48 protein-coding genes (1 of these 48 running past the window's edge) are annotated in these 57,671 nt (G+C 44.4%); 3 read left to right on the plus strand and 45 right to left on the minus strand.

Annotation, left to right across the window (positions count from 1 at the left end):
* Window positions 1-302: 302 nt before the first annotated feature.
* The 11 genes from hisIE to hprK form a co-directional block, all read right to left on the minus strand.
* Complete coding sequence (gene hisIE, locus ACPW7N_RS05005) at window positions 303-947, minus strand: bifunctional phosphoribosyl-AMP cyclohydrolase/phosphoribosyl-ATP diphosphatase HisIE (protein WP_425649927.1); 645 nt, start codon at window positions 945-947, stop codon at window positions 303-305.
* A complete protein-coding gene (gene hisF, locus ACPW7N_RS05010; RefSeq protein ID WP_425649928.1) occupies window positions 944-1,702 on the minus strand; it encodes an imidazole glycerol phosphate synthase subunit HisF in 759 nt (252 codons plus the stop codon). Before hisF ends, hisIE begins: the two co-directional genes overlap by 4 nt.
* Entirely contained in the window at window positions 1,703-2,440 is a 738-nt protein-coding gene (gene hisA / locus ACPW7N_RS05015; RefSeq protein ID WP_425649929.1) for a 1-(5-phosphoribosyl)-5-[(5-phosphoribosylamino)methylideneamino]imidazole-4-carboxamide isomerase, read from the minus strand.
* Window positions 2,437-3,057, minus strand: a complete 621-nt coding sequence (gene hisH / locus ACPW7N_RS05020) for an imidazole glycerol phosphate synthase subunit HisH (protein WP_425649930.1) — start codon at window positions 3,055-3,057, stop codon at window positions 2,437-2,439. Before hisH ends, hisA begins: the two co-directional genes overlap by 4 nt.
* Window positions 3,058-3,654, minus strand: coding sequence for an imidazoleglycerol-phosphate dehydratase HisB (gene hisB / locus ACPW7N_RS05025; protein ID WP_425649931.1), 597 nt, complete (start codon window positions 3,652-3,654; stop codon window positions 3,058-3,060).
* 23 nt (window positions 3,655-3,677) lie between these two features.
* Entirely contained in the window at window positions 3,678-4,955 is a 1,278-nt protein-coding gene (gene hisD / locus ACPW7N_RS05030) for a histidinol dehydrogenase (RefSeq protein WP_425650099.1), read from the minus strand.
* A gap of 35 nt (window positions 4,956-4,990) precedes the next feature.
* On the minus strand, window positions 4,991-5,599 hold the full coding sequence (hisG, locus tag ACPW7N_RS05035; protein ID WP_425650100.1) for an ATP phosphoribosyltransferase: 609 nt from the start codon (window positions 5,597-5,599) through the stop codon (window positions 4,991-4,993).
* Window positions 5,600-5,634: 35 nt separating this feature from the next.
* Window positions 5,635-6,816, minus strand: coding sequence for an ATP phosphoribosyltransferase regulatory subunit (locus ACPW7N_RS05040; protein WP_425649932.1), 1,182 nt, complete (start codon window positions 6,814-6,816; stop codon window positions 5,635-5,637).
* Window positions 6,817-7,008: 192 nt separating this feature from the next.
* The gene (locus ACPW7N_RS05045) at window positions 7,009-11,658 is read right to left on the minus strand and encodes an Ig-like domain-containing domain (protein WP_425649933.1); all 4,650 of its coding nucleotides are present in this window, start codon (window positions 11,656-11,658) and stop codon (window positions 7,009-7,011) included.
* Between the two features lie 180 nt (window positions 11,659-11,838).
* Window positions 11,839-12,327: an acyltransferase gene (locus ACPW7N_RS05050; protein ID WP_425649934.1), complete on the minus strand. Its 489-nt coding sequence runs from the start codon at window positions 12,325-12,327 to the stop codon at window positions 11,839-11,841.
* 20 nt (window positions 12,328-12,347) lie between these two features.
* Window positions 12,348-13,280 carry an HPr(Ser) kinase/phosphatase gene (gene hprK / locus ACPW7N_RS05055; RefSeq protein ID WP_425649935.1) on the minus strand — a complete coding sequence of 311 codons (933 nt, stop codon included), beginning with the start codon at window positions 13,278-13,280 and terminating at the stop codon, window positions 12,348-12,350.
* 169 nt (window positions 13,281-13,449) lie between these two features.
* On the opposite strand from hprK, the gene ACPW7N_RS05060 reads away from it, so the two are divergent.
* A complete protein-coding gene (locus ACPW7N_RS05060) occupies window positions 13,450-14,766 on the plus strand; it encodes a sensor histidine kinase (protein WP_425649936.1) in 1,317 nt (438 codons plus the stop codon).
* Between the two features lie 121 nt (window positions 14,767-14,887).
* On the opposite strand, the gene ACPW7N_RS05065 is transcribed toward ACPW7N_RS05060, so the two are convergent.
* The 5 genes from ACPW7N_RS05065 to uvrB all read right to left on the minus strand — a co-directional run bounded on the left by ACPW7N_RS05065 (window position 14,888) and on the right by uvrB (window position 22,191).
* Window positions 14,888-16,060: a leucine-rich repeat domain-containing protein gene (locus ACPW7N_RS05065; protein WP_425649937.1), complete on the minus strand. Its 1,173-nt coding sequence runs from the start codon at window positions 16,058-16,060 to the stop codon at window positions 14,888-14,890.
* 239 nt (window positions 16,061-16,299) lie between these two features.
* Window positions 16,300-16,659: a phage holin family protein gene (locus ACPW7N_RS05070; protein WP_425649938.1), complete on the minus strand. Its 360-nt coding sequence runs from the start codon at window positions 16,657-16,659 to the stop codon at window positions 16,300-16,302.
* 13 nt (window positions 16,660-16,672) lie between these two features.
* Entirely contained in the window at window positions 16,673-17,305 is a 633-nt protein-coding gene (locus tag ACPW7N_RS05075) for an HD domain-containing protein (RefSeq protein WP_425649939.1), read from the minus strand.
* A 14-nt stretch (window positions 17,306-17,319) separates the two neighbouring features.
* Complete coding sequence (gene uvrA, locus ACPW7N_RS05080) at window positions 17,320-20,199, minus strand: excinuclease ABC subunit UvrA (RefSeq protein WP_425649940.1); 2,880 nt, start codon at window positions 20,197-20,199, stop codon at window positions 17,320-17,322.
* A 15-nt stretch (window positions 20,200-20,214) separates the two neighbouring features.
* Window positions 20,215-22,191, minus strand: a complete 1,977-nt coding sequence (gene uvrB, locus ACPW7N_RS05085; RefSeq protein WP_425649941.1) for an excinuclease ABC subunit UvrB — start codon at window positions 22,189-22,191, stop codon at window positions 20,215-20,217.
* A 167-nt stretch (window positions 22,192-22,358) separates the two neighbouring features.
* Between uvrB and ACPW7N_RS05090 the strand changes: the two genes are divergently transcribed.
* Window positions 22,359-23,291, plus strand: a complete 933-nt coding sequence (locus tag ACPW7N_RS05090) for a flagellar hook assembly protein FlgD (RefSeq protein WP_425649942.1) — start codon at window positions 22,359-22,361, stop codon at window positions 23,289-23,291.
* Between the two features lie 100 nt (window positions 23,292-23,391).
* Here the strand turns inward: ACPW7N_RS05090 and ACPW7N_RS05095 are convergent, their stop codons facing one another.
* The 14 genes from ACPW7N_RS05095 to ACPW7N_RS05160 all read right to left on the minus strand — a co-directional run bounded on the left by ACPW7N_RS05095 (window position 23,392) and on the right by ACPW7N_RS05160 (window position 40,855).
* Window positions 23,392-24,678 (minus strand): PDZ domain-containing protein, encoded by a 1,287-nt coding sequence (locus ACPW7N_RS05095; RefSeq protein ID WP_425649943.1) that lies wholly within the window; start codon window positions 24,676-24,678, stop codon window positions 23,392-23,394.
* 97 nt (window positions 24,679-24,775) lie between these two features.
* The gene (locus ACPW7N_RS05100; RefSeq protein WP_425649944.1) at window positions 24,776-26,260 is read right to left on the minus strand and encodes a S41 family peptidase; all 1,485 of its coding nucleotides are present in this window, start codon (window positions 26,258-26,260) and stop codon (window positions 24,776-24,778) included.
* Between the two features lie 422 nt (window positions 26,261-26,682).
* Window positions 26,683-27,879, minus strand: a complete 1,197-nt coding sequence (locus ACPW7N_RS05105) for a murein hydrolase activator EnvC family protein (protein ID WP_425649945.1) — start codon at window positions 27,877-27,879, stop codon at window positions 26,683-26,685.
* A 71-nt stretch (window positions 27,880-27,950) separates the two neighbouring features.
* Window positions 27,951-28,844, minus strand: coding sequence for a permease-like cell division protein FtsX (gene ftsX / locus ACPW7N_RS05110; protein WP_425649946.1), 894 nt, complete (start codon window positions 28,842-28,844; stop codon window positions 27,951-27,953).
* Complete coding sequence (ftsE, locus tag ACPW7N_RS05115; RefSeq protein ID WP_425649947.1) at window positions 28,834-29,520, minus strand: cell division ATP-binding protein FtsE; 687 nt, start codon at window positions 29,518-29,520, stop codon at window positions 28,834-28,836. The genes ftsX and ftsE overlap by 11 nt, the downstream gene beginning before the upstream one ends.
* Window positions 29,521-29,794: 274 nt before the next feature.
* A complete protein-coding gene (locus ACPW7N_RS05120; RefSeq protein WP_425649948.1) occupies window positions 29,795-30,739 on the minus strand; it encodes a hypothetical protein in 945 nt (314 codons plus the stop codon).
* A 128-nt stretch (window positions 30,740-30,867) separates the two neighbouring features.
* Entirely contained in the window at window positions 30,868-32,598 is a 1,731-nt protein-coding gene (locus ACPW7N_RS05125) for a YcdB/YcdC domain-containing protein (RefSeq protein WP_425649949.1), read from the minus strand.
* A gap of 271 nt (window positions 32,599-32,869) precedes the next feature.
* The gene (locus tag ACPW7N_RS05130) at window positions 32,870-34,039 is read right to left on the minus strand and encodes an iron-containing alcohol dehydrogenase (protein WP_425649950.1); all 1,170 of its coding nucleotides are present in this window, start codon (window positions 34,037-34,039) and stop codon (window positions 32,870-32,872) included.
* Between the two features lie 172 nt (window positions 34,040-34,211).
* Entirely contained in the window at window positions 34,212-35,660 is a 1,449-nt protein-coding gene (gene argH, locus ACPW7N_RS05135; RefSeq protein WP_425649951.1) for an argininosuccinate lyase, read from the minus strand.
* Window positions 35,657-36,916 carry an argininosuccinate synthase gene (locus tag ACPW7N_RS05140; RefSeq protein WP_425649952.1) on the minus strand — a complete coding sequence of 420 codons (1,260 nt, stop codon included), beginning with the start codon at window positions 36,914-36,916 and terminating at the stop codon, window positions 35,657-35,659. Before ACPW7N_RS05140 ends, argH begins: the two co-directional genes overlap by 4 nt.
* Before the next feature lie 151 nt (window positions 36,917-37,067).
* The gene (locus tag ACPW7N_RS05145) at window positions 37,068-37,739 is read right to left on the minus strand and encodes a TetR/AcrR family transcriptional regulator (protein WP_425649953.1); all 672 of its coding nucleotides are present in this window, start codon (window positions 37,737-37,739) and stop codon (window positions 37,068-37,070) included.
* 31 nt (window positions 37,740-37,770) lie between these two features.
* On the minus strand, window positions 37,771-38,910 hold the full coding sequence (locus ACPW7N_RS05150) for an ABC transporter permease (protein ID WP_425649954.1): 1,140 nt from the start codon (window positions 38,908-38,910) through the stop codon (window positions 37,771-37,773).
* Entirely contained in the window at window positions 38,907-39,668 is a 762-nt protein-coding gene (locus ACPW7N_RS05155) for an ABC transporter ATP-binding protein (RefSeq protein ID WP_425649955.1), read from the minus strand. The genes ACPW7N_RS05150 and ACPW7N_RS05155 overlap by 4 nt, the downstream gene beginning before the upstream one ends.
* Window positions 39,665-40,855 carry an HlyD family secretion protein gene (locus ACPW7N_RS05160; protein WP_425649956.1) on the minus strand — a complete coding sequence of 397 codons (1,191 nt, stop codon included), beginning with the start codon at window positions 40,853-40,855 and terminating at the stop codon, window positions 39,665-39,667. Before ACPW7N_RS05160 ends, ACPW7N_RS05155 begins: the two co-directional genes overlap by 4 nt.
* A 163-nt stretch (window positions 40,856-41,018) precedes the next feature.
* On the opposite strand from ACPW7N_RS05160, the gene ACPW7N_RS05165 reads away from it, so the two are divergent.
* Window positions 41,019-41,399, plus strand: a complete 381-nt coding sequence (locus ACPW7N_RS05165; RefSeq protein WP_425649957.1) for an MmcQ/YjbR family DNA-binding protein — start codon at window positions 41,019-41,021, stop codon at window positions 41,397-41,399.
* Between the two features lie 58 nt (window positions 41,400-41,457).
* Here ACPW7N_RS05165 and ACPW7N_RS05170 read toward each other — a convergent pair whose 3' ends face one another.
* The 15 genes from ACPW7N_RS05170 to ACPW7N_RS05240 form a co-directional block, all read right to left on the minus strand.
* The gene (locus ACPW7N_RS05170) at window positions 41,458-41,883 is read right to left on the minus strand and encodes a DUF4760 domain-containing protein (protein ID WP_425649958.1); all 426 of its coding nucleotides are present in this window, start codon (window positions 41,881-41,883) and stop codon (window positions 41,458-41,460) included.
* A gap of 2 nt (window positions 41,884-41,885) precedes the next feature.
* A complete protein-coding gene (locus ACPW7N_RS05175) occupies window positions 41,886-42,596 on the minus strand; it encodes an SDR family NAD(P)-dependent oxidoreductase (RefSeq protein WP_425649959.1) in 711 nt (236 codons plus the stop codon).
* Between the two features lie 90 nt (window positions 42,597-42,686).
* A complete protein-coding gene (gene argF, locus ACPW7N_RS05180; RefSeq protein WP_425649960.1) occupies window positions 42,687-43,658 on the minus strand; it encodes an ornithine carbamoyltransferase in 972 nt (323 codons plus the stop codon).
* A complete protein-coding gene (carB, locus tag ACPW7N_RS05185; protein ID WP_425649961.1) occupies window positions 43,603-46,845 on the minus strand; it encodes a carbamoyl-phosphate synthase (glutamine-hydrolyzing) large subunit in 3,243 nt (1,080 codons plus the stop codon). Before carB ends, argF begins: the two co-directional genes overlap by 56 nt.
* The gene (locus ACPW7N_RS05190) at window positions 46,838-47,953 is read right to left on the minus strand and encodes a carbamoyl phosphate synthase small subunit (protein ID WP_425649962.1); all 1,116 of its coding nucleotides are present in this window, start codon (window positions 47,951-47,953) and stop codon (window positions 46,838-46,840) included. The genes carB and ACPW7N_RS05190 overlap by 8 nt, the downstream gene beginning before the upstream one ends.
* 131 nt (window positions 47,954-48,084) lie before the next feature.
* Window positions 48,085-49,266 (minus strand): aspartate aminotransferase family protein, encoded by a 1,182-nt coding sequence (locus ACPW7N_RS05195; protein ID WP_425649963.1) that lies wholly within the window; start codon window positions 49,264-49,266, stop codon window positions 48,085-48,087.
* A 77-nt stretch (window positions 49,267-49,343) separates the two neighbouring features.
* Complete coding sequence (gene argB / locus ACPW7N_RS05200) at window positions 49,344-50,123, minus strand: acetylglutamate kinase (RefSeq protein ID WP_425649964.1); 780 nt, start codon at window positions 50,121-50,123, stop codon at window positions 49,344-49,346.
* Window positions 50,124-50,142: 19 nt separating this feature from the next.
* Entirely contained in the window at window positions 50,143-51,183 is a 1,041-nt protein-coding gene (gene argC / locus ACPW7N_RS05205; RefSeq protein WP_425649965.1) for an N-acetyl-gamma-glutamyl-phosphate reductase, read from the minus strand.
* 113 nt (window positions 51,184-51,296) lie between these two features.
* A complete protein-coding gene (locus ACPW7N_RS05210; protein ID WP_425649966.1) occupies window positions 51,297-51,668 on the minus strand; it encodes a c-type cytochrome in 372 nt (123 codons plus the stop codon).
* 149 nt (window positions 51,669-51,817) lie between these two features.
* Window positions 51,818-52,087: a YciI family protein gene (locus ACPW7N_RS05215; protein ID WP_425649967.1), complete on the minus strand. Its 270-nt coding sequence runs from the start codon at window positions 52,085-52,087 to the stop codon at window positions 51,818-51,820.
* 116 nt (window positions 52,088-52,203) lie between these two features.
* Complete coding sequence (locus ACPW7N_RS05220; RefSeq protein ID WP_425649968.1) at window positions 52,204-52,932, minus strand: LutC/YkgG family protein; 729 nt, start codon at window positions 52,930-52,932, stop codon at window positions 52,204-52,206.
* Window positions 52,932-54,428 carry a LutB/LldF family L-lactate oxidation iron-sulfur protein gene (locus tag ACPW7N_RS05225; protein ID WP_425649969.1) on the minus strand — a complete coding sequence of 499 codons (1,497 nt, stop codon included), beginning with the start codon at window positions 54,426-54,428 and terminating at the stop codon, window positions 52,932-52,934. Before ACPW7N_RS05225 ends, ACPW7N_RS05220 begins: the two co-directional genes overlap by 1 nt.
* Window positions 54,425-55,159 carry a (Fe-S)-binding protein gene (locus ACPW7N_RS05230; RefSeq protein ID WP_425649970.1) on the minus strand — a complete coding sequence of 245 codons (735 nt, stop codon included), beginning with the start codon at window positions 55,157-55,159 and terminating at the stop codon, window positions 54,425-54,427. The genes ACPW7N_RS05225 and ACPW7N_RS05230 overlap by 4 nt, the downstream gene beginning before the upstream one ends.
* A gap of 140 nt (window positions 55,160-55,299) precedes the next feature.
* On the minus strand, window positions 55,300-56,943 hold the full coding sequence (locus tag ACPW7N_RS05235; protein WP_425649971.1) for a lactate permease LctP family transporter: 1,644 nt from the start codon (window positions 56,941-56,943) through the stop codon (window positions 55,300-55,302).
* A 184-nt stretch (window positions 56,944-57,127) separates the two neighbouring features.
* Window positions 57,128-57,671, minus strand: the 3' portion of a protein-coding gene (locus tag ACPW7N_RS05240; protein ID WP_425649972.1) for a FadR/GntR family transcriptional regulator. It continues 245 nt past the right edge of the window; only the last 544 of its 789 coding nucleotides appear in the window; its start codon lies off the right edge, out of view — the gene reads right to left on this strand; it ends in the stop codon at window positions 57,128-57,130.

The following is a 57,671-nucleotide window of genomic DNA, read 5'->3' on the forward strand; positions in this document are numbered from 1 at the left end:
GTTGAGTTGATTCTAAACTGCAAAACAATTCACTTGGCTAGTGTTTTGATTCACTATAAAACGCTTTATTGTTCAGTTTTCAAAGAGCATTTTTTGTCGAACATTTGCTACTATATCATGTTCATTCAACTGAAGTCAAGAAGTTTTTTATTCTAGCAAAAACTCTTTCATCCAGTGTCGTTATCGCTTTATCTCAGCGGCGACTTTTATAATCTATCACATTAAACAATATAAAGTCAACATAAAAAACACAGCATATTTTGCCACTAAATAATTTACTGACAAAACATCTGTGTTTGATATTAACGCCTTTTTTCTAATTCGTGGAGCACTTCATCCAACGGCAATTTTTGTTCACGCAATAAAACAAGTAGGTGAAAAAGCAAATCCGCAGCTTCATAACGAAGTTCATTCTGATCTCTGTTTTTTGCTGCAATGATTACTTCGGCTGCTTCCTCCCCCACTTTTTTCAGAATCTTATCTACTCCCTTTTCAAACAAATATGTTGTATAAGATCCTTCCGGTTTCCTGGCTTCCCGTTCGGCAATCAGCGATTCCAGTTCATTGAATATGGCAAAACGTTCGGTTCGAGCAGAAACTTTATCAGCATCACTCTTCGGATCACAATACAATACATCAGCAAAACAAGAATACTCTCCCTTGTGGCAAGCTGGCCCCGTCGGAATGACAAGAACCACCAAAGCATCACTGTCACAGTCATAGCGAATGGATTTTACTTTCTGCACATTGCCAGAGGTAGCTCCTTTGTGCCAAAGCTCTTGTCGGGACCTGCTCCAAAACCACGTTTCTCCTTGTTGCAATGTCAATTCGAGCGACTCTCTATTCATATAAGCCAGTGTAAGGACTTCCTTGCTGACAAAATCCTGCACAACTGCCGGAATTAATCCATCCTGATTAAATCTTAGATTATCAATAGAAGAAATCATGGTCTAACTTGCACCCCCACTTGCAGCAAATGCTTCTTTACCGATTGAATTGAAGTTTCATCATAGTGAAAGATGGAGGCAGCCAATGCAGCATCCGCTTTACCACTCGTTAGGACATCTGCAAAGTGTTCTACTGTACCTGCTCCACCAGAGGCAATGATCGGAATTCCAACCGCTTCTGAAATTACCCGGGTCAATTCGAGTCCGAACCCTTTTTTCTCTCCGTCATCATCCATACTGGTCAAAAGGATTTCTCCTGCACCAAGGGCCTCCGCTTGTTTTGCCCATTCAACAGCATCAAGTCCCGCAGCGTTTCGTCCGCCGTGTGTGAATACTTCCCATTTGCCCTCAGAGACTTTTCTGGCATCAATCGCAACAACGATGCATTGGGAACCAAACATGACAGCTCCTTCACGAATCAGCTCCGGGCGCAATACAGCAGATGTATTCATTGAAATTTTGTCTGCCCCGGCCCGAAGTATTCGCTTCATATCCTCTACACTATTGATGCCGCCACCTACTGTAAAAGGGATCGTAATGTTGGCAGCAGTCTTCTCAATCACATCTACCATCGTTTTGCGCCCTTCATGGGAAGCAGATATATCTAGAAAAACGAGTTCATCAGCACCTTCCAAACTATACTTCTTCGCCAATTCGACTGGATCTCCAGCATCACGGAGCCCGACAAATTGCACCCCTTTTACAACCCGGCCATCTTTTACATCCAAACACGGGATAATCCGTTTCGCCAGCATCTACAGTACCTCCTCAACCTTGCTAAGGCCCTCAGCAAGGTCAACAGCACCGGTATAAAGTGCTTTCCCAACAATCGCTCCGCTAACTCCATTGGAAGCATGACGAGCAAGAGTTACCAAATCATCGACAACACTGACTCCGCCTGATGCGATCACCTGTTTTTTTGTTTCTTTTGCCAGCGCAACAATTTCCTCTACGTTTGGCCCCGCTAGCGTTCCATCTTTTGAAATGTCCGTATAAATGAATGTTTCTGCTCCCAATTCTACCAATTCCACCGCCAGTTGAGTTGCCTTAATATCTGTTGTCGTCAACCACCCACGGGTCGCTACGTAACCACCTCGGCAATCCAAACCAATCGCAATTCGCTCACCATAGCTACGAAGTACCTTTTCGGTAAAGGAACGGTCTTCGATTGCGACAGTCCCCAGAATAACGCGAGATACACCACCATCTAAATAGGCAAGCACATCGTTTTCTGTTCTGATGCCACCGCCGATTTGAACCGGGACGTTCACCTCACGTGCAATGGCTCTGATCAATTCACCATTGACTGGCTTCCCTTCCTTTGCCCCGTCCAAATCTACGAGATGCAACCACGTTGCACCTTTCAGCACCCATTCCTTGGCTATATCAACAGGAGAATCTCCATACACAGTCTCTTGTGCATAATCTCCTTGAAATAATCGGACACATTTCCCGCCACGAATATCAATTGCAGGATAAATGGTAAAACTCATCGGAGTACCCCCTCACATTGTCTGGCAAAGTTCTGAAGCAGGCGCATTCCGGTTGCACCGCTCTTTTCGGGGTGGAATTGCATCCCGTATACATTTTGCCGGCCAACAATAGCCGTAACAGACTGAAAATAATCGGTAGTAGCCAACAAATCGTCGGACTCCCCGACCTTCACATGATAGGAATGAACAAAATAAACATAGTCACCATTGGTCACTCCATCGAGCAAAAGATTCCCTTCACTACGAAGAACTAACTGATTCCATCCCATGTGCGGGACCTTGTAGTCCCCTTGGAATCGGATCACTTCGCCTGGAAGCAGTCCCAAACCTTCATGCTCCCCATGCTCTTCACTTCGGCTAAACAATAGCTGCATCCCTAAACAAATCCCTAGAATTGGCCTCCCACTTGCTGCATAAGCATGAATGGCCTGATCCAAGCCTAGTTTACGAATGTTATCCATCGCATCACCGAATGCCCCTACTCCCGGCAAAATTAGTCCATCATATGCTGCCAACTTGTCTGGAATCGAAACAAATTCAAAAGAATAGCCGAGGCGTTCCAACGCTTTACCCAAGCTGTACAAATTCCCCATCCCATAATCGATGACCCCGATCATCTACAACATTCCCTTCGTTGATGGTACACCTTTGACTCGTGGATCAATAGAAGTCGCCTCATCCAATGCACGCCCGAGCGCCTTAAAGATTGCTTCAATCATGTGATGTGTGTTGTGACCATAGTGAAGGATAACATGCAGATTCATTCTTGCTTCTAACGCCAGTTTCCATAAAAACTCGTGAACCAGTTCAGTCGGAAATTGACCAACCTGATTGGAAGGATAGGTTGCTCTGTATTCCAAATGTGGTCGATTGCTCAGGTCAATCACAACCTGTGCCAGTGATTCATCCATGGGAACAAATGAGTTTCCATAGCGTTTAATCCCTTTCTTATCCCCTAGCGCTTCTCTTAGCGCTTGACCGAGACAGATCCCGATATCCTCAACTGTGTGGTGGTAATCAATTTCGATATCGCCTTTGGCGTGAACGGCAAGATTGAACTGACCGTGTTTGGCAAACAAATCAAGCATGTGGCTAAGAAATGGTACACTCGTATCCAAATCACTTTTTCCTTCGCCATCTACCGCAAATTCCAATCGAATATCTGTCTCATTTGTCTTCCGTTCAACTGTTGCTTGACGTACAATTTGCTCCATTCCCTGTTTCACTCCCACCTCTTTTATTCTCTATCCAGATCATCTAACCGTTCTTGAATGGCACGGGCGTGTGCTTGCAGACCTTCCTGCATAGCTAAAGACACAATTTTGGCCCCGTTGTTTTTCATATCCTGTTTACTGTATGAAATGACACTCGATTTTTTTATAAAATCATCTACGGAAAGCGGCGAAGAGAAACGAGCAGTACCATTGGTAGGAAGCACATGATTAGGGCCCGCAAAGTAATCTCCTACCGGCTCTGAACTGTACTGTCCAAGAAAAATCGCCCCTGCATTCTCGATCTTTCCCAGATGATCGAAAGGATCTTCGATTAAAAGTTCCAAATGTTCTGGAGCCAATCGGTTCACGACATCAAAGCCTTCCTGCAAATCTTTCACAATGCAGATCGCTCCATAATCACGGATAGAGGCTTCTGCAATTTCCTTACGAGGGAGCAGCGTCAATTGTCTCTCCACCTCTAAAGCGACCGCTTTTGCGACTGCTCTAGAAGGAGTAACGAGAACCGCAGATGCCATGGGGTCATGTTCTGCCTGAGAAAGCAAATCTGCTGCCACATACCTTGGATTCGCTGAGTCGTCTGCGAGAACAACGATTTCACTGGGCCCTGCTACCATATCGATGTCTACCAATCCATAAACTTCCCTTTTCGCCAGCGCTACGTAGATATTGCCTGGGCCTACTATTTTATCTACAGACTTGATGGTAGAAGTTCCATATGTTAAAGCTGCAATTGCCTGTGCCCCGCCTACTTTGTAAATCTCACGGACACCTGCAATTTGAGCAGCAGCAAGGATCGCCGGGTTCAGCTTCCCATCACGTCCTGGCGGAGAGACGATGACGATTTCTTGTACCCCTGCAACCTGAGCCGGAATCGCATTCATCAAGACAGAAGAAGGATAAGCTGCTGTGCCACCTGGTACATACAACCCTACACGTCTCAACGGGCGAATGATTTGTCCGAGGATCGTTCCTGTTTCCTTTGTAGTAAACCAGGATTGCCGCACTTGTCTTTGATGATAATCCCGTATATTATCTGCTGCTTCCTGTAGAGCATCTAGTATTTTCTGATCTACTAATTCAATTGCTTCTTGGAATTCTTGCTCAGTTACTCGCAATTCATCCAGTTGAACCCGGTCAAATTTCTCTGTAAAAAAACGAATTGCCACATCACCGTCACACTTCACCTGCTCTAATATGGATATAACCGCTTCCTGTTGTTCTCTCGTTCCACTGTCAATGCTGCGCCTCGTATCAAAATCAACAGACTCTACAAGCTTCATCATACGATTACCCCCTCTTTTAACCCGTTTCCCACTCAACGACGAGCCGGGATAACCTGCAAAAACTTGGATGCAATATCATCTACCGCTTCACTTTTCATCCGATAACTGGCACGATTTGCAATTAATCTCGTCGTTATCTCACAGATATGCTCCATTTCTACCAATCCGTTCTCCCTGAGCGTCTGACCCGTTGAGACAATATCGACAATCCGATCAGCCAAGCCGATCATTGGAGCTAATTCGACAGAACCATTCAGCTTGATTACCTCAACTTGCTGACCTTGTTCACGGAAATAACGAGAAGCGATGCGTGGATACTTGGTCGCTACACGGGGAGCCTCCTGGGGCTTCCAGTCAGGCATTCCTGCCACCATCATTCGGCAGTAGCCAATCTGTAAATCCAACAATTCGTATACATCTCGCTCTTCTTCCAGCAATACATCTTTGCCTACCACACCCACATCGGCTACACCATATTCCACATAGGTAGGTACATCGGTAGGTTTCGCCAGAATAAACTCCAGATGACTATCTTCTACTGGAATAATCAGTTTACGAGAGTCTTTCAAATCTGTGGTTACGGTAAGGCCTGCTTGCTGCAAGAATACTAGAGATTCTTCGAAAATCCGCCCTTTTGGCATCGCAATCGTTAATTTTTGTAGATTGGTAATCGGACTCAATTGACTTCCTCCTGTTCACCCAAGCAGACAATCTGGTAATCATCCCGTTTTTTCCATTCATCTAAAATAGTTTGATCTTCTAACATTTGAATCATTACATTCTTCCCTGATTCCCGAATGCTGCGAGCCTTTTTGATGGCTTCTTCTCTTCTTGCAGCAACATAAAAAATCGCAACACGAGAAGGCTTTGGTTTCGGCTGAACACTAGTTATTTGCATTAAACGATCCATTTTGATTGCAAATCCCGTAGCAGGTGCTGGCCGGCCAAACTGCTCCAGCAAGTGATCATAACGGCCTCCGCCCACCAATGGCGAACCTAAATCTGCAGCATATCCTTCAAACACTATGCCTGTGTAGTAGTTCAGACTGCTGATCAAATTAAAATCGAGAAGTACGTACTCCGTTACACCATGCGCTTCCAGTATGCTCCACAAGGAGGCAAGTGTTTCCACTGCCTTGCGTGCTTTTCCATTGACCGTCAGCTCGTATGCTTCCGAGATTTTGGATTGCCCTCCCCGCAAGCTGAGTAACGCATGGAGTCGGTAACGATCTTGCTCCGAGAGTGTCAATGCATCAATCAATTGGCGGTATCCGACATAATCCCGATCGTTCAGGAAACGTTTGAACTTGCTGTGTGCCTCTTGATCAGGAACAATCTCATCTAACAGACCGTCAATAAAATCAACATGACCAATAGCTACCTTGAATGCTCCTACGCCCACTTCCTTTAAACACGAAATAGCGAGAGCGATTGCTTCTGCATCCGCATCAACGGAAGCGTCCCCAATCAACTCAATCCCCGTTTGGTGGAATTCAGCATTCCGACCCGCTTCTTTTTCCTGTGCTCGAAACACGTTCGTTTGATAAAAAAGACGAATGGGAAAAGCAACATCTTTATATAGAGAAGAAACAACACGTGCAATCGGAGTCGTCATATCGGGACGAAGCACAACGGTGTGACCCTGTTTATCCAACAGTTTGAACATTCGATCAGTTAACGTTGCACTTGCTGCTCCTACCGTGTCGTAGTATTCCAAAGATGGCGTGGCAATCTCGTCGTACCCCCATTGCTCGATACGAGAGCGCAGAATGAACTCCAAATGCCGTTGTTTTGCTAGTGATTCCGGCAAAATATCACGCATGCCAAGCGGTTTCTCAAATACCAACGGCTTTGTCATAAATGTCCCCCCACCACGTTACACTTTACTCTGCTAATAAGCTAAAGCGTTTTGTTAGTAAGAATGTACCACTATTCCCTCCGTTGGTCAACGCTCCTTATAATGTTCTGAATAATAAAAAAATAGAAGGAAAAGGCCCAATCAGGATGATATCCAGACCGGGCCCTCTTCTTTACTTTCGTGATAAACAGATTATTTTTTTGCCGTGGTAAATTGCGAAACGAATTCTTCATTCAAATTACCGGACAAATCAGATACTACACCTGCTTCCATATAGATGGAATAGGTATGATCTTTTTTCAGGTTCAGCTTGGGGTCTAAGATGATTTTCTTGGAAGAAGCCACCCATTTGAATTTGCAAGCAACTGCCTTGCCGTTTTCATCGATTATTTTTACCAGTTTTGCAACATTATCATTTGTTAACTCTGTTCCATTGGTAAGTGTTACTGGTTCTTTGAAGACAACCTCAATGTTGCCTTTAATTGAAAAATTATCGTCTCCATCATCTGGATTGGTCGTCACTTCAGGAGGTGTATCCTCTGTTGAAGTATTGAATGTAACAATGTAACCTGCATTCGTTTTCTTGAGACGATTGTATACCTTCCCTGCTTTCACCACGATCGAATAGGTGCTGTTTGACTTGAGCGTCGTCACAGGAGTAATTTTGACCGTGTATTTTTTGTCATCCCACTCATATTTTACGCTCAGCTTTTTCATGTTTTCATCGTACATATCAATGACAGAACCAATGTTTGAATTTGTGATTTTCACACTGTTTTTCAGTGTTACCGATTCACCAAATCCAATATAAAGCGGCTCATCAGTCGGTACATCCTCTTCCCCATTTTGCGGGTTGGAAATGATATTGATTAACCCTTTATCTCGAATCGTATAAAAACTCGCTGTGTAGCTTCGAACCGGATTGCTTGCCTCATCCTTTACGACGCCCTCTGGCAAGTAAATGGTGTACGCTTCGTTTTTCTTCAATCGGGTAGATGGATTGAGGGTTAGGATCAGGTTCTCTTCATCCCATTCAGCCTTGTATTTGACTGACTCCCCTGCACTGCTTTTTAGTTGTACCAGTGAATCTGAATTCTGATTCGTGAGTTTGGACCCGTTTGCAAGTACGACTGGCTTACTAAACTGGACATAGATTTCCGTATCGAGTGGTACATCTTCTTCTCCATTTTCTGGCGCTGAGGTAACAGAAGGCAAATCAGAATTGTTTACAGTTGAAAACGAAAGAGTAAACAACGAATTTTTCACACCGCTCACATTTTGAACAGTTCCCGCTTCGATTCTGATGTAGTAGTACGTGCTAGGGAGTAATTTGCCTTTTGGTTCTACCTTAATCATCAAATTGTCAGCATCCCAGGTGGCACTGAACGGAATATTTTTTCCAGATCCATCTTTAAATGTCAGCAGCTTGCCTACATTGCTATTGTTGATCGAAGTACCGTTTGACTGCACAACATTTTCGCTAAATGAGATATGGAACGACCTCGAAACAGCGACATTGGTTTGTCCGTTCATCACATCAGAACTGATATACGGCACCCCATAATTAACGGTGCGGAAAGTTGACGTGAAGCTGCTGTTTGCATTGCCAGCCAGGTCTTTAATTTTGTTTGACGCTATTACTATCCGATACTCCTCATTTGAACGCAAAATGGGTACGGGATTAATCGTAATTGTGCGATTCGCAGAAGAATAGGTAACCATCGATTCAACTGTTTTGTTGCGGCTGTCAACCAACGATACAACTCCTGCTACATTTTGTGTAGTCACTTCTGTTCCATCGTAATGAGTAAATGGCTCACTTACGGTAACTGATACATCACTGGTCAAAGATACGCCCGTAGTCCCTGAATTCGGGTTCGTCGTAAAGGTCGGTGCAGAGTAATCGTTTTGCGTACCAAAGTATATGGCTACCGATGAATTTGGATTATTCGTCTGATCTTTCACCAAGCCTGCTGCTACTGTTAAATAATATGTTCTGTTCGGCAGCAAATCAGATGTTGGATCAAGTACAAGTTGTTGTGAACTGGAATTCCAACTTCCTGTAAAAGGCGTATTCACTGTCTTACCATTCTCTCGCAGTGTAATATAGCTTGCATAATCAGCAGACTGTAGTATCACAGGTTCAGAGAAGCTCAAGGTAATATTGGTGGTAACTGCATTACCTGTACTTCCATTGGACGGTGAAAAGTTAATTGACGGCGGGTTCATATCCGTTGCTGTCGTAAATGTTGAAGCAATCTGACTGACATAATTGCCTGAAGAATCTCGTAACGTATTTTGAATAACAAATAGCGAATAGGAAGCATTGCCTTTCAAATTGACCGTTGGATCAATCGTAAGCTCATACAAAGAAGGGTTGTAGCTGAGAGTGTATGCTGTAACATTGCTTCCTGTGCTGTTGTCACGTAGAACAAAGATGTTAGACGCATTAACGTAGTTGATTTCAGTTCCATTTGACAAATAGACTGGCTCACTAAATGTTATTTTCAAATTCCCTTCCACAGGATAAGAAGGATATCCGTTCCAAGGGTAAATTGAAGCAGTCGGCGCTGCTGTGTCATTGATGGTCGTAAAGGAAGAGACTGTTTGTGCATTAAACTGATTCGCATTATCCCTAACTGCCGAGCCTACCAAAACTAAACGATAGGTTGTATTGCTTCTAAGTAACTGAGTTGGTTGAATGGTTAACCGGTAATTGGTAGCATTATACGAATACGAGCCAGGTACTAAATTATTATTGTTGTCCATTAGATAAAAACTGCTGTATGGACTGGGACCAGGTACCGCTGCTCCATTTGACATTATTACAGGTTCGCTAAAAGTTATGGTCAGGGACGTATTAAGAGAGATACCTGTTGCACCAGTTGCAGGATAAAGCACTGCTGTCGGTGGGCGATTATCTACATTAGTTGTGGAGAATGTAAACGTTCTGGCTGCATTGTAGTTATTACCGACATCTCGCACAAAATTAGCTGCAACTGCCACCGAATAGGTTCTGTTTACTTCCAGATCAGTTGAGGGATCAATCGTGAGCGTTTTACTGTTTTGATCCCAATTTACAGAAAACGGAACAGCGTTATTTGTTGTTGTGTTTCGAATCGTTATAAAACTTGGATATGAAGTACTTTGAAAAGTAACTGGTTCATTAAAGGTCAGGACGATATTGGTATCCAGTGCTACAGCAGTTGCGTTTTCTGCTGGAGCACTTGTAAATGTAGGTGGAGAACTGTCCCCTTTTGTTGTGAAAGATATTGCCGTTTCCGCAATTGCTGGATTGACTTGATCACGAACCTTGTTTCCTAAGAGTTTCAAAACATAATTCGTATTAAACGCCAAGTCAGTAGTTGGATCAATTGTTAATACTCTTGTTGATGAATCATACGTTACTTTAGTGGTGACTGGCTGATTATTGCTATTAGTAAGCGTAAATAGGGTTGAAAGGGTTGTTTCATCAAGTGAACTCAAAGTTGTTGTTCCATCAGACAAGTACGCTGCTTCACTAAAAGTTATTGTTGGGCTAACCCCTGGATCGACATTTGATGCTCCATTTGTCGGATTAAACGAAGCTGTAATGGGTGTAGTGTCATTGACTACTTGAAAGACAGTTTCTTTACCATCAAATTTATTATAACTCCAATCAATTATCTTACTATCGCTAACAACAAGTTTATACATTTTATTTGGGGTTAGTTCCTTTACTGGATGGAGAGTAATCTTCCTAGCAACAGAATCATACGAAACAGTAGTATTCACTTTCGTGTTGCTATTAGCATCCCTAAGTTCCACAATTTCTCCTGCGTTTTGTGCAGTAACGATATTAGTTCCACTACTATCTTTAATGAGTATCGGCTCACTAAAAGTAAAGGTTGGCTCAACAGTTACTGGAACATTGGTAGCCGTATCCGGTGGAAATAGTGCCACAGTAGGCTTAACGTCATCCACTTTTGTTGTAAAGTTTGCTACAAATGCCGCATTTGTGTCATTGTTAAGCTTTAATTTTTCGGCTGGCACTGAAATTCTATATGAAGCAGATCCTTTTAAAGATTCGTCTGGAACAATTGCAATTTTTATCTCATTATTAATAGTTGATACTGTTAAGGTACTCGGCACTAATACTATGGAATTATCATTTGTAAAAATTCGTTCCAATTTTATACCTAATAAGACTAGATTTTCATTAGCTAGTGTTGTACCGCTTGCTAATGTAGTACCAAGTGGCAATTTAATAGTAATGGCAGTATTATAGTCTACTCCTGATGAACCATTTGCTGGCTCACTTGAAATGATTGTTGATGAGAGAGCTAAAGGCTTAATCTTCCCCCCCACACTCTTCTTCGGCAAATCCACCACAATATCAAAAGAAGCTTGATTGGATTCTTCCTGTCCTTCTTCGACAGCGGTAATGTGATACTTCACAGGATCACCGGATTCATTACCTTCCAAGACCAGAGTCACAGGTTCCTCGGATGTTTGGGAGTCTACTTTTTCCTCTGCATTCGTTGGGGCAGAGTACTTGCCGCCTTCATCCCATTGAATCGAATAGGTAAATGCTTTATCATGCTGTATCGTCAGCTCGATTGGTTCTTTGGCTGTTACACCATTTTTGTACTTCTTGGGATTATGGTCGGCAGCACTTACGTTAATTACTGGCTTGCTTGCCACTTCATTCTGTTCAGTTTGAACTTGAGTCCCTTGCTCTGCTTGGGGCTGCTCAACTGAGATTGCAGGTACATTTGTTTCTTCCGCATTCGTAACCATTGGACAAGCTACGGATAGTGCAAGAACAAGTGCCAACGCGCTTTTACTTAGTTTTCGAAACAACACCTTTCACTCCTTCTCCTCCCGATGCTTCTCTTGTTGTCATCTCTTTGGAATATTTTAAGAAAACTGGGAAATACAAACCAATCCATTTTCATTATAATAGAGTGCTTCTTCCTATAACACCCCTAAAAAAGAAAAAACTCCGATTTTGTCGAAGACACATCGGAGAATGGACACTCTTTATTCAACTGATTCACGTATGACTTGCATAGGATTGCCGCCTACAAAAGCCCCTGCCGGCACATCCTTGTGTACAACTGTACCTGCCGCTACCACTGCGCTATCACCAATCACAACCCCCGGTAAAATTGTGCTGTTCGCTCCAATTAACACCCGATCTCCAATTTTCACCTTACCCAGCCGATATTCATTTACGAGATATTCGTGTGCAAGAATCGTTGTATTGTAACCAATTACCGAGTTATTGCCGATCGATATGAGTTCAGGGAACATAATATCCATCATTACCATCAGCGCAACTGCTGTCTCATCTCCCACTTCCATACCAAGGAATGTTCGATACAGCCAATTCTTCCAGGAAAGGAAGGGGCAATAACGTGCTAATTGGATGACAATAAAATTTTTGGTGACTTTAAAAAAACTAACTGTTTGATACAATTGCCAAAGCGGATTTGCTCCATTCACTTCATAGCGGTCGGTTTGTCGCATTTTCCTTGCCGTTCTCCCCTTTACACATCTGGATCAGAGTCTTCAATCGCATCCGTTAATCGCTTGGAGAAATGTACCGCTGCGTTATACCCCATCCGCTTCAGCCTAAAATTCATCGCTGCTACTTCAATGATTACAGCCAGATTTCGTCCTGGTCGAACAGGTACGGTAAGAACGGGCATTTCTGTGTCCATGATTTTCATTTTTTCTTCATCCAGCCCAAGACGTTCATAGAGTTTGTGCTGATCCCATAATTCAAGCTTGACCACCATTGCGATATTTTTGACATTGCGTACAGCACCCGCTCCGAACATCGTCATCACATTGATGATTCCCACACCTCGTATTTCAAGCAGATGTTGAATCAGTTCCGGTGCCGACCCGACCAATTGCCCCTCCTGTGTCTGCCTGATTTCCACCGCATCGTCAGCAACCAGCCGATGTCCTCGCTTTACTAACTCCAAAGCAGTCTCGCTTTTTCCGATCCCGCTCGACCCAATGATCAGAACTCCAACACCATAGATATCCGTTAATACACCGTGCATGGTCGTCGTTGGTGCCAAGCGATTTTCTAAAAAGTTAGTCAGTTTGCTAACCAATGTGGTTGTTGGAAATGGTGACAGCAAAACCGGAACATTACATTCATTTGATACTTCCAATACCTCATCTGGTACTTCCTGATTCCTTGTGACACAAAAGCATGGTGTCACATCATCCATTAAAAACCGAAGACGCTCCAGCTTCTCTTCTCTCGTCAGCGTTTGAAAAAAAGTAATTTCAGTCAGACCAAAAAGCTGTATCCTGTCATTAGCATAATGAGAATAATATCCTGCAAGCTGAAGCCCCGGTCTGCTCAGGTCCGTCACCGTAATCTCTCGGCCGAGTCCTTCGCTTCCACTAATTACTTTCATCTGGAAATGTTCAACGACATTACTCACTCTTGTTTTTCTCATATGTATCTCCTTGTATCATAACTTGTCAGGAAGCATTTCTTTTTTCTTATTGTATCGAACTAGCAGGCGAATCGCCAATGTTTGTTGAACACGGGGCCTGTCCTCCCGTTTACATTATTCGACTTTTTTCTTAAGATAAAGGAAGGCTACAGTGAAAGGGGGAGCACATTTGCACTTTATCATTCAATATCTCTTCATTGACTTGCCTGAAGCTTTGGTTTATTTATTTACTGGGCTGGCACTATTCAACATCTCGCTGAAGCAATACGGTAAAAAGGCGATTGTTTTTGCATTTTTATCTGCCATTCCCAGTTTCATCTTATCCATCTATGAAATTTATGTCCCCTTTAAGATCTTTAGTCTATTTCTTTGGATGAACTTGTTACTGATTTTCTATCTTCGCATTCCTCATGGATCATCTATTGGTATTTCTACAAGTGCTTTTTGTATATCCAGTATCGTCGAGTTTTCCTTTCTGATTACACTTGGTTCGTTCGATATTAACGTTGATTATATTTTCTCAAATCAATTCTTACATATATTCTTCGTGTGGCTCTATCTTGCCATTATCTCTATGATCGGCTACACATTCCATCGAAACCAGTTTGATATACGTGACTACTTTCCAAAAACACAGGAATACCGCTACTTATCTGTGATCATTCTCATCGGAAGCATTGAACTCTTAACGATCCTGTTGATCAATACTCACTTTATCTTTGAACAAACGAACTCATCCTTACCTGTAGGAATCACAAGACAGCTTCCCTATTTTCACCTAGTAGTGCTTGTCTTGTTTGTACTCATGATCATTTTGTTTCGAGTTTATCTCAACCATACAATCAATCGTGTGGAAACAGAAACACAAACGCCATACTTACAAAATATTGATGATTTACTTACCTCCATCCGTTCCATTAAACATGATGCGGTTAATCATTATACGGCAATCAACGGGATGCTGCAGTTTGGCAGTTATGAACTGGCTACAGACTACGTAAATCAGCTAAATAATGAAGCAACCAATATAATTACGGTTGTCGATGATGTCAAGAATCCTGCCGTTTCTGCACTTCTCCACTCCAAAATGGCAGTCTGCATTGCAAATCGAATTGATATGTGTATTACAGTGACGTCTGTCTCTCAATTGAAATACATGAAAAGCAGTGAACTCATTTTGATACTAGGTAACTTGGTTGACAACTCGATCCGGGCAACACTCGAAGAATTGGAAGAAAACCGATTTATTCGGATTGAATGGAGTCAATTAGGAAGAAAACAGCAAATCACGATCGAGAACTCTGGACCTTGCATCCCTGAAGACGTTTTGCCTCATATATTTGATCTCTCTTATTCTACAAAACCCTCTGGTAATGGTGGCTCTGGACTTTCGATTGTGAAACGAATTGTTGAAAGGTACAAGGGTAGTATTATCATTACGTCAAAAGATGGTGTTACTCGAGTTTGCATCCAATTACCTTCGTAGATCGCCTTTTAATCTCTACATTGGCTTCCAACAGCAAGAAAGGAGCTATCATTCGATAGCTCCTTTCTAATTCAAAAAATGATAATTATTTTCCTTATCTCTTCCCAACAACTTAAATTGTTTAATAATGCACCTGAACTCCTTTAACCTCTAGTTGTTTAATGACATCCATAGACTCTGAGCTTAATGGATTATTTCGTAAGGATACTGATTGCAATTTTGGAGCTTCAAGCAATGGACTGATATCAACTATTTTATTATCGCTTAGATATAACTGGGTTAGGCTTTTCAGTTTTGACATGGATGGCAATTTGGATAATTGATTACTTGAGAAATCGGCCGATTGAAGGTTTGACAATTCTTTTATTGCAGTAATATCTTTAATTTTATTTTCTCGAAGATCAAGATATTTTAGCTCAGTAAGTTGCTTGAGTGAAGAAATATTCGTTATTTTATTACTATTGGCAAGCAGGCGATCCAGTTCCTTCAGCTTGGATAATGAGCTTATATCTGTTATTTGATTGTAATAAATATCTAGCTTTTTGAGGTTGGTTACGTAAGAAACGGGAGTGATATCGGTAACTTTATTGGCTCCCAAGTTTAAATACTCTAATTTTTTCAGGTTTTTCACTGCGGTAACATCTTCAATATTATTGTTGTTTATTAAGTTTAAAGAAGTGAGGTTTGTCAGCTTTGCAATAGGAGACATATCAGAAATACGCGCCAAATCCATCTCAAGTTTTTCCAAGTTTATTAAAGCAGAAAGACCCTCTAAATCGGTGTCAGTTGCATCAACAATATAATTCAGTGTCAGTTCTTTTATCGATGAGACATCAGATTTCGTAACATCTCCTACTTCTTTCCCCACGATTCCCCTGATTTTAACTTCTAATGGAAACTTATATTCTCCTCCCCAAGGTGCTTGCCTAAAGGAGATCACGTCGCTTGAGACAACATTTACTGCGATGTTTACCTTTTGATCTTTGTACTTGGCTTCCAACTCAGCTTTTCCCGATTTACTCGGAATTATGATTCCACCGATTGCCGTTGCTACAGAGGATTTATTGCTTTTCCATGTTACTTTTTTCGTAACGTCCTCTTCATCTCCGTTATCGTATTTTGCAGATACAACAACTTTCCCAACATCCCAATCTTTGATTTCAATAGAGTTTACTGAAGCAAGTAATGACACAAGCTTCTTTTGTTTCGCTGATGTACTGTTCATTACACCATTTGACATACCAGTTAGAACTAGAAGCATCGCTAGAAATAAAACACTTGCTCTCTTTAGCACAACATTTCTCCACCCTTTATAAATTATGGTAAATAATATCAATATCATATGAAGGAATCGGATGGTAAGGATGTACCAAAAATCACTATTTTTGAGAATAATTTTTCATAAAAAAAGATCCCCTACAAGCACTGGATTAGACGAAATACCTTTCCAGAGCTTTACTAGAGGATACACTTCAATCATTCATTCATTCATTCATTTGTTATCGTCTTTGTAATTTACTTCTCTCTATTCTTCTACTCTCTTTTCTTCGTAACAAACTCAATTACGGAGCCAAACAAACTCATCAATGCGGCTGCCATAATTGTGGTAAAGAGTGACTCCGGCCATGCACCTAGCTCAAATCCGTCAATGAGGGACGCAGTCAAAGCGAAGGTGATGGCATTCACGATAAACCAGAAGAATCCCAATGTCAAAAAGGTCAAAGGAAGAGTAAGCGTGATGATTATTGGACGGACCAGTGTATTAACCACACCCAGAATTAATGCGCCCCATACAGCCGTAGCAAAACTGTCTATTTGAATGATACTGAATAATTTGCTGATAACAAGCAATGCTCCAGCATTAAGTAACAATCGAATAATCCAGCGAATCACTTGATTCCCCTCCTTATAAAGCTCCCCGTATCTCACTTTCCCATTGGTCGAAAAACAGCTCCATAAACCGATGGCGTTCTTTTGCTATCTCTTTGGCTGTTTCTGTAAAAAGGCGATCCTGCAAGTGTCGAAGTTTGCGTTCATACTCTCTGACAGGTGTATGTTGATCTGGATCATCCGACTGGATCGGTTGTCCAATTACGCCTGAGTATGCAAATGCCCTCGCTATACCTACTGCCCCGATAGAATCAAGTTTATCTGCATCAAACAGTATTTTTTCTTCCAAGGTAGTCGGGGGATTATTTTTGCGAAACCGGTGAGCAAGAATCGCTTGTTGAACCTTATGAATGATTGTCTCTTCATATTCCGACTCATGCAGAAGGTCAAAGGCTTCTCTTGCACTGATCTCAGCATGGCACTCCCCGGTGCGTCTCTCTTCAGCTCGCCCGATATCATGTAAAAGGACAGCCAAGCGGAGGACCTGCATTTCGGCCCCCTCCGCTTGCCCGATTCGTTCACACAGTCCCATGACACGCAAATTGTGGTACCAGTCATGAGCAGGATCTTGACCATCAAAGTAACGCTTGGCCTTTTCCAGTAAAGCTGGGGGAAGAGAATTTGTTATGTTCTCAACGAATGTCTCCATTACACTTTTCCCCTTTACGATTCAGCACTGCTCGTCACCAATTCATCCATGCGATCCAGCGTACGCTGGCGATCTCTCGCAAGGATTGGCCCCAGGAATTGACCCGTGTAGGATTCTTTGACCTTCACAACCTCTTCAGGAGTACCTTTGGCTACAATTTTTCCGCCTCTGGTACCGCCCTCAGGGCCAAGATCAAGAATATAATCTGCTGTTTTGATCACGTCCAGATTGTGTTCGATAACCAAAACCGTATCACCATTTTCAACCAGACGTTGCAACACAACAAGCAGTCGTTTGATATCATCGGTATGCAGACCCGTTGTTGGTTCATCCAGAATATAGAGGGTGCGACCGTTACTTCTACGGTACAGCTCAGAAGCCAATTTCACCCGTTGCGCTTCCCCACCTGACAGGGTTGTAGCAGGTTGCCCCAATTTCATATAACCAAGACCTACATCTAACAGCGTCTGAATCTTACGCTCAATACGAGGGATATTGCGGAAATAATCCAGCGCATCTTCAATCGTCATTTCCAATACATCAGAGATGCTTTTTCCCTTGTACTTCACATCCAGTGTTTCTCGGTTGTATCGTTTGCCATGGCAAACTTCACACGGTACATAAACATCTGGCAAGAAATGCATTTCAATTTTTATAATTCCATCACCGCTGCATGCTTCACAGCGTCCACCCTTGACGTTAAAACTAAAGCGTCCCTTTTTATAGCCACGCACTTTGGCCTCATTCGTCGAAGCAAACAGGTCTCGAATATCATCGAATACACCCGTATAGGTTGCCGGATTGGATCGTGGTGTACGCCCAATAGGAGATTGATCGATATCGATTACTTTGTCAAGATTATCCAGACCATTGATCCGTCTGTGTTCACCCGGTTTTGCTTTGGCACGGTTCAGTTCACGAGCAAGTGCTTTATGCAGAATTTCGTTTATCAGTGTACTCTTGCCCGAACCGGAAACACCTGTCACTGCAACAAACAATCCAAGCGGAATCGGAGCCGTCACATTCTTCAGGTTGTTTTCTTTAGCACCTTCGATCTCAATCCATTTTCCATTTGGCTTCCGACGCTCAAGCGGTACGGGAATAAACTTGCGGCCACTGAGATAGGCACCTGTCAGCGATTCTGGATTTGCCATTACCTCTGTTGGTGTCCCTTCTGCAACGACCTGTCCACCGTGAATCCCTGCTCCAGGCCCAATGTCGATGATATAGTCACACGCCAGCATCGTATCTTCATCATGCTCTACCACGATCAGCGTGTTACCCAAACTCGTCATGTGTTCCAACGTTTTGATGAGACGTGAATTATCCCGTTGATGAAGTCCAATACTTGGCTCGTCAAGGATATAGAGAACGCCCATCAGGCTGGAACCGATTTGGGTTGCCAGACGAATCCGCTGCGCCTCGCCGCCAGACAGCGTCCCTGCTGCCCGACTTAGCGTCAAATAATCAAGTCCCACGTCAATCAGGAAGTTAAGACGAGAAGTGATTTCTTTGAGAATCAGGTTGGCGATTTTCAAGTCCTTTTCACTTAAATCCAAGCCCTTGATAAAGTTATGAGCATCAACAATAGACAGGTCTGTGACCTCAGCGACATTCTTGCCTCCGATAAGAACTGCCAGACTTTCCTGGCGAAGACGCTGTCCACGACAAACAGGGCAAGCCTTTTGTCCCATAAACCCTTCAATCATCTCACGGATATAGTCTGAACTTGTTTCCAGATGACGGCGTTGCAGGTTAGGAATAACCCCTTCATAAGAAACAACCGCTTCTCTTACTTGTCCAAACTCGTTCTCGTACCGGAAGTGGATTTTCTCATCCTGACTGCCGTACAAAACAATCTTCAAATGCTCCTCAGGCATTTCTTCTACAGGTATATCCATACGCACACCAAAATGGCGGCATGCTGACTCAAGCAACTGTTGGTAGTAGGTAGACGACTTCGGTTCCCATGCTTCGATTGCCCCATCTTGCAATGTCTTGGTTACGTCGGGAACCACAAGGTCAGGGTCTACCTCCAGCTTTACCCCCAGACCATCGCATTCGGAGCAAGCCCCGAACGGACTGTTAAAGGAAAACACTCTCGGTTCCAAGTCACCAATTGAAAAGCCGCAAACCGGACAAGCATGCTTCTCACTGAACAGTAGTTCCTCCTGATCAATGATATCCACGATTACTTTGCCATCAGCCAGTCTCAACGCCGTCTCCAATGAATCGGCCAATCGAGAATGAACGTCTGGTTTGACGACAATGCGGTCAATAACTACTTCAATGGAGTGCTTTTTGTTTTTCTCCAGCTTGATCTCTTCTGACAAATCACGAACTTCTCCGTTTACCCGCACACGAACATACCCTTGCTTGCGAATGTCCTCCAGCAATTTGACATGCTCACCTTTGCGACCCTGGACAAGTGGCGCCAGAACTTGAATGCGAGTGCGTTCAGGATACTCCATCACCCGGTCAACCATTTGCTCAATGGTTTGTGAAGCAATTTCAATACCGTGATCAGGGCAGATTGGTTTGCCTATACGTGCATACAACAAACGCATATAGTCATAAATTTCGGTAACTGTCCCTACTGTTGAGCGAGGATTGCGACTCGTTGTTTTCTGGTCTATGGAAATAGCAGGAGATAACCCTTCAATCGAGTCGACGTCCGGTTTATCCATTTGACCCAAAAATTGTCTCGCATAAGCAGACAGCGATTCAACATATCTTCTCTGTCCTTCAGCGTAAATCGTATCAAATGCTAGCGAGGACTTCCCAGAACCGGAAAGACCGGTTAAGACAACAAATTTATCTCGTGGTATCACGACGTCAAGATTTTTCAGATTATGTGCCCGAGCGCCTTTTACCACAATTTTATCTAACGGCATGAATCATTTCTCTCCTTACAAATCAGCTTTTAATTCCAATATCAGGTCACGAAGCTCAGCTGCACGCTCGAACTGGAGATTGCGTGCCGCTTCCTTCATTTCGTCTTCCATACGCTGGATAACTACGAGGCGATCTTTTTTTGGCATCTTCTTGAGATCGGTATTCGGAAGATAGTCTGCCTTTTCTTCTGCAACACGTGTCGCTTCGATTACGCCTCGGACTGCCTTCTTGATCGTTTGCGGGGTAATGCCATGCTGCTCGTTGTAAGCCATCTGGATGGATCTGCGTCGCTCTGTCTCTCGAAGCGCAGCATTCATCGAATCAGTCATCTTGTCAGCATACATGATGACTCGCCCTTCTGCATTACGTGCCGCACGTCCAATGGTTTGGATCAAGGAGCGTTCATTGCGCAAGAAACCTTCCTTGTCTGCATCCAGAATTGCAACCAGAGATACCTCAGGCAAATCCAGACCTTCCCGCAACAGGTTGATCCCTACAAGCACATCGAATTCGCCCAGTCGCAAGGAGCGGAGAATTTGCATACGTTCAATCGTCTTGATGTCGGAATGCAAATAGCGAACTTTGATGCCGATTTCTTTTAAGTAATCGGTTAAATCCTCAGACATCTTCTTGGTCAGCGTGGTCACCAGTACCCGTTCTTCTTTGGCAATTGTTGCCTGAATTTCGCCAATCAGATCGTCAATCTGTCCCTTAATCGGTCGAACCGAAATAGTCGGATCAACTAATCCTGTAGGGCGAATTACCTGTTGGACCAATTCTGGACAATGCTCCAGCTCATAAGGGCCTGGAGTTGCCGAAATATAGACTGCTTGATGGATTTTGCGCTCGAACTCTGCAAATTGCAGTGGTCGGTTATCCCGAGCAGACGGCAGACGGAATCCATGTTCAACCAGTACGTCTTTGCGTGCTCTGTCTCCATTGTACATTCCTCGCACCTGAGGCAATGTCATGTGAGACTCATCGACCATCAACAGGAAGTCATCCGGGAAAAAGTCAATCAGCGTATACGGAGGATGCCCTGCTGGCAAACCAGTCAAATGGCGTGAGTAATTCTCAATACCGGAGCAAAAACCCATCTCCATCATCATTTCAAGATCATAACGGGTGCGCTGTTCCAATCGTTGTGCTTCTAACAGCTTCCCTGCTTCACGTAATTCTGTCAGCCTTTCTTCCAGCTCGGCTTGGATGTTGGCGATAGCTACCTTCATCTTTTCATCACCGGTTACATAGTGAGACGCTGGGAAAATAGCGACATGGTCTCTTGTCCCGACGATTTCACCGGTAAGGACATCAATTTCGGTAATACGCTCAATCTCATCTCCAAAGAACTCTACGCGGATCGCCTGTTCACTTCTCGATACAGGAAAAATCTCAACTACGTCGCCTCGTACACGAAACGTACCACGTGTGAAATTAATATCATTGCGGTTGTATTGGATATCCACTAACTTGTGCAAAATCTCTTGTCTGCTTTTTTCCATCCCTACACGAAGGGAGAGTAACAGTTCCTTATACTCCTCCGGTGAACCCAAACCGTAAATACACGAAACAGACGCTACGATGATAACGTCTTTTCGTTCCAACAGGGCACTCGTTGCTGAATGTCGCAGTTTATCTATTTCATCATTGATGCTAGCGTCTTTTTCGATGTATGTATCTGATTGAGGAATGTAGGCCTCTGGTTGATAGTAATCGTAGTAGCTGACGAAATACTCGACAGCATTATGAGGAAAGAACTCTTTGAACTCTGCAGCTAACTGGGCAGCCAGTGTTTTATTGTGAGCCATAATCAACGTCGGCTTGTTCACCTGAGCGATTACCTGTGCTGCCGTAAACGTCTTACCTGTCCCGGTAGCTCCCAGTAATGTCTGATGACGTTTGCCTGCCAATACACCTTCCACAAGCTGTGAAATGGCCATTGGCTGGTCACCAGATGGGCTGAACTCAGAAACTAACTGGAATTGATCCATAAGACCGATCATCCTTCCTTTCACTGTTAAAAGCATTATACCATAAATTGTACGATAACAAGAACATTTGTTTGTCTAATGAACTGTTCCCATTCTGCCGATATCTTTATAGAGGTATTTCTTCTGATTATTTACTCATCTCCTTATAAGAAATGGAGTGTACTTGCATGGCAGATAGCGTTACAAACTCAACATATATACCTAATGAATATAGTTATACAAACAAAAAGCAGTTCTCCTCCGAAATGGATCAAGATGCATTCATGAAGCTGTTTCTGGAACAACTAAAGCACCAGGACCCAATGTCACCAATGGACAATACGCAATTCATGCAAAATACTGCCTTGATGACAATGGTAGAGCGTCTGACCAAGATGCAGTCGCTGATGGAAGAAGCGAACAGCAGCTTATTGAATCTGCCAGAATACGAGTCACTCATCGGCAAGTCAGCTTCCTATACAAAAGTAACTGAAGATGAGGTCACAGGCGAAAAGAAAACCGAGCAAAAAGACGGAACCATCTCCGCAGTGAAGCTGGTAGATGGAAAAATTTACTTCCAAATCGGTGAGGACACCGTAACCCGTAATAATATCAAAGGTTTGGAATCTAAAGGTATGACCAATGATTCCTTATTGGATAATACGCTGAAATATACGCAAATGATCGGCAAGCGAGTCAGCTATTTGGAAGAACAAGTGATTGATAAAGATGGCAAGCCAGAGACAACCGATGATCAATACACGGATACGGTATCCAAAACTGGCATCATTACATCCTTCAGTCTCAAGGACGGAAAGCTGGAATTCACCATCGATAAGGATAAAAAAGTAACAATGGATAAAATCAGCGGAATCGAAGTCGCTGATAATGTTCCGATGGACAATACATTGAAGTATGCACAAATGATTGGCTATAAAGTCGTTTATAACGAACTTGTTGAAAACAATGGGAAGACAGAAAATGTAGAGAAGACGGCAACAATTAAAGCAATGAATATGAAAAACGGCCTGATCGAGTTTTTGCTCGATAACGATAAAAAGATCAAGCCAAACGAAATTGTCGGCCTGGAAGTTCAGGCAACTCCACCGACAACAGCCTAGTTTTTATAGTCTATGCTGTCTATTGTTGACAAGGATTTTTCACTCTAAAAGCATAAAGGCTGCTAGAAGATTTTTTCTCTTCTGGCAGCCTTTTTTTCAGTTATGCGCCTAATTTTATTTTCTCCATACGATCCTTGATCAACTGGATCAGGCTCATTTTGTGTACTTCCACGAAGTAATTCGTAGAGCTGTCAGGCACTACGATAATGCCAAGCTGATGATGATTGCCTGCATAGATAGCACACTGAACAAACTTTTGCTCATTGTTATAGGTGAGCACTTCCATTTTACAAAAAGCAGGATTTGCTTGAAGAGCAGGGTACAACTGTGTTTTATCCTGTACGGGAATCCCGTTTACTTTCACGATGATCTCCCCAGGCAAAATTCCCATCTGCTCAGCAGGAGTATCCGGCAAGACAGCCATAACCTTTATGCCTTTTGGTGATTGAATAAAGTACGGCGGAGCACTTTGCTCACGTCTTTGGCTGATGACAAACAAGCCCTCGTGCCCTGCTATCGTATACAAGGCAGCGAAAACGGCCAACCATGGCAGCCAAACGGATGCGTAGCTAAGTCCCAGCAGGAGCAGTGCATAGATGAAAAGTTGGCGGGAGGCTTGTCTTGCCTTCTCCTTGGAAACCATGGTCTGTGTCAGATCGGAAAATCCGGTTACAGCAGGCAATAGCATCAAGCCATATCCCATTCCAAGACCGATATTCTCAGGTGAAAACAGCGGCCAGCCTGGGTAAAGTGGTGTACTAAGCAAACCGGATGCTTGGGACGGCACCAGAAAAAGGAGCGGCGTCAGCCAAAACGATTGCAGGTGATAAGCACCGACAATTCTTCCTCTTTTGCCTTCCACGAATAACGGAGAAGCATCACGGCCTGCATTCCATCGTATCAGCATGGCCTCAATCAAGTGCAGCAAGCCAACCAGAGCTAACAACGGCACAGGATTCACATTGGCAAGCCATGTCCAGACGATCCCGACTCCCTGATCACCCATCGGATTCGGAGCGAGCAGTGTCAACATATGCAAGAGGGTAAGGATACCCGCAGAGTAAGCTAGACAGAAAAAACGGATACGGATCAAAGCGAGTCCAAGGGAAAGGAACCACAAGAGCCACATATCCGTCTCTTGCACCATAATCCCTAGCAATCCCGCAGAAATCGAGGCAATGATACCCCCGACAAGTCCCATCCCTATTGATCGGACCGTTTGCTTGAGGGGTGACTGAATTCTGGCAGAGAATAGCTGTCTCTCAACAACCATCTGCTTCCGATACTGCAGGTAAATGAAAAGTACAAACACGTAAAGCAATGGATTTAGCAGCAAATGAACGAATGCAGTAAGATAGTTGATTAACAGTTCCACACTATATGCCATGCCATTGGCTCACCTCGCAAAAAAAAATACCACGGAACCGTGTCCATGGTATAAATTCTACAGCCTATCATTATTTCCCTGCCTGTTTGCAGTTGGATTATTTCCCCTTTACCTGCTCCACAAGGACATCCGCTGCTTTCTGTAGCTGCAGGTCATTGCGTGAATCTCTCAGTTCTACGATCAAAGCTTCCTGTAGTGCCTTCGCTGTGCCTTGATCTACTTTTCCGGTTACTGGCAATTTCTTGTCTGTCTGGAACTTCTTAATCGCTTCCTCCGTCTTTTTATCAAAGTAGCCATCGGAACGACCTGGATTGCGTTTGATCCCCGTCAAGACAAGCTGCAAGTTTTTCACTTCAACACCAGTCATGTCAAACTGCAATGTTTTATCCTGCGGCAATTGGGTTGCTTTATAATACTCCGGTTGAGCAACTTTTACATCTGGTTCAATGCCTTTTTTGTGAATCCATTCACCTTTTGGTGTCAACCACTTCGCAATGGTTAATTTCAACTGGCTCTTGTCTTCCATCTCAACCGTATTTTGAACGGTTCCTTTACCAAATGTCTTTTCACCAACGAGTTTATAGCCACCACTTTCATGCAACGCTCCTGCCAAAATCTCAGACGCACTCGCACTGCCTCCGTCAATCAAAACGACAATTGGATACGGCTTCGCTTTATCTGTTGTAGAGTTGTAAACTTCCTCTTCTTTTGATTTGTCACCATAAGCAATCTTGACGATGACACCTTTATTCGGCACAAGCAGCTCACCGATTTCTTTCACTGCCACCAGGTAACCCCCCGGATTGCCACGAACGTCGATGATTAAGCCCTTGATGCCCTTTTGCTCTAGGCTGGCAAGCTGCGTTGAAAAATCTTTCGCTGTGCTCTCAGCAAACTGGGAAAGCTCAATTTTTCCGAGCTTCATGCCATCTTTTTCGATCACTTCACTATGCACGGTCTCCAGTGGAATATCATCCCTTACCACCACAAAGGTAAGTGGTTCACTCACACCTGGACGGTGAATAATCAGTGTTGCTTTCGTACCTTTTGGACCACGAATTTTCGAAACTGCCTTCTGCAAATCAAGGCCATCCAACGACTCTCCGTTGACGCTTACGATCTGGTCATTTGGTTGAATTCCTGCAAGCTCTGCAGGTGATCCTTTGATCGGAGCCACTACGGTTACTCGACCATTTTGCAACGTAACCTCTGCACCGATGCCCTGGAAGGAAGAATGAAGAGACGAGTTGAATTCATCAGCCGTCTGCGGATCCATATAGTTGGAATACGGATCGTCAAGAGAATTGATCATTCCCTCAATCGCACCTTCGATGAGCTGTTCTGCCTTCACATCCTGCACATAATCCTTTTTGATAATCTGATAAGCATTATAGATTTTGGAGAACTCCTTGGGTACATCTTGAGAGTGCCCGCCCAGATTGAAAAAGCCACTTCCTGCAGCAACAGCCCCGGCAGGAGCGGACGCACCCGCACCGTTTTTCACTACCGCCATGGTCAGGAGACTACTTGCCATCATACCAACAAGCACAAGTACAAAAACTGTACGTCCATTCCATTTCATATAAGTTCACACCATCCTTTGTGTCCCCGAAAAAGAGATAAAACTAGTTTATGCCAATCCGGTAAACAATATTTGTATGGAGCAGATTAACGAAGATAAGGGGAAAACCCATGACCACTTCATTATAGCATACGTATTTCTCACCTATATTGATCAATTTCTTCCCATACCTATTAGTTTGGAATGATGGTTTCGTTAACATTGCCTACTTCATTCCAATCATTTGTACCTGCTAAATTAATAATATGCATTTTCTGCTTATCATCAAACTTATCCAAATGATACTGTGGATTTTTACCCTCTTTTATCCATGAACGAATTTGTTTTTAAAGTCCCAAATTGGCACAGACTCTCATTACTAAAAAGGTAGCTCCCTATCTATCAAAAAGAATAGATAGAGAGCTACCTTGTTTATGTGCTTTCTAGCGTAAATAGGAAGTTGGGTTAACAGCCGTATTATTTTTATAAACAGTGAAATGAAGGTGGTTTCCAGTGGATCGTCCAGTGGAGCCGACTTCAGCAATCTTCTGTCCACGCGTGACAACTTGTCCCACTTTGACTTTGATCCCACCCTCACGAATATGGCCGTATAAGGTGGTGATTTCTTCATTATGCTTGATCATGACCGTGTTGCCAAATCCTCGGCTATATCCGGCAAAAATGACAAGTCCCTTTTCGGCTGCTACAATAGTCGTTCCTCTTGGCGCAGCCATGTCTAACCCATTATGCCCAGCACTACGACCGGTTATCGGGTCTTTACGTGCACCAAAACCTGAGGATAGACGATAACTTCCCGAAGCAATTGGCAATCCAAGCTTTCCGCCTTTATAGCTTCCACCTTGTGCATACATCATGCGGCTTTTCTCCGCAAGTTTGGCAGCTTCTTGCCTAGCGAGTGCAATCAGTTGCTCTTCTTCCTCTTCGGCAATTTCATGCAGTTCGGCTTCTTTGCTTTGCAGTTCTTTCTTGATTACAACGCTGTGTTGATACTGCTGATCCAACTCAGCCTTCAGGTTCTCCTGCTCTGAAAAGATGGCTTCCAGTTCAGCAAGACGAGTCTCGACTTCCTTTTTCTTTTGTTCTACTTCTGTCTTGTCCTGAATATTTTCTTCCAGGATGCGTGTGTCCTGCTCCACGATGAACTGGAGTCCTTGCAAGCGAGTCAGGAAATCACCGAAGTCAGAAGAGCCGAGCAATACTTCAGCATAAGAGACGGCCCCACGCTCATACATGGTTTTCAAACGAGTTTTCAAGAGACTCTCTCGTTTTGCTACACGATCTTTTGCTTCATCCAGTTTTTCCTGAGCGGCAACCGCTTCATTGGTCTTTACATCAATCTGTTGATCAAGCTTTTCAATTTTGTTCTGCGTCTCATTACGGCGAAGGTCTATCGCCATTAATTCGTCTTCAAGTTCATGTCGTTGCTTCTTAATGTTGCTAATCTTGTATTCAATATTGCGGATCTGCTGCTGTTGGGCTTTCTTTTTCGCACGCAAAGCGGAGATGTCTCGATTGATTTTTTCGAGGGAGGCCTTACTCGCCCAAGTTTCCGAAGAAGGGACAAGCCCCCATGCTAATAAGCTGGTTATGGTTACTGCCAGGATTACTTTCTTATTCATACGTCTCCTCCCGCAATACTTTCTCTATTCAATCTAAAAATGCTATGTTTCCCAGACTTTTTGAACTTCCTTTACACACGTAAAAAGCGTCGAACAGACACCATACTTCCCCATATCCCGATAAAAGCACCAATCGCCAGCAGAATTCCAGCCACCTGATACGCCAACGGGAACAGCGGCAGCAAGTCAAATAGCGATGCAGCCAGGTTGGTATGAAGCACCTCAAGCAAATAGTAGTAGGAAACTCCCAGAATCAGAATCGGCAGGATTGCTCCCGATATTCCCATCAAAAGTCCCTCTACAAAGAATGGCCAGCGGATAAACCAGTTTGTTGCACCAACCAGTTTCATGATTTCGATTTCACGTCTTCTCGCCACGATCGTCAATTTAATCGTATTGGCAATCAAGAACATCGCTGTAAAGGCTAATCCGACAATAAACACAATTCCCACATTACGAACGGTGCTTGTTGCCGCAAACAGCTTTTCAACGGTACCCTCACCATAGTTAACGTTGGTGACGTGTTGGAACTCTTTGATTGCTTTCGCCGTTTCTACCGTATCCTGTGGTTGGGTTGTTTTCACGACCAATGTATCTGGAAGCGGATTTTCCTGCTCCAGACCATCCAGCAAGTACGCTTTCTCTCCCAAGCGGTCACGCAAAAGTTTGAGTCCTTCCTCTTTGGAAACGTACTTGACGCTTTCTACTTTAGGGAGTTGGTCAATTTTCTGTTCAACACTGTCAATGACAGCTTTATCTGCCGTAACATCCAGAAAAACCCGAATCTCCACTTGTTTCTCAACATTTTGAGCAATGTGATTGACGTTCAGGGCAAGGACGAGAAAAGCACCGAGAATGAGCAGTGTGATGGTTACGGCGCTGACTGAAGCAAAGGTCATCCACCCGTTGCGGTTCAGGTTTTTTACACCTTCCCGCACATGGCGCCCCATCGTACTAATCTTCATAGCCGTATTCTCCTCTCTGCTGATCGCGTACAATCTCGCCTGATTCAATGGCGATTACACGTTTACGCATGGTATTCACGATTTCACGGTTATGAGTAGCCATTACGACGGTCGTACCTCTTTGGTTGATTTCCTCGAACAGCTTCATGATATCCCACGAAGTCTCAGGATCCAGGTTTCCGGTTGGTTCATCTGCGATGATAATGCCCGGATTGTTCACCAGAGCCCTTGCCAACGCTACACGCTGTTGTTCCCCACCTGACAATTCACCTGGCAGCATTTTTGCCTTGTGCTTTAATTTCACAAGACCCAATACATCCATTACACGGGGTTTGATCAGCTTTTGCGGAGTCTCAATAACCTCCATGGCAAAAGCAATATTCTCATATACGCTCAATGTCGGTAACAGCTTGAAATCTTGAAAAACGACGCCGATACTGCGACGCACAACAGGAATTTGTCTTTCCTTGATTCTACTAATATTGAATCCACCCAAGAAAATCTGTCCCTTGGACGGTTTTTCCTCGCGATACATCAATTTAATGAAAGTTGATTTGCCCGCTCCACTGGGACCAACGACGTAGACAAACTCACCTTTTTCAATTCGAACGCTGATGCCTTTGAGCGCATTCGTACCATTCGGATAAGTCTTCCATACGTCAAACATCTCTATCAAATAAATCACATCCTAGTTTGCAAATTTCAGTGCGTCTAGTAAAAACGATAGTAGTCCCTCGTATATGTAAAGTGAGAGGGACTGAATATATTCAATGTATTATTTCGATAGGAAACACAATTGATGGGACAGGGTCAGCGTGAATACGGTTTTTTTCGACCCGAACAGCAAAAAAACGACCACCCTATCTATTATAACACCGCAACAGTGTAATGTTATCCCCTAATTATCTCATTTCTTGTCATTTCTACAATTCACCTGTAAATCCATCGACTCATTTTGTCGATTGCAGGGATGTAGAATGCCAGTCATCGTTTTCTTTCCAAAGTTGTATCAAAACCTCTTCTCCTTTTCCAAAATTCCTTTGAAAAACATAAAGTGCTTTTGGCTCGTTTGGATGCACAAATAGAACAGGCATACTGTCCCCATCTTGATGTTTTGAGACATCCTCAATCTTTTTCCATAAGGCGTACGCTTGCTTGCGATTTGCCAGACTCTTAGGGGGATAAATTAAGAACTCGTTCTCCACATTGGTAAATTCCACCCAAGATTTTTTGCTGATATGATGTTTTTCCAGAATGCGGTAAGCTATCTCCTTCTGCTCATCTATCCAGTTGCGGTCTTCGTGTTGATACGATCTGAAGTGTATATATTCAAGAGAATGTAGTCCTCCTTGTGGATCTATAAAAAGCTGATAAGACTGATATGGTTTATTCAAAGCTACTTCTGTTGGCCTGAAAGTTACCCTTGTCATCGGGTACAGTTCGACTTGATCCAAGTGATCTGAAGACTCTATAACAGGAGTTTCAGCAATGTCTTCAATAATGTGCATCTTTGCTTCTGATCCTAGCAGGTCCGTTAGATATTTTTTGGAGAGCGACTTCGCTTTTTTTCGGGGCAACGGATTTTCTGTTGATGTTAACTCCCAGAATCGCAAAAAGATTAATCGGCCTGTCTGACGCTCAATTCTAATATCTGCAACATGAAGCTTCTCCCCTTTATGAAGTTGGATATGGAAAGAATCCTGATCCATCCCAATATCCTGATCGACTGATTGTATGATAGGAAAACGCTGCACGATTTTCTCAAATGTTTCCTTTGCTTTTTTGTCCAATTGTAAATTATTGCTGTGCTCTTGTGCTGAGAAAACGGGTAAAGCAAAGCTCAAAACTACTGTTAATTGAATAACAAGGGCTACACTGAACAACTTCATTCTCACGGTAAATCCCCCTTTGGTTTATCAAAGTTATTATTTACCGTTTTTCTTAAAGTATCGATTTAAGCCAATGCAAAAAAACTGCCCCCGCAAGTAGTTCTCCTACTGGGAGGCAGTCCTTCCTATTGCTTTTATTTTTCTGTAAACGGACTGTTTATTTTTCCCGTCAAAGCATCTACATAACCCGGATAGCCTACATACTGCGGGGAATAGACAAGCAAAGGAGCAGGAGCAAGCTGATTGTTGTATTCTGGCCAGGTGTAGGTGAGTCTAAGTGGATTCTCTTTAAGGAATGTTTTTGCTGCTTCATCGGCTGTGATGATGTTTTTGTTGTCAGGCAGTTTCGTTTTGAAAACATCTTGTTGCGGAACACCAAATCCGATGACATCGCCTGTAATCGCATCTACACGGACAAAGTATCTGCGTTCTTCTACCGGCACTCCATTATGCAAGCCTTGGAAGTTGAATGCATACTCGGGCGTCACATATTTTTTGGCGCTCTCTTTCGTTTCCTGGTCAACCCAATCCGGCACGATCGCTATATTTTGGGGATCATACACGAAGCTTAGCTCAAGCTCTTTTATCGAAGGATCGAGAAACTCGTTAAGGGCTGCAACGGCCTTCTTCATCGCTTCTTCTTTCGACACCTTTACTCCGTTGTTATTTTCAGGCGCCCACTCTCTTTGCAAGTTAAACGAGAGCACCTCACCCGTATCCTCCTGAACAGCGACATGAACGTAAATCATCTTTTCATAGCTCACTTCGCCTTTTTCGTTTTTAACAGGGGTGGACTGCCAAGCGTAATACTTGATCTTGCTGTTTACAGGCCCATCAATATCAGGATTCTCCGTAAAGGCAAGCCCAGACATATTCACTTGGAAGTGGTCTGCCAACAGCTTTACAATCTCTTCTTTGTTCTTGGCGATCAGCTTTTTCCCTTTGCCGTTCATTGGTGTTTTCTCAGGCTCGATCGGTGTAAAAGGAACAAAATTCGTTACCGCTTTACCGGATTTGGCGTCAATCATGAATTCCGTGGAGATAGAATACTTTAACACAGCCATGGTATCACTGGCTGAAGGATCGTAATTGAACCAATCTTTCGGGAAGAAACCATTATAGTCGAGGCGAGCTTTTGCATTTTTCAAGTACGCTTCTTCGGCTTTGGCTTTGCTAATCACATCCGTTGGTTTGGGAAACTTGGTTATATCCAAGTTATTACGACCATATGGCTCATATCCAGTTACATTCCCATGACCATCAAGAGTGATTGTAATGCCGTTATTCGCCAAAGGAATCCCATTCACCAGTCGATCGAACTGCACCAGAGATGTACGCCAGAAAGTCATGGTCCCATCCTGCTTTTTGGAGCCGATTTTATTGTGAAATACCAAATCATTTACCTGGTATTTCCCTTCTACATTGCCCCGCACCTGAGCAAGGAAGTCCTTTGCCTTTTCCTTGGCTGCTTCACTTGATACATGCTCTTCCGTTCTTTTCACGGGGTTGTCGCTATACATTCTGCGCAGTTCCCCTGTCTTGGCATCCAGCTCGACAGTAGCAAAGGCATACTCCTTGGTGTCATTGGGAGCTAGGTTTTGCGGTGCATTCGTAAAATGTAAATACCATGCATCAGGGGCATACTCGTTTCCTTTTTGGAAATTCACATGCTGCAGCTTCAATTCCTTAATATGGGGAGCAATCCCATACACCTTTTGCAATGCTTTTTGCATCTCAGGCGGGAACTGAGTTTCTTCATTGGCAGGAGGCATGCCTTGCCCTGGATTTGTATTTGCCCATACAGGTGTTGCTAATAACAGACTAGCTGCCACTACACTGAGTACTGCTCGATTCCATTTTTTCATCTATATCCCTCCGTCACTTTCTAGGTCAACGCTTCTGTTAGATTAGACGCAACGAAAGGGAATATGTTACAACACGGTCGTAACCGTGTTGATGCACGCAAGCGTGCATATCTACTTTTTATGAAAATCGTTGAGACGATTTTCACAAGATAATACGGTCGTAACCGTGTTGATGCACGCAAGCGTGCATATCTACTTTTTATGAAAATCGTCGAGACGATTTTCACAAGATAATACGGTCGTAACCGTGTTGATGCACGCAAGCCTGAGTTTACAAGCTCATTCGCAAAATTTCTTCGACATCTTCTTTTTGCAGCTTTTTGAAGTTGCCAACCGGGCCAAACAGCACAGCTTCTTCTGCCATGCGGGAAATCGATTCGTCCCCGATCTCAAATTCAGCCAGTCTGCTCGGTGCCCCAATACGGGTAAAAAACTCTCGAGTGGCAGCAATACCTGCCAAGGCAACTTCCTCATCGGTCTTGCCAGTCGGGTCAATTTCCCATACTCTCACTGCAAATTGGACAAAGCGATCAACCCGTTCTTTGTACACATAGGTCATCCAGTTCGGGAACAGAATAGCCAGCCCCGCTCCGTGTGGAATGTCATAGATCGCACTAACTTCGTGCTCAATCATATGGGACGCCCAGTCATTGTCGACTCCCAAGCTGATAAGTCCGCCATTCAATGCCATCGTACCGCACAGCATCAAGTTGGCACGTGCATCGTAGTCCTCTGGATTTTCCAGTGCTTTCGGGCCACTCTCAATTACTGTCTTCAGAATGGACTCGCAAAATCTTTCCTGCAGCGGGGTCTCCAATGTTTTGCTGAAGTATTGTTCAAATACATGCGACATCATATCAACGATTCCATTGACGGTCTGGTCACGTGGCACTGTGAAAGTCAATTCAGGATCGAGTATAGAGAACTTCGGATACGTATAAATACTGCCGAATGCACGCTTGCGGTTTTCTTCCCAATTGGTTACAACCGAGCCGCCATTCATCTCTGATCCAGTTGCTGAAAGGGTAAGAATTGTTCCCAATGGCAGAGCTGCTTTGGCTTGCGCTTTGCGCATAAACAAATCCCACACGTCACCTTCATAAGGAACCCCTGCTGCAATCGCTTTGGATGCATCAATTACACTTCCGCCCCCAACGGCAAGGATGAACTCTACTCCCTTTTCCCGACAAATCTCAATCCCTTTACGAACGGTTGAGACCCTTGGATTCGGCTCAATTCCTGACAATTCATATACTTCGGCATCTATTTGCTTTAACTGTGTCAGCACCGTATCATACAATCCAGATCGTTTAATGCTTCCTCCACCATAGACAAGCAGCACTTTTTTTCCGTACCTGGCTACCTGTGCACCGAGCTGTTTTTCAACCATTCCTTTGCCAAAAAGTATTTCCGTTGGATTCTGAAAGCGAAAATTATTCATACTGTTTCCTCCTTCAAGCTTTTACCTGTCTGGCAGGTGATTGGTTATGTAGAGATACGTACCACTCTATTATAAAGTACTGATCCTGAAAAGAAAAAAACAGCCGTTGCCCACACTTGTAACACAAGCACGGGAACGACTGATTTTATGTTCTTATAGATATCAGTATTATTTAACGATTTTTACTGCCCACATCAACCAGTGACTCAATCATCACTTTTTGGCTAGTACGCTCAATCCAATGTACCGTCTCTTCAACTTTATTGCTGTAAACCTTAATTTGTTGTTCAACTTGATTACGAGCTGTGCCACCCAATACATTACGAGCATTTACAACTGTTTCAATGGCCAATGCTTCGTAAACATCCTCTTCAATCAGCGGCGAGAACGAACGGAACTCATCCATACTGAGATCGAGAAGATATTTTTCCTGCTCAATACAGTAGAGTACAGCACGCCCAACTACTTCATGTGCCTGGCGGAATGGCAGGTCCTTGGTTACGAGATAGTCTGCCAAATCGGTCGCATTGGAGAAATCCTTTGTCACCGCTTGGCGCATCCGCTCGGTCTTCACTTGCATCGTCTCAATCATCGGAGTCAACAAGGCAAGTGCGCCATGGATCGTTGCGACTGTATCAAACATGCCTTCCTTATCCTCTTGCATGTCTTTGTTATAGGCAAGGGGTAAGCCTTTGAGTACAGTCAACATTCCGAACAGATTGCCATACACACGGCCTGTTTTCCCACGAACCAGCTCGGCGACGTCCGGGTTTTTCTTTTGCGGCATGATGCTGGAGCCTGTGCAAAACGCATCGTCGAGTTCGACAAATTGAAATTCCTGGCTGCTCCAGATGACGAGTTCTTCGCATAGACGGGATAAATGCGTCATCAATAGCGATGCAGAGCTTAAGAACTCCACGATGAAATCACGATCACTCACCGCATCCATGCTATTTTGATAGATTCCGTCAAATTGAAGCATTTCTGCTACGAATCCACGATCAATCGGGAACGTGGTTCCAGCCAGTGCACCAGCTCCAAGCGGCAGTACATTTACCCGTTTCCATCCTTCCTGCAAACGCTCCACGTCTCTTTGAAGCATGGAGACATATGCCATCAGGTGATAGCCGAAGAGCACCGGTTGTGCCCGTTGCAAGTGGGTATACCCCGGCATGACGGTATCGAGGTGTTGTTCTGCCTGCTTCAACAAGGCCTTTTGCAGATACATCGCCAATTGAATGATCTCCAGCATCTTTTCACGGAGATACAAATGCATATCCAATGCAACCTGATCATTGCGGCTTCTGCCGGTATGCAGCTTTCCTCCGACTGGACCGATCTCCTCAATCAGGAGCTTTTCAATATTCATATGGATATCTTCATGTGCGACAAGGAACGTTACTTCTCCACGTTCAATCCGTTCCTTTACTGCTTTGAGTCCAGTGATAATCTGCTTTACTTCGTCCATCGGAAGGATGCCACATTTCCCAAGCATCGCCACATGCGCCAGACTTCCTACGATATCTTGACGCCACATTTGCTGGTCAAAAGAAATAGATGCTGTATATTCCTCCACTAATTGATTGGTCGGCTTGGTAAAGCGTCCTCCCCACAGTTTCATTGCTTGATCGCATCCTTTTCATCAACAATCATGATGTTGGTTTTAAAGCCTTTTTTGAGTGCTCCATCATTTACCTGAGCGTGTACCTTGGTTGGCAGACCCCACAGTTTGATGAAGCCGATCGCCGCTTTGTGATCGAATGTATCGCCTGCATTGTACGTAGCCAACTCATGGCTGTACAAAGTAGAAGCAGATTTACGTCCTACAACAATTGCATGACCTTTGTGAAGCTTCACACGTACGACACCCGTAACATTTTCTTGCGTTTCATCAATGAAGGCTTCAAGTGCGCCACGGATTGGAGAGTACCAGAGACCCTCGTAAATTACCTGAGCCATTTTTTGCTCGATAATTGGTTTGAACTGTGCCACTTCACGTGGTTGAGTCAGGAATTCCAACTCACGGTGGGCAAGAATCAGAGTTGTTGCCGCAGGTGTTTCGTATACTTCACGAGATTTGATACCGACAAGGCGGTTTTCTACGTGATCGATACGGCCAACCCCATGGTTACCTGCAATCTTGTTCAATTTCAGGATTAATTCAGACAGTGGAAGCTCTTCCCCGTTCAGTGCGGTTGGTACACCTTTTACAAAAGTGATTTCGATTTCTTCTGGTTGTTCTGGAGCATCAGCAATTGATTTAGTCAGATCATATGCACCCTCTGGCGGAGCAGCCCATGGATCTTCCAACACGCCGCACTCGCAGCTTCTTCCCCACAGGTTTTGGTCAATACTGTAAGGATTGTCGAGGTCAATTGGTACAGGGATGCCGTGCTCGGAAGCGTATTTAATCTCTTCATCACGAGTCCAGCCCCATTCACGAACTGGTGCTACAATTTTAAGATTCGGATCTAATGCTGTGAATGAAACGTCAAAACGTACTTGGTCGTTCCCTTTTCCTGTGCAACCGTGTGCGACTGCGACTGCTCCTTCTTTCTCAGCGATCTCTACGAGTACACGAGAGATCAGATAACGGGACAGCGCTGATACAAGCGGATATTTGCCTTCATACATTGCGTTGGATTTTAATGCTGGCAATACGAACTCTTGTGCAAAGGTTTCTTTGGCGTCAACCACGATGGATTTTAACGCCCCTACTTGCAAAGCTTTCTTCTGTACGAAATCAAGGTCCTTGCCTTCACCTACATCAAGTGCTACTGCGATTACGTCATAGTTATATGTTTCTTGCAACCATTTAATTGCGACAGAAGTATCCAAGCCTCCGGAATATGCCAAAACGATTTTTTCTTTTGCCATGATATTCGTCTCTCCCCATTCATTGCGTTGTATGTGAGTAATTATACAAACGTATAAATAAAAATACAATAACTAAAATAAATAAAAGACAAACATTCAAAAAGTGTTTGTCTTTTGACTTATCAGATTATTCCTGAATGACTTACGCCCCTTATCGAGGACGCAAGCCATTCATTAAAATATCTGCAGTTAACTCTATATGTTTTTCCCTTCCCTCGTCATCAAACTGCTCAGGAGCAATAATATAGCGGTGAATGACGATTCCAATCATTTGAGAAAAGATCACTCGGAAAATGACATCAACGGGTAAGGGACGAAGTTCACCCAGCTCGATTTTCCGTTCAATTACTTTCCCAATAATTTGCTGTGCTTGCTTGAAAAACGTCTGGATAATAGCTTCACGAATTTCGTCATGGAAGAAGGCTTCCTGCAGCAGTATTCTTGCGTGGTTGACGCTGTGTTCCACGAGCTCTAACCGATTTCGATAAAGAGCCTTTACTACCTCTTCAAAGTGTTGCTCTTCTGCAAACTCGAATATCCGCCTTACATCTTTCAGGACAAAGGGTGCAGCAAATTTAATGATAAGCGGAGCGACTGTGGCAATGAGAATATCTTTTTTCGATTTATAATGACGAAAAATCGTTCCCTCGGCCACGCCCGCTTCCTTGGCAATTTCACTCGTAGAAGTAGCATGAAAACCTTTGCTGGCAAAGAGTTTGATAGAGGCGCTTAATATATTCCTTTGCTTCTCAGTCATATCATCTTCATCTTTTAATTCTTCAAGAAACCGCTGCAGGCTCTCTTCAAACGACTGATCGGACATCCTGTAGCTCCTTTCTAATTAGATCTTGGAATTAATCGATCTTTTTGCGGAATTTTAATATAACTACTGTGCAAATCAAGAAGAAAATCGCAGACATGCCGAGTGTCTCCTGCCAGAGTGCTGTAAGGTCAACCCCTTTGAGAAAGATCCCCCGCAAGATCTCCAGGAAATACGTAAGCGGGATAATGCCTCCAAGCCATTGGATGACCATCGGCATGGTCTCCCGTGGAAACATGAATCCTGACAACAGGACACTTGGCAAAATAAGCGCAAAAGCGATTTGCATGGCTTGCAACTGTGTTTTGGCAACCGTCGATATGAAAACTCCGAGTGTCAGTGTTGTCACAAGGAATAAAAGCGACAAGCAAAATAGTAAGACGAGACTCCCCTTGACTGGAACACCGAACCAGCTCGTTCCTATTAATAGTACGATACTAAAGGAGAACAAGCCAATCAGAACGTATGGCGTAATTTTGCCAAGAATTAACTCAACCGGTCGAATCGGGGTAACGATCAACTGTTCCATTGTACCTCTTTCTTTTTCTCGAACCAAAGAAAATGCGGTTAATGTCATCGTTACATTTTGCATAATCAAGCCAATTAGTGCCGGAACGTTGAAGACGATACTTTTCATATTGGGATTGAACAATACTCTGGCTTCGGCAATGAGCGGTGCTTCGATTTTATCAATTCCTTGTTTCTGCAAATAACCTTCTTGTGTGGTAATCGATTCATTTTGAATAATCAGTTGAGCATTATTCGCTGCTGTTCTTGCATTATTCGGGTCGGAGCCATCAATTAGCAACTGAATTTTTGCCTGCTGATGATTGTCTCTGTGATTGTCAAAATCAGGCGGGATCACAACACCAACGCCAATTTCTCCATTATTTATCATTCTCTCAAGTTCCTGATAACTTGCTGCATAAGTGGCAATCTGAAAAATCTCCGTGTTTTCCAGCTTCTGTACAATTTCCCGACTTGCCTTGGAGTTGCTTTGATCCCAAACCGCTGTCTGTATATGTTCAACGTCCGTATTGACTGCGTAACCAAATAGAAACAACAGCATGATCGGCATGACAATCGCTATTGCTAAGCTTGGTTTGTCCCGTTTGATCTGGATGATCTCTTTTTTCACGATTGCTCGATAACGAGAAAAGGAGAGGCGCTTCATGATAGTTTTCCTCCCTCTTTGTGTGCAGACCCTTCCGCATCATGCACCAACTGAATGAATACATCTTCCAATGTCGGCACACCCATTTCTTCCATCAACTGCTTCGGAGTTCCTTGGGTCAGGAGATTCCCATAAAAGATGAATCCGATATGATCGCAAGTAGATGCCTCATCCATGTAATGTGTACTCACCAGCACCGTAATTCCTTGTTTCGCCAATTCGTGGATTACTTCCCAGAAAATCCGTCTCGAAACCGGGTCTACTCCAGCAGTCGGTTCATCGAGAATCAAGAGTTCCGGTTGGTGCAACAGGGCACACGAGAGCGCCAGTCTCTGCTTCCATCCACCAGAAAGCGAACCCGCAAGTTGCTTCTCCCGTCCTGTCAAGCCTGCCATCTCTATCAATTCCTGCTTTCGCTGCCTTAATTGCTGTCCTGTAATCCCGTAAATTCCGGCATAAAACTCAAGATTCTCTTCTACCGTCAAATCTTCATAGAGGCTAAACTTCTGTGACATATAGCCAATTCGTTGTTTAATCTCTTCACTGTCTTTGTTTACATCAAACCCCAAAACAGTTCCCGTTCCCGAGGTAGGAACCAGTAACCCGCACAGCATCCGAATCGTCGTAGATTTTCCTGAACCGTTTGGGCCAAGAAAGCCATAGATGGCACCCTTGGGGATAGAGATTGTCAGGTTGTTTACGGCCACTCGATCCTGAAACTTTTTCGTAAGGTTTTGGCAAGATATAGCGAAGGTCATGGTGTAACCACCTCTTGCAGATACACATCTGCAGGCATCCCTGGCTTAACTTTATCCAGCCCATCCTGAAGTTGGATTTTCACTGCAAATACCATTTTGGTTCGCTCGTCCTTGGTTTGAATATTTCTAGGGGTAAACTCGGCCTTCTCTGAAATGGAAGTAATTTTTCCCGTAAACTGTTCGTTTGGGTAGGCATCAACCTGGATTTTGACGAGGTTGCCGACTTTCACCAGTCCTAGCTCTGCTTCCGGTATATACATGGTTACATTCAGCTTATCCTGTTTCATCATCGTAAAAAGGACAGCACCCTGCTTGGCGATCTCACCTTCTGTGATGTTCTTGCGCAGAACAATCCCGTTTTCCGGTATGCGAATATTGGTTTTATTGAGTTGGAGTCTCGCTTGCTCCAGTTTGGCGACCGCTTGCTGTTGATTCGCTAATAAAGCTTTCATCGTATAATCGGTGCTGCCTTCTCGCAACAAGTCCAGTTCTGACAAAGCACTTTTGGATTGAGCCAGCCTTGACTCGGTGTCAGCGGAGATTGCTTCAACTTCGCTCTCGGCACTTACTACCTGCATTCGTGCGCCATCCGCCTGAGCCGTCAAGCGATTGACAACCGTCTGTGCCTGATTGACAGCCTCTTGTCCTGCTTCGAAATCCTTTTTGGACACGGCTCCACTTTGATAAAGACTGGTCATTTCACGAAGTCTGGTCTGGTGATATGCCAATGTACGCTTTCCACCCGCTAAGTCAGCTTCTGCTTGGGTCAGTTGTTCTTTTGCCCGTGCCAGATTGGCGGTAGCTTGCCGTTTGCGTGCTTCAGCAGAAACTACGTTGGCATTCGCCTGTTCTACCGCAGCAGCCGCTTTCTCGATCATCTGATTCCGGTTGCCTGCCTTAGCTTCGTCTACCTTCACGGTGGCAAAGGCAAGAACAGCCTGTGCCTCTCTCAAAGAGATTTGATAGCTTTGATCGTCAATCGTTGCTACGACTTGATCCTTGGCTACCACGGAACCTTCGTCCGTGAACGTCCCTGTTACTTTTCCACTGACTTCGGCAACAATTGGCAATTCATCTGCTTCAATTGTGCCAGAATAAGGAGTTCTGTCATTCCCTTGCCAGGAACAGGCTGACAAAAGTAAACAGATGATCGCTACTATGAAAGAATGAATTCGCTTTGGATTCACAAAAAACACCTCGTTTTTTATAAAAGTGAGTAATCACTCGCTTAATTTGATTATGTACGAAGACAAGCCAAAAATGCAACAGAGAAATTTGAGAAACTTGAAATGGAACGGTAGAATATACCTGGATTGCCAGTACCGTTACTCTGTAGAAGGAGGTATGAACATGGGAGATTCACAGATCAAATCAACAAGAGGTCTTGAATTGCTCGCAAAAGTAAGAGAAATCTGTACGAGTTTTCCTGAGGTAGAAGAGAAGATTGATTTGTTTGGACATACCTCTTTTCGCATCAAAGACAAGCCTTTCGTCATGATGGGAGAAAAAGCGGAATCATCGTCGATTTCAATTAAAACTTCAAAGGAAACGCAGGAAATTCTCCTGCAGCAAGGAAACAAATTTTCCAAAACGCCCTACATTGGGCATCACGGCTGGGTCTCACTACGTAATACCGATTCTATAGATTGGGCAGAGGCTGAAGGACTGATGAAAGAGGGATTTTTGCGGACAGCTCCAAAGAAACTGGTAAAGCAAATCATAGGAGAATAAAAAAAGAAGCATCCGCACAGATGAGATAACCCATTGTACGGATGCTTCCGTTTATTTTTTAGCGATACGGCACCTTCGGAACATACTGCTCACCCTTTACTCGGCCAATCCATTCCAACTCCGCACGAGCAAGCACCTCGAAATTCTCCGCAATGTGAGAATCCCCTTGTTTGCGCCATCCGTCCAGTATGGGATACAACTTGGAGTACACTCCATTGATGTACCACATATCAAACAAAAGGTCTGGATGTACCAGATGGTTCTTATACAGCGTCCCGATCATCTCGAAAAATCCGTACAACGTAACAAGATGTTGGTAACCTTCACTTCCACGTGGATAGGTGGTGATGAATTCCTCGTACGTCGTGGCATCCAATTCCTGGCTAAACCATTTCTTCACTTCTCGTAGTCGGTCTGATTCGTACGTATCATACAGACGAAGGATGATTTCAGCGTCCTGATAGGTTGGAATTCCTTTGATCATGGTCATTCACCCCTTACGTATTGATTAACAATGGTTAATGCAACGGATTCGGGCGTTGCCAGCTTGCCTTCTTCCTTAAAAGCAACAAATCGTTGATAATCAGGAAAGTGCACATCACTCGCACTGCGAATGTTCTCTTGCATTTGCGTATCCATGATTCCCGGATTCACATTGACCACTTGAACATTCGGATTGTCTTTGAACTGATCGGCCAGCACATTGAAAAACATCTCATTTCCCGCCTTGGCTGCGCAGTACAAAGCCCAGCCGCCTTTCAGCCGTACTGCTGCACCAGACGAAATATTCAGCACCGTTATTTTCATCCGGGACAACTGTGGCAGGGAAAACAAACGATTGGTCAAGAGTTGTGCCGCTGTCGTGTTCACCTGGATATGCTCAATCAGCTGCTCTTCCGGAAGTTCACCAATTGCACCAATTGGCCCCACAACGGCGGCATTATTGATAAAAACAAGCTCATCGATGGACGGATCGGCAAGAAGCTTGCTCAAATCCTCAACAGTAGGCAACGTGGATAGTTCTCGCAAATCTGATTCAACAAGAATGATTCGATCTTTTTCTTCGATTGAACGTGTGATTTGTTCAGGCAGAAATCTTCTGGCAATCGCAATGAAATACCCCGCTTCATCAGCAAGCAAATCAAAAAATGCTTTTCCAAGACCACTTGAAGTCCCTGTTACGATTACTGCTCTCACCTGTATTCCTCCCTACACATTACTTACTGGTAACATTCTCCAAACAAAGCAAAAACCCCTCTTTCGGAAAATGAAAGAGAGGTTCTATCATTACATCACTGCTGCCATGATGGCCTTTTGCGCATGGAGGCGATTTTCTGCCTGATCGAAAACAACGGAATTCTTTCCGTCAATGACTCCTGCCGTTACTTCTTCCCCACGGTGAGCAGGCAAGCAATGCATGAAAATATAATCTTTCTTTGCAAGTGCTACGAGTTCTTCGTTAATTTGATAGTCGGCAAATGCTTGTAATCTCGTTTCATTTTCCTCTTCGAAGCCCATGGATGTCCATACGTCTGTGTAAAGGACGTCAGCCTGTTGAACTGCTTCTTTCGGGTCGTTCGTGATCACAAATTGGGAACCACTTGCCTTGGCGTATTGGGTTGCCGTAAGCACGATATCTTCACTTAACTCGTAGCCTGGCGGTGTAGCCACACTTACATCCATACCTAACAGCACGGCGGCAAAGATGAGGGAATTGGCCACGTTATTTCCATCACCGATGTAGGCCAGTTTCACGCCTTTCAGCTTTCCTTTATGCTCAAGGATCGTCATCACATCAGCGAGGGCCTGACACGGATGGAACTTGTCATCGAGTCCGTTAATGATCGGGATCGAAGCGTATTTCGCCAGCTCTTGAACATCCTCATGGGAATACGTGCGAATCATGATAGCATCTACATAGCGGGACAATACTTGAGCGGTATCACTGATCGGCTCTCCCCGACCAAGCTGCAACTCTTTCCCGCTTAAGAACATCCCCATGCCACCAAGCTGATACATTCCCACTTCAAAGGAGACACGTGTGCGAGTAGACGATTTATCAAAGATCATTCCTAGAGTTTTACCAGCCAGCGGTTGAAAGTTCTGACCGTTTTTCTGCATGGTCTTCATTTGGATAGCGGATTGAAGCAATAGCTGTAACTCCTGTGGGGAGAATTCGTCGATACGCAGGACGTCCTTCCCTTTACAATGGGATAACAGACTGTTTGGATAAAGTTCTAATGTCTTCGCAGGCATCATGCCCTTCACGCTCCTTTTTGGCAAAAGCTTGTAAGTATAATGCGAATGTCTCGATCGCTGTCATTAACGGAATTCCTTTTTGTACGGCAGTGCTGCGCAAGTGGAATCCTTTGCGCCCCTGGCGATTCCCTTTGGTTGCTGTAATCAAGGCGAGCGCCACTTTTTGTTGAAGCTGCAGCTCGATGAATTCTTTCTCTTCGGATACAACGGTGACTTGTTTTGCACCATTCTCAAGCAATAATTTTGCGGTACCTTCTGTGGCTGCAAAGGCAACCCCTTTTTCAGCCAAAGCTGCAATCTTTGATACAAACGGAAGCTTATCCTGATCTGCCAATGATACGAATACAACGTCATTTGCCTGTAACAAAGGATAACTAGCATCTTTATAGCGGAATGCTTTGGCTGCTGCTTCCTCAAGCGTGCGTCCCAGACCAAGAATTTCTCCGGTTGATTTCATCTCAGGGCCCAACACAGGGTCGACACCGTTTAATTTGATCGTGGAGAATACCGGCGCTTTGACCACGGTAAATGGAATGTCAGGCAATAGCCCTGTTCCATAACCCATTTCTGCGAGGCTTTGCCCGAGTTGAGCACGTACCGCCAATTCAACCATCGGGACGCCCGTCACTTTGCTCGTGATAGGAACCGTCCGTGATGCACGAGGGTTTACTTCTAAAACATAAATCGTACCTTCTTCGCCGATGACGAATTGAATGTTAATTAAGCCTACTGCCTTGATTTTGGAGGCAATCTTTTTCGTATATTCCGTGAGTGTCATCTGTTGTGCTGCTGTAAGTCCTGGTGCCGGGAAGATGGCGATACTGTCTCCTGAGTGGATACCTGCTTTCTCCACGTGCTGGAAGATGCCTGGGATCAGCACATCGGTTCCATCACAAATCGCATCCACTTCCACTTCCATCCCCGGAATGTATTTATCGACAAGCAATGGGAAGAAGTTCGCTTCTTGTTTTAGCGAAAGCCAGCCTTGGACTGCTGCTGACAATTCCTCTGCATCGTAGACAACGTTCATCCCTTGACCGCCGATGACATAGGAAGGGCGCAGAAGAACGGGGTAGCCAATTTTTTCTGCCACTTGCAGCGACTCCTCAATGGACGAAACACCTTCACCAGGAATATGCGGAATATCAAGCTCCCGAAGCATCTGATAAAACAACTCCCGATCCTCTACCCGATCGATTTCCGAAAGGGCAGTTCCCAGCACAGGTACACCCGCTTGAGCTAGTGGTGCTGCCAGGTTAATCGCTGTTTGACCACCAAATTGAACCATCACGCCTTCTACCTGTTCCCGCTCCACCACATGGAGGACATCCTCAACCGTCAAAGGCTCAAAGTACAGATGATCGGCCGTCTCATAATCAGTACTGACTGTCTCCGGATTGTTATTAACCACAATGGATACAATCCCGTTGGCTTGCAATGCCTTTGCCGCATGAACAGAGCAATAGTCAAATTCCACACCTTGACCAATGCGGATCGGGCCAGAGCCAAGAACAAGAATTTTTTTGCCTTCTTGCTCTTCCACTTCATCGATTCCTTGCCAGCTTGAGTAATAGTACGGCGTCTGTGCGTCAAACTCTGCAGCGCAAGTATCAACGATCTTGTATCGTGGCGTAATCTCGTTTTCTTTTCGCATGTCCCGAACCTGATCGATACTTGCACCAATCAGTTCGGCAATCGTTTTATCCGTAAAACCACGGTGCTTAGCTTCCTGCAACAACTCGGCAGTTAGCTCACTATAGCCTGCATTTTGCAATTGCTGTTCAATTCCAATAATTTTGGCGATGCTGCGAATAAAGAAGGGATCAATTCCCGTCGCCTGATGCAATTCGGTCTCTGTCATTCCACGTCTTAGCACTTCTGCGAGCGCAAACAGGCGAATATCCGTTGCATTTGACAAAGCTTGCTGTAATTCTTCATCGCTTAATGCCGCCACATCTGCTCGATACAAATGGGTATAGCCCAACTCGAGGGAACGAACCGCCTTTAATAGCCCTGCTTCCAAATTTCGCGCAATCGACATGACTTCGCCAGTCGCCTTCATCTGTGTTCCAAGCAAACGATCTGCCAATGGGAACTTATCGAACGGCCATCGAGGGATTTTAACAACCACATAGTCCAGCGCGGGCTCAAAGCTCGCATAGGTGTAGCCGGTAATTGGGTTCATAACTTCATCAAGGCAATAGCCCAAGGCAAGCTTCGCTGCAATCCGTGCAATCGGGTAGCCTGTCGCTTTGGAAGCAAGCGCACTGGAACGGCTCACACGAGGATTTACCTCAATCAAGACATAGCGATCAGAAAGTGGGTCGAGTGCAAATTGAATATTGCAACCGCCGACTACCCCCAGTTCCCTAATGACTTTGGTTGAAACACTGCGCAGCATCTGATACTGACGATCCGTTAAGGTTTGGGATGGAGCAACTACAATACTATCCCCTGTATGAATGCCAACCGGATCGAGATTCTCCATATTACAAACGATAATGCACGTATCGTCGTGATCACGCATCACTTCGTACTCGATTTCCTTCCAGCCTTTCACACTGCGTTCGATCAACACCTGATTGATTGGGCTCGCAGCAAGACCACGCTGGGCTACAGCGAGTAAGCTATCCTCATCCTCGGCAATGCCGCCACCTGCTCCACCAAGTGTATAAGCAGGGCGTACAATCACCGGAAAGCTAATTTTTTTGGCAAAAGCTAATGCATCCTCCACCGATTCTACGGTGTCGCTTTCTGGCACAGGCTCGCCGATTTGCTGCATCAAAGCTTTGAACAGCTCACGATCCTCACCATTCTGAATGGTTGCGAGCGGCGTACCAAGTAATTCCACCTGATATTTTTCCAATACACCCGCTTCTGCAAGGGAAACTGCCAGATTCAGTCCTGTTTGGCCTCCCAGCGTGGGCAAAATTCCATCTGGTCTTTCTTTTGCGATAATACTGGTGAGTGATTCTACGGTGAGTGGTTCCATATATACCTTATCCGCCATCTGCTCATCGGTCATGATCGTAGCGGGGTTATTATTCACAAGAACGACTTCTACTCCTTCCTCTTTCAAGGAAAGACATGCCTGTGCTCCGGCATAATCAAATTCGGCTGCTTGCCCGATAACAATGGGTCCTGAGCCAATCACCAGCACTTTCTTGATGTGCTGCAACTTAGGCATAGTGCTTCGCTCCTATCACGTTCATTGACTGGATAAATTGCTGGAAAATGTGTGAAGTGTCGTCTGGACCGGGATGCGCCTCCGGATGGAACTGTACACTCATAATGGGATAGTACAGATGTTTCAGCCCTTCTACTGACCCATCATTTACATTCTTGTATGTGATAGCCACCTGGCGTTTATCAATTGTATCTTCCTTGACAACATAACCGTGGTTCTGGGAAGTCATGTATACCTTGCCGGTTGTCAAATCTTTCACCGGATGGTTACTTCCCCGATGCCCGTATGGGAGACGTCCTGTTTTGGCACCAAACATGAGGGCAAGCAATTGATGGCCCAGGCAAATTCCCAATGTTGGATAGCTTTCGGCAATTTTGCGCCATTCTGCACAGTAAGCCAAAAGCTCAGTAGGATCACCAGGCCCATTGGAGAAAACGACTCCATCTGGTTGCAAACCTCGGATCTCGGCGGCTGTTGTATCAAAAGGAACGACCGTCACACGGCATCCCAGTTCTTTCAATGATTCCAAAATGGATTGCTTCATGCCTAAATCCACAAGCACTACGTGTTCCCCAGTTCCAGGGTAGGAAGTGATTTCCTTGTTGGAGACCTCAGAGACAAACTTCCTCATCGCATGCTTCTCATAATAGGATGCTACCTCATCTTGGGACAGTGGCTTATCGGCAATGACCCCGAAAACATTTCCGTTCACCCGAACCATCTTGGTGATGGCTCTCGTATCGATGCCTGCAAGGATGGGGAAGCCAAAGGATTCGGCAACCTCGGCAAGCGAGTGACTGGCTCGGAAATGACTCGGCTCTTCACATAGTTCACTGACGACCATGCCGGACAATGCGGGCTTCAGTGCTTCATAATCGGTTTCATTTATACCGTAGTTGCCGATTAACGGGTATGTGAATGTAACGATCTGCCCCGCAAAGGATGGATCAGTCATTACTTCCTGATATCCGGTCATTCCTGTATGAAAAACCACTTCCCCGATCCCGGTTAATGGTGCTCCGTATAAACGACCTACAAACACCTCTCCACTAATCAGCGTCAAATATCCGGTTCCATGGGACTTGGTATCCTTTTTCAAAACAGCCATCTCCTCTCTCCGTGTTGCCTACCCATTGTATATTTTTGGTGGTTACCGTATTCTTATTCGTTCTTGTGAATTATTATACATACACGTTAATAAAAATGCAACGGCGTTTTTACCGTTGCATACATCTTGTTTTAATCCTGTTGGAAAGCCTGACGCAATACATCTGCCATATGCGAAATCTCTTTTTCTGTCGTAATAAAGGATGGTAGCAAGCGAATAACATTGGGCCCTGCCTGTAGGAGAATGATACCTTCTTCTCTAGCATAAGAGAGCAGCTCCACAACAGGCTGCTTGCATTCAAGTCCAAGCAATAGACCTTTGCCTCGAACCTCTTTTACGTGTGTCGGAAATTCCGCTACGATTTGGTTTAACTCCGTAAGCAGCACTTCATGTAAATAATTTACTCGATCCAAAAGGTTCTCTTGTTCGATTGCTTCGATCGTAGCCAACCCTGCTGTCATAGCGAGTGGATTCCCACCAAATGTCGTACCGTGGGTGCCAGGTGAAAATGCTTCTGCCACTTTTTCCTTTGCCAGTACGGCTCCAACCGGAAAACCGCTTCCCAAACCTTTGGCAAGTGATACAATATCCGGAACGATGTCATACTGCTGAAAAGCAAACCAGGTTCCTGTCCGTCCAATTCCCGTCTGTACCTCGTCTACAATCAACAAAATCCCCTGTTCATCGCACAGCTTTCGGAGTTCCTTCACCCAAGCGGGATCTGCCGGGCGTACTCCACCTTCTCCCTGCACAAGCTCCAGCATTATGGCACAAGTTTGATCTGTAATGGCATCCTTTAGCTTTGTGAGATCATTATAAGGAACCGTAATAAACCCCTCTGGCAATGGAGCAAAACCATCCTTCACCTTGTCTTGGCCTGTGGCAGTTAACGTAGCCAGTGTTCTGCCGTGGAAAGACTGTTCAAATGTAATGACTTGATATTTTCCTTCTCCTGTTACTTTTTGCGAGTACCTTCTTGCCAGTTTGATGGCCCCTTCATTCGCTTCCGCACCGCTATTGCAAAAGAAGGCTTTATCCAGCCCCGAAATCTCTGCCAGTTTGGTGGCTAATTGTTCTTGCAGCGGATGTTGAAAAAGATTGGAGCTATGCCAAAGGGTATCGATTTGCTCGTGTAGCCGTTTGGCAACACCAGGAGGAACGTGTCCTAGCGATGTCACGGCAATTCCAGAACTAAAGTCCAAATACACGTTTCCTTGGTCATCCCAGACTGTATTTCCCTGTCCTTTAACGATGGTAAGTGGCCATCTAGCATAGTTATTCATTAAATTGCATGAATTTGCAACTGTTTGCATAATCCCAACAACTCCCTTTCAACTAACACTATCCTCTATATTCTATCCTTGACGCGCTATCCTCTACTCTCTACTCACTAGCAAATCATTGTCCCTACTTGACCGCCTTGAAAAGCATGGATCAGGTCTTCATTTGTTCCCTTGCAGATAACAACCTGACTTACACCTGCCTGCAGCGCATCCAGAGCTGATTGAACCTTGGGGATCATTCCTCCATAAATCACTTCACTTGCTATCATTTCCTTCACTTCATCAGAAGTTACTTTGCTTGCGAGTACTTTCGATCCATCTGCTTGTGGCACCAAAATTCCTGGCACATCGGTAATCATCAGCAGTTTTTCTGCCTGTAGTGCTGCGGCAATCGAACCTGCAGCGACATCTGCATTGATATTAAAAACTTGCTTGCCGTCTTCTGACACACCCAATGGGGCGACGACCGGAATATATCCCTGCTCCACCAGATTGATCAGTACATCGGCTTGCACCTCAACAATTTCCCCTACAAGTCCAAGTGGTCGTTCGGTTTGTTTTGCCTTGATCAGTCCTGCGTCCACTCCGGTCATCCCCCAAGCTTTTGCAGAAGCCTGTAATAAACGACGCACCAGAAGTTTATTGATGCTCCCTCCCAAAACCATCTCAACGACATTCATCGTCTGCTCACAGGTGAAACGCAAACCATCCACAAAGCGTGCCTGAATCCCTTGCTTTTCCAAAACGGCATTTATTGCTGGACCTCCACCGTGCACAATCACAATTTTCTTGCCTTGTTGCTGCAAGTCTGACAATGTATCGAAAAAAGAAGGAGGAAGTTGCTCCATCGTGCTACCACCGCATTTGATGACAATAATTGATGACATTTTCTTTTCACACCCCCACTTACGGAAAAACAGGAGCCATCGAAAGCCCAGTCGTTTCCTTTAGCCCAAACATCGTATTCATATTCTGAACAGCCTGACCAGCCGCTCCTTTGACTACATTGTCAATCACGCTAATGATTATTACACGACCCGTACGCTTGTCGAGATGAATAGCGATATCACAGAAATTGGAGCCATACACATCCTTCGTTCGAGGATGGCTACCCAACGTTCTCATTCGGACAAACGGTTTCTCCGCATAAGTTTCTTCATACAGCTTTTGTATATCGGTTTCCGTTACTGCTTCAGACAATGTAGCATAGGCCGTAACCAGAATTCCTCTCGTCATCGGAATCAGATGGGGAGTGAACTGTATCATTGTTTCCTGCCCTGTTTGCAAAGCCAGTTCCTGTTCGATTTCAGGTGTATGTTGATGGACACCAATTTTATAGGCAGACAGGTTTTCATTTACTTCACTGAAGTGAACACCCAGGGATACACCTCTGCCTGCTCCTGAGACGCCTGATTTCGCATCGATGATCCAACTGGCGGGATCAACCCAGCCTGACTTGGCTAAAGGCAATAAGCCAAGCAAAGTTGCTGTCGGATAACACCCTGGATTGGCAATCAACTGTGCATTTGCTATTTTCTCTGTGTTCCACTCATGCAGACCAAACACCGCCTGCTGCAATAGTGCTTCATCAGCAGGCTCTTTTTTGTACCATTGTTTATATACCGAAGCAGATCGAAGTCTGAAATCACCTGACAAATCGATTACTTTGACTTGATGTGACAGCAGTTTCGGTGTCAATTCCGCACTGACACCTGCAGGAGTTGCCAAGAAGATGACGTCATTATGTGCGGCTATGTCCCCCGCATCGATCTTCTCCAGATTCGGTACGGCTAACCCTTGTACGTGTGGAAAAAGGGAAGCCAGTGCTGCCCCTTCCGTTGAGCTGGAGTACAATCGACTAATCTCGGCCTCAGGATGGTTTAACAAAATACGGATTAACTCTACTCCACTATATCCAGTAGCACCTACAATTCCGGCACGCAGCATCTCTTCTCTCCTCTTTCTGTATTTTTATACATAAATAATAATAAAAATTCAAACAAAAAACAACCACTCTCACAAGGAAAGTGGTTGTCTATAACAGGTATTTACAAATCAAATTACTTCTTCTCAGCTAACCAAGCTGCAAGGTTGTCAGCGTCAGCGCCTTGAACAAGTCCTGCAGGCATGCCGCCACCTTTACCATTTTTCAAGATCTCAGCGATTTGGTCCTTGCTCAAACGAGCACCAATGTCAGAAAGCTTAGGTCCTACTTGTCCTGCCATGTCAACACCGTGACATCCAGCACAGGATTGTTTGTAAGTACCTTCCGCTTTAGCTGTGTCAACTCCTGCTCCAGTAGATGGTGCAGTCGCTGCTGGTGGTTGAGTAGCAGGTTGTTGTGCTGGTGGTTGAGCTTGGTTTCCTCCTCCACATGCGGTTAATACAAGAGCCACTGCTCCAGCCAACATAAATGGTGCAAAACGTTTCATTATATTCCCTCCTGAGGTTCATCGTGAGAAAAGCTATGTATAACTCCTCTTTCCACTGTGAAAAGAGGAGGCTTTTCCTTAACTTAGACTCTACTAGCTTTCCACAAAAAAAGCTGTGACAATCATCTGCAAAATGGAAAAAGTAGTGATTAACTAAGCGGGAATTCCAATGGACTCCATTCACGCAATTCCAGTGTGCGAGCACCAGAAGTAACGGCTGGGTCAGCTTGTGCTAACAACTTCGCCTCTTCCAGTGAATCAGCCTTATAAATGACCATTCCTCCACGTTTGTCCGTGTAAGGACCAGCCATTACTACTTTGCCTTCCAAAAACAGCTTGTTAATGTAGTCTAAATGAGCAGGACGCTCTTTGGCATTTAAATCAGGATCAATAATGGGTAACATCGCAACGTATAGCATGTCCATCCTCCTAGAGCCAACAAATGAAGTACGTGGCTACTATTCCTTGGAAAAGTATACCACGCCTAATAAATAAGATTCCGTGACGAATATGTGAAGAAAATGTGAACTTGCCTTTATCCTAAGATAAAGGCAAACACGATCCCCGGTCCATGAACCCCGATAGTCAAGTCATTCTCAATGTCTGCCGATCGACTTGGGCCAGTAATAAAGTGAATACCTGCTGGCATGCCGTTTCCGTTCCATTTATGAATTTCTGTCATTACTTCACCCATACGCGTCCGAATATCTTCTGCACGGATAATCGCCATAAACGCAGTTGGCAACAGACTCAGTGAGCGACCTTTGTCCGGTCCAGATGTCACCACTACTGTCCCCGTATGAGCGATAGCAAAATCAACTACCGTGATACCAATATCAGCGCCTGCCGCTTTTTCAAGCAAATCAACTGGACTGTCTTTTTTCCAAACAGTCATATCAACGCCTTCAAGCGCAGCATCGACTCCGAGTTCCTCGAGGAAAGGATGGTTGGCACGAATGAGATTGCGTGCAGACATACTGGTAGCGATACCTTTCATATGCTCAACCAGCTCTTCCTTGGTTGCGAAGCGCTTTGCATCGCCCCCCATTGCCTGCCAGTTCTTCATGAACAGTTCGATCCGTTCTTCCTCGGAAAGATGGTAGGACTTCCAGAAATCCGGAACACCTCTTACCGGTTGAACAGGTTTTTCCGTTATTCTTTGTCTGCCCAAACGGTTTGCTATATGTTGAAAGAATGCCTCTTCTTTTGCTTTCGACAGTCGATCTAATTCATCTATAATCTCCTTACCCTTGTTCGCATTCATTATTTGTTCCTCCGTTTAGCCACGATATCTTCCATTCGTTTTTTCATTTCAGGTGACATAGCCTTCATCTCACGCTGGATGTCGTGATCCAACGCTTTCCAAGAATCCCGGAATGATTTTTGCGCCAAGGAAGGTGCAAAACGATAACGATTCCATCCTTTTAGTGGACCAATTTGAGACTTGATCATTCCGTTCGTCACAAGTGGCATTTGTCCAATTCGCCCAAGCTTGATTGCCCGTCCATATAACTTATGATTGGAAGTAACCATTTTAAATGCCTTCATACCAAGCTTTTCGGATCCTTTTACCACATCCGCCTCAACATTGCGACGACGAATGTACACCAGCATATCATGCAAAGGAATCTTCACAGGGCAAGCTTCCCAGCAAGCGCCGCAAAGACTGGATGCATTGGCTACTTCGCCCCATTTGTCGATATCTTCATTTAAACGAGGAGTAAGCACCGCTCCGATTGGCCCGCTGTACACCCAACCATATGCGTGACCACCCACATGGCGATATACAGGACAAGCATTCAGACATGCTCCACAACGGATGCAATTGAGAACCTCCTGGAACTCAGGATCACCCAACTGTCTAGAACGGCCATTATCAATAATGATGATATGCATATCTTCTGGACCGTCAGAATCCTGTTCACGACGTGGTCCATTGATTGCAGACATATATACAGTAAGTTTTTGTCCTGTTGCAGAACGCGGCAATAAGGTAGCCATTGTCTCCAGGTCTTCCCAAGATGGAATGATACGCTCCATACCCATCATTGTAATCTGGGTTTTCGGCACAGTACTAACCATACGGCCATTACCTTCATTGGAGAAAATTACCATAGAGCCAGATTCAGCAATGGCAAAGTTACAGCCAGTCATCCCAATATCTGCTTCGAGAAATTTCTCGCGAAGTTTGGAACGAGCAAAACCGGCAAGAATTTGTGTATCAGCAGGAAGTTGTCTACCTGCTTCCGCAGAGAACAATTCTGCCACTTGCTGTTTGTTTTTGTGGATCGCTGGAATGATGATGTGAGACGGTGTTTCACCCGCTAACTGAATGATGTACTCGCCAAGGTCCGTCTCCACTACTTCAATTTTGCTTTCTTCAAAGAACTTGTTTATATGAACTTCTTCCGAAACCATGGACTTGGACTTTACAACAGACTTTGCTTCTTTGGCTGCCGCAATTTTCATTGTGATTTCTACAGCTTCTTCTGCCGTTGAAGCAAAGTGTACGTGACCACCTGCTGCTCTAACATTGTTCACAAACATGGATAGATAATAATCCAGGTGAGCAATGGTATGCAGGCGGATGTCACGTCCACGAGTACGCCAATCTTCCCAGTTCCCTAATTCTTCAGAAGCATTTTTCTTACCACTGCGTAATTTTTCGGTTGTAAAACGAACAGCGCTTCGCAGAAAGTCGTCATTTAAGGCAACTCTTGCTCGTTCTTCCAATGGAATCGTTGGTTCAAATCCACTCATACGCCTTGTTTCACCCCTTCATACAAAACCTCAATCAAGTGCATGACACGAACTGGTTTACCCGCATGGCTCATACGACCACCAATGTTCATCAAGCACCCCATATCTAATCCACAGAGTACTTCTGCTTCTGTTTCCATGACGTGTTGCACTTTTTCAGATACCATAGCCCCTGAGATATCTGGCAATTTTACAGCAAATGTACCACCGAAGCCACAGCAATCTTCAGCAAATGGAAGTGGAACAAACTCCAAACCTTTGATATTTTTCAAAAGCGTATATGGTTCATCCTTGATACCTAACATGCGAGTACCGTGACAGGATGGATGATACGTAACACGATGCGGGAAGTATGCTCCCAAATCAGTAACGCCCAGTACTTGCACAAGGAATTGAGTGAATTCGTATGATTTCTCTTTTAACTCAATTGCCTTCTTCAACATAACTGGGTCGTCCTTAAACAAGATTGGGTAGTGATGGTGAATCATCGCCACACAAGAACCAGACGGAGAAACAACAAAATCGCTATCCTCGAATGATTCGATTAGCGTTTTGGCGCCTTCTTTGGCAGCATCCCAGTACCCACTGTTGAACGCTGGTTGACCACAGCACGTTTGTGTCTCTGGGAAAGATAACTCTACTCCATAACGACCGAGGATACGTACCATTGCCTCGCCTACCTTGGGGTAGATGGCGTCGGAGAGACATGTAATAAATAAAGATACTTTCATTCTGGTAACCTCCACTTCCATCTTTTCCTAACCTGATGATATACAACAAACTAAGAGGGAGAACGTCGGGCGGACTATTGAAAGTCTGTTGCCGGCGTCCTCCCTAATGGGACAGTATAGTTTTATTTATTTACGAAATCCTATGGTAGTGTCCAAGGAATTACGTAAGCTTGCAAGTAGGTGAAGATACCGATAATTGTACCAAAGAAGAGTGAGTGTTTCACTGTGAAACGGAACAAGTCAGACTCCTTACCTGCCAAGCCTACAGATGCGCAAGCAACCGCAATGGATTGTGGTGAAATCATCTTACCGGTTACACCACCAGTAGAGTTCGCAGCTACGAGCAATCCGTCATCTACACCGATTTGATTCGCAGTAACCTGTTGCAAGTTGGAGAACAATGCGTTACTGGACGTGTCAGAACCAGTCAAGAATACTCCCAACCATCCAAGGAATGGAGAGAAGAACGGGAACAAAGCACCTGAACCAGCGAGTAACAGACCGAGAGTTGCAGATTGACCAGAGTAGTTAGCGATGTAAGCAAAGCCAAGTACTAATCCGATTGTAGCAATAGGCCATTTCAATTCAACAATCGTTTCTTTGAAAGTTGAAAGGAAAGTACCGAAGTTCATGCGCAACATTACCATGGAGATCAAAGCTGCGATCAGGATAGCTGTACCTGTTGCAGCGATAAAATCAAGCTTAAATTCAGCAGCATAAGGAGTTACTTTGTTAACAATAGGTTCTGCTTTTTGTACTACTTTATGAAGACCAGGGACTTGGATAACGATTGTAGTTGCTTTTAAAAGTGCTTTTACAGCAGGCAAGCTCCATACAGTTACTACTGCAGTCAGGATTAAGAATGGAGACCAAGCCTTGAAGATTTGTCCAGCAGTGTAGCTCTTATCAACTTTAATTGTTTGTTGTTGTCCTTCAAAACGGAAAATGCGTTTTGGTTTCCAAACTCTCAAGAACAATGCAAGAGCGAGCAAGCTTGCAAGTGCTGATGTAATGTCAGGAAGCTCAGGACCAATGAAGTTAGCAGTGAAGAATTGAGTGATAGCGAAAGCTCCACCTGCTACCAATAAAGCTGGCCATGTTTCTTTCACGCCACGGAACCCGTCCATGATGAATACCAACCAGAAAGGAACGAACAAGGAAAGGAATGGTAACTGGCGACCAGCAATCGCACCGATTTCGAATGGATCAATTCCTGTGATCTGACCAGCAGTTGTAATCGGAATACCCATCGCACCGAAAGCTACTGGAGCCGTATTTGCGATCAAACAGAGACCTGCCGCATAAAGCGGGTTAAAACCTAAACCTACCAAGAGACCTGCAGTGATGGCAACTGGAGCACCAAAACCTGCAGCACCCTCAAGGAATGCACCGAAAGAAAAACCGACAAGAATCATTTGAAGACGTTGGTCTTCAGTAAGGGAGATAACGGACGAACGAATAATATCGAACTGACCAGTTTTAACAGTGATTTTGTAAAGCAAGACAGCGGTTACAATGATCCAGGCGATAGGCCATATACCGTATGCAAAACCGTAAACGGTTGCAGCCAAGGCTAAGTTAACTGGCATTTTGTAAACAAAAATAGAAACTAATACAGCAAGTACTACTGTAATTGCGCCAGCCGTATATCCTTTCATGCGGAATACAGCGAGAGCCACGAAGAAGAAGATAATTGGGATAAGTGCAGCGAAAGAAGACGCCAAAATACTCCCTAGCGGCTCATAGACCTGAGTCCATGTCATAACAACACCTCTTTTTATCATTTTTTTGATTTGAATCTATCGTTAGCTGAAAAATCAGCATAACTTCACAATTGTTAACAGTTCTGAGAATCAGGTCATCAGATGACTGTTCCGAAAATTTTTTCTGTAAAAAACGTCTCGACGTTTTTTATAAAAGTGGATGTGACCGCTTGCGGGCAACAAAACGGTTATGACCGTTTTGTTTCTATTTCAACATTTCTTTTTCTACCCCAATGAGATGATAAAGCATTGCCTCTTCTGCACGCTTAGGATTCCCACTTTTGACAGCTTTATAAATATCAAAGTGTTCTTGATACAATCGGCGTGGGTTATCAACTGATTGGTATAATCTCTCTCTGCTTGCTTTCAAAGTCTTACTCATCGTTTCAGAAATTGATTGCATGACAGACTCCAACATAGCATTATGGGTAGCACAAGACAGAGCATAGTGGAATTTCCAATCTGCCTGATCTCCTAAATGCTCATTTTCTAATGCCTCTTCCATTTCACGAAGGGCTTCTTCGATTTTTTTTATATCACTTTCGGTTCTGCGTGTAGCTGCAAGACGGGCAACCCCTGTCTCGATGATCTTGCGCACTTCCAAAAGATCGATGATATCTTGTTTTGTAATCGTTTTCGTCATTTCAAATGCGGAGAGCAACTCTTCTGGTTCATAACGAGAAACAAAAGTTCCTTCTCCCTGCTTGATAACGACCAATCCGATTGTTTTGAGAGAACCAACTGCTTCT

The organism is Brevibacillus nigriterrae, assembly GCF_049846925.1.
GTDB lineage: Bacteria > Bacillota > Bacilli > Brevibacillales > Brevibacillaceae > Brevibacillus_H.

Excerpts from the sequence above, each read along its gene's own strand:
- hisIE (WP_425649927.1), bottom strand. The coding sequence starts at position 947 with ATGATTTCTTCTATTGATAATCTAAGATTTAATCAGGATGGATTAATT.
- hisF (WP_425649928.1), bottom strand. The coding sequence starts at position 1,702 with ATGCTGGCGAAACGGATTATCCCGTGTTTGGATGTAAAAGATGGCCGG.
- hisA (WP_425649929.1), bottom strand. The coding sequence starts at position 2,440 with ATGAGTTTTACCATTTATCCTGCAATTGATATTCGTGGCGGGAAATGT.
- hisH (WP_425649930.1), bottom strand. The coding sequence starts at position 3,057 with ATGATCGGGGTCATCGATTATGGGATGGGGAATTTGTACAGCTTGGGT.
- hisB (WP_425649931.1), bottom strand. The coding sequence starts at position 3,654 with ATGGAGCAAATTGTACGTCAAGCAACAGTTGAACGGAAGACAAATGAG.
- hisD (WP_425650099.1), bottom strand. The coding sequence starts at position 4,955 with ATGAAGCTTGTAGAGTCTGTTGATTTTGATACGAGGCGCAGCATTGAC.
- hisG (WP_425650100.1), bottom strand. The coding sequence starts at position 5,599 with ATGCCAAAAGGGCGGATTTTCGAAGAATCTCTAGTATTCTTGCAGCAA.
- ACPW7N_RS05040 (WP_425649932.1), bottom strand. The coding sequence starts at position 6,816 with ATGACAAAGCCGTTGGTATTTGAGAAACCGCTTGGCATGCGTGATATT.
- ACPW7N_RS05050 (WP_425649934.1), bottom strand. The coding sequence starts at position 12,327 with ATGCGACAAACCGACCGCTATGAAGTGAATGGAGCAAATCCGCTTTGG.
- hprK (WP_425649935.1), bottom strand. The coding sequence starts at position 13,280 with ATGAGAAAAACAAGAGTGAGTAATGTCGTTGAACATTTCCAGATGAAA.
- ACPW7N_RS05075 (WP_425649939.1), bottom strand. The coding sequence starts at position 17,305 with ATGGAGACATTCGTTGAGAACATAACAAATTCTCTTCCCCCAGCTTTA.
- uvrA (WP_425649940.1), bottom strand. The coding sequence starts at position 20,199 with ATGCCGTTAGATAAAATTGTGGTAAAAGGCGCTCGGGCACATAATCTG.
- uvrB (WP_425649941.1), bottom strand. The coding sequence starts at position 22,191 with ATGGATCAATTCCAGTTAGTTTCTGAGTTCAGCCCATCTGGTGACCAG.
- ACPW7N_RS05090 (WP_425649942.1), top strand. The coding sequence starts at position 22,359 with ATGGCAGATAGCGTTACAAACTCAACATATATACCTAATGAATATAGT.
- ACPW7N_RS05095 (WP_425649943.1), bottom strand. The coding sequence starts at position 24,678 with ATGGCATATAGTGTGGAACTGTTAATCAACTATCTTACTGCATTCGTT.
- ACPW7N_RS05100 (WP_425649944.1), bottom strand. The coding sequence starts at position 26,260 with ATGAAATGGAATGGACGTACAGTTTTTGTACTTGTGCTTGTTGGTATG.
- ACPW7N_RS05105 (WP_425649945.1), bottom strand. The coding sequence starts at position 27,879 with ATGAATAAGAAAGTAATCCTGGCAGTAACCATAACCAGCTTATTAGCA.
- ftsX (WP_425649946.1), bottom strand. The coding sequence starts at position 28,844 with ATGAAGATTAGTACGATGGGGCGCCATGTGCGGGAAGGTGTAAAAAAC.
- ACPW7N_RS05125 (WP_425649949.1), bottom strand. The coding sequence starts at position 32,598 with ATGAAAAAATGGAATCGAGCAGTACTCAGTGTAGTGGCAGCTAGTCTG.
- ACPW7N_RS05130 (WP_425649950.1), bottom strand. The coding sequence starts at position 34,039 with ATGAATAATTTTCGCTTTCAGAATCCAACGGAAATACTTTTTGGCAAA.
- argH (WP_425649951.1), bottom strand. The coding sequence starts at position 35,660 with ATGAAACTGTGGGGAGGACGCTTTACCAAGCCGACCAATCAATTAGTG.
- ACPW7N_RS05140 (WP_425649952.1), bottom strand. The coding sequence starts at position 36,916 with ATGGCAAAAGAAAAAATCGTTTTGGCATATTCCGGAGGCTTGGATACT.
- ACPW7N_RS05145 (WP_425649953.1), bottom strand. The coding sequence starts at position 37,739 with ATGTCCGATCAGTCGTTTGAAGAGAGCCTGCAGCGGTTTCTTGAAGAA.
- ACPW7N_RS05150 (WP_425649954.1), bottom strand. The coding sequence starts at position 38,910 with ATGAAGCGCCTCTCCTTTTCTCGTTATCGAGCAATCGTGAAAAAAGAG.
- ACPW7N_RS05155 (WP_425649955.1), bottom strand. The coding sequence starts at position 39,668 with ATGACCTTCGCTATATCTTGCCAAAACCTTACGAAAAAGTTTCAGGAT.
- ACPW7N_RS05165 (WP_425649957.1), top strand. The coding sequence starts at position 41,019 with ATGGGAGATTCACAGATCAAATCAACAAGAGGTCTTGAATTGCTCGCA.
- ACPW7N_RS05170 (WP_425649958.1), bottom strand. The coding sequence starts at position 41,883 with ATGATCAAAGGAATTCCAACCTATCAGGACGCTGAAATCATCCTTCGT.
- argF (WP_425649960.1), bottom strand. The coding sequence starts at position 43,658 with ATGATGCCTGCGAAGACATTAGAACTTTATCCAAACAGTCTGTTATCC.
- carB (WP_425649961.1), bottom strand. The coding sequence starts at position 46,845 with ATGCCTAAGTTGCAGCACATCAAGAAAGTGCTGGTGATTGGCTCAGGA.
- ACPW7N_RS05190 (WP_425649962.1), bottom strand. The coding sequence starts at position 47,953 with ATGGCTGTTTTGAAAAAGGATACCAAGTCCCATGGAACCGGATATTTG.
- ACPW7N_RS05195 (WP_425649963.1), bottom strand. The coding sequence starts at position 49,266 with ATGCAAACAGTTGCAAATTCATGCAATTTAATGAATAACTATGCTAGA.
- argB (WP_425649964.1), bottom strand. The coding sequence starts at position 50,123 with ATGTCATCAATTATTGTCATCAAATGCGGTGGTAGCACGATGGAGCAA.
- argC (WP_425649965.1), bottom strand. The coding sequence starts at position 51,183 with ATGCTGCGTGCCGGAATTGTAGGTGCTACTGGATATAGTGGAGTAGAG.
- ACPW7N_RS05210 (WP_425649966.1), bottom strand. The coding sequence starts at position 51,668 with ATGAAACGTTTTGCACCATTTATGTTGGCTGGAGCAGTGGCTCTTGTA.
- ACPW7N_RS05215 (WP_425649967.1), bottom strand. The coding sequence starts at position 52,087 with ATGCTATACGTTGCGATGTTACCCATTATTGATCCTGATTTAAATGCC.
- ACPW7N_RS05220 (WP_425649968.1), bottom strand. The coding sequence starts at position 52,932 with ATGAATGCGAACAAGGGTAAGGAGATTATAGATGAATTAGATCGACTG.
- ACPW7N_RS05225 (WP_425649969.1), bottom strand. The coding sequence starts at position 54,428 with ATGAGTGGATTTGAACCAACGATTCCATTGGAAGAACGAGCAAGAGTT.
- ACPW7N_RS05230 (WP_425649970.1), bottom strand. The coding sequence starts at position 55,159 with ATGAAAGTATCTTTATTTATTACATGTCTCTCCGACGCCATCTACCCC.
- ACPW7N_RS05235 (WP_425649971.1), bottom strand. The coding sequence starts at position 56,943 with ATGATAAAAAGAGGTGTTGTTATGACATGGACTCAGGTCTATGAGCCG.